Annotated in this window: 55 protein-coding genes and 4 tRNA genes (2 of these 59 running past the window's edge); 35 read left to right on the top strand and 24 right to left on the bottom strand. The window is 69.0% G+C overall.

What is annotated here, in order from left to right:
- From gatB to HF576_RS17405, 4 genes are all read left to right on the top strand, one after another.
- Window positions 1-1,460, top strand: partial view of an Asp-tRNA(Asn)/Glu-tRNA(Gln) amidotransferase subunit GatB gene (gene gatB, locus HF576_RS17420; protein ID WP_168914099.1) — the 3' portion only. 70 nt of this gene lie to the left of the window's left edge; the window shows 1,460 of its 1,530 coding nt (coding positions 71-1,530); the start codon falls outside the window, past its left edge; it ends in the stop codon at window positions 1,458-1,460.
- A gap of 74 nt (window positions 1,461-1,534) precedes the next feature.
- Entirely contained in the window at window positions 1,535-2,815 is a 1,281-nt protein-coding gene (gene dinB / locus HF576_RS17415; RefSeq protein ID WP_168914098.1) for a DNA polymerase IV, read from the top strand.
- 139 nt (window positions 2,816-2,954) lie between these two features.
- Complete coding sequence (locus tag HF576_RS17410) at window positions 2,955-3,275, top strand: hypothetical protein (RefSeq protein ID WP_168914097.1); 321 nt, start codon at window positions 2,955-2,957, stop codon at window positions 3,273-3,275.
- Window positions 3,250-3,843 carry a nucleoside/nucleotide kinase family protein gene (locus HF576_RS17405; protein WP_168914096.1) on the top strand — a complete coding sequence of 198 codons (594 nt, stop codon included), beginning with the start codon at window positions 3,250-3,252 and terminating at the stop codon, window positions 3,841-3,843. Before HF576_RS17410 ends, HF576_RS17405 begins: the two co-directional genes overlap by 26 nt.
- A gap of 18 nt (window positions 3,844-3,861) precedes the next feature.
- Here HF576_RS17405 and HF576_RS17400 read toward each other — a convergent pair whose 3' ends face one another.
- The 6 genes from HF576_RS17400 to HF576_RS17375 form a co-directional block, all read right to left on the bottom strand.
- Complete coding sequence (locus tag HF576_RS17400) at window positions 3,862-4,344, bottom strand: DUF2017 family protein (RefSeq protein WP_168914095.1); 483 nt, start codon at window positions 4,342-4,344, stop codon at window positions 3,862-3,864.
- Window positions 4,341-4,649, bottom strand: a complete 309-nt coding sequence (gene clpS, locus HF576_RS17395) for an ATP-dependent Clp protease adapter ClpS (RefSeq protein WP_343234333.1) — start codon at window positions 4,647-4,649, stop codon at window positions 4,341-4,343. Before clpS ends, HF576_RS17400 begins: the two co-directional genes overlap by 4 nt.
- Window positions 4,640-5,011, bottom strand: coding sequence for a metallopeptidase family protein (locus HF576_RS17390; protein WP_168914094.1), 372 nt, complete (start codon window positions 5,009-5,011; stop codon window positions 4,640-4,642). The genes clpS and HF576_RS17390 overlap by 10 nt, the downstream gene beginning before the upstream one ends.
- 34 nt (window positions 5,012-5,045) lie before the next feature.
- Window positions 5,046-5,121, bottom strand: a tRNA-His gene (locus HF576_RS17385).
- Between the two features lie 37 nt (window positions 5,122-5,158).
- Window positions 5,159-5,785, bottom strand: a complete 627-nt coding sequence (gene orn, locus HF576_RS17380; RefSeq protein ID WP_168914093.1) for an oligoribonuclease — start codon at window positions 5,783-5,785, stop codon at window positions 5,159-5,161.
- A gap of 58 nt (window positions 5,786-5,843) precedes the next feature.
- Window positions 5,844-5,916, bottom strand: a tRNA-Arg gene (locus tag HF576_RS17375).
- Between the two features lie 104 nt (window positions 5,917-6,020).
- Between HF576_RS17375 and HF576_RS17370 the strand changes: the two genes are divergently transcribed.
- On the top strand, window positions 6,021-6,233 hold the full coding sequence (locus HF576_RS17370) for a methyltransferase (protein ID WP_168914092.1): 213 nt from the start codon (window positions 6,021-6,023) through the stop codon (window positions 6,231-6,233).
- 34 nt (window positions 6,234-6,267) lie between these two features.
- Here the strand turns inward: HF576_RS17370 and yczE are convergent, their stop codons facing one another.
- Complete coding sequence (gene yczE / locus HF576_RS17365) at window positions 6,268-6,882, bottom strand: membrane protein YczE (protein ID WP_168914091.1); 615 nt, start codon at window positions 6,880-6,882, stop codon at window positions 6,268-6,270.
- 61 nt (window positions 6,883-6,943) lie between these two features.
- Here yczE and yczR point away from each other — a divergent pair, with 61 nt between their 5' ends.
- Entirely contained in the window at window positions 6,944-8,368 is a 1,425-nt protein-coding gene (yczR, locus tag HF576_RS17360) for a MocR-like transcription factor YczR (RefSeq protein WP_168914090.1), read from the top strand.
- Between the two features lie 56 nt (window positions 8,369-8,424).
- On the opposite strand, the gene HF576_RS17355 is transcribed toward yczR, so the two are convergent.
- Entirely contained in the window at window positions 8,425-8,688 is a 264-nt protein-coding gene (locus HF576_RS17355; RefSeq protein ID WP_168914089.1) for a hypothetical protein, read from the bottom strand.
- A 229-nt stretch (window positions 8,689-8,917) separates the two neighbouring features.
- Here HF576_RS17355 and ssb point away from each other — a divergent pair, with 229 nt between their 5' ends.
- The 4 genes from ssb to HF576_RS17335 all read left to right on the top strand — a co-directional run bounded on the left by ssb (window position 8,918) and on the right by HF576_RS17335 (window position 12,407).
- Window positions 8,918-9,466 (top strand): single-stranded DNA-binding protein, encoded by a 549-nt coding sequence (gene ssb, locus HF576_RS17350; RefSeq protein WP_168914088.1) that lies wholly within the window; start codon window positions 8,918-8,920, stop codon window positions 9,464-9,466.
- A 55-nt stretch (window positions 9,467-9,521) separates the two neighbouring features.
- On the top strand, window positions 9,522-10,055 hold the full coding sequence (locus HF576_RS20145; protein WP_425523017.1) for a DUF6993 domain-containing protein: 534 nt from the start codon (window positions 9,522-9,524) through the stop codon (window positions 10,053-10,055).
- Between the two features lie 61 nt (window positions 10,056-10,116).
- Complete coding sequence (gene ettA / locus HF576_RS17340; protein WP_168914087.1) at window positions 10,117-11,796, top strand: energy-dependent translational throttle protein EttA; 1,680 nt, start codon at window positions 10,117-10,119, stop codon at window positions 11,794-11,796.
- Window positions 11,797-11,936: 140 nt separating this feature from the next.
- Complete coding sequence (locus tag HF576_RS17335; protein WP_205835439.1) at window positions 11,937-12,407, top strand: acyl-CoA thioesterase; 471 nt, start codon at window positions 11,937-11,939, stop codon at window positions 12,405-12,407.
- A gap of 18 nt (window positions 12,408-12,425) precedes the next feature.
- On the opposite strand, the gene HF576_RS17330 is transcribed toward HF576_RS17335, so the two are convergent.
- Window positions 12,426-13,319, bottom strand: a complete 894-nt coding sequence (locus HF576_RS17330; protein ID WP_168914085.1) for an acyl-CoA thioesterase domain-containing protein — start codon at window positions 13,317-13,319, stop codon at window positions 12,426-12,428.
- 56 nt (window positions 13,320-13,375) lie between these two features.
- Between HF576_RS17330 and HF576_RS17325 the strand changes: the two genes are divergently transcribed.
- Window positions 13,376-14,047 carry a DUF8185 domain-containing protein gene (locus HF576_RS17325; protein ID WP_168914084.1) on the top strand — a complete coding sequence of 224 codons (672 nt, stop codon included), beginning with the start codon at window positions 13,376-13,378 and terminating at the stop codon, window positions 14,045-14,047.
- Between the two features lie 5 nt (window positions 14,048-14,052).
- Here HF576_RS17325 and HF576_RS17320 read toward each other — a convergent pair whose 3' ends face one another.
- The 8 genes from HF576_RS17320 to pepN all read right to left on the bottom strand — a co-directional run bounded on the left by HF576_RS17320 (window position 14,053) and on the right by pepN (window position 23,734).
- Complete coding sequence (locus HF576_RS17320; RefSeq protein WP_168914083.1) at window positions 14,053-15,717, bottom strand: FAD-binding dehydrogenase; 1,665 nt, start codon at window positions 15,715-15,717, stop codon at window positions 14,053-14,055.
- 28 nt (window positions 15,718-15,745) lie between these two features.
- Window positions 15,746-16,249, bottom strand: coding sequence for a globin (locus HF576_RS17315; RefSeq protein ID WP_168914082.1), 504 nt, complete (start codon window positions 16,247-16,249; stop codon window positions 15,746-15,748).
- A complete protein-coding gene (locus HF576_RS17310; protein ID WP_168914081.1) occupies window positions 16,246-17,343 on the bottom strand; it encodes a mechanosensitive ion channel family protein in 1,098 nt (365 codons plus the stop codon). Before HF576_RS17310 ends, HF576_RS17315 begins: the two co-directional genes overlap by 4 nt.
- A 58-nt stretch (window positions 17,344-17,401) precedes the next feature.
- Window positions 17,402-18,097, bottom strand: a complete 696-nt coding sequence (locus tag HF576_RS17305; RefSeq protein ID WP_168914080.1) for a response regulator — start codon at window positions 18,095-18,097, stop codon at window positions 17,402-17,404.
- A complete protein-coding gene (locus tag HF576_RS17300; protein ID WP_168914079.1) occupies window positions 18,094-19,380 on the bottom strand; it encodes a sensor histidine kinase in 1,287 nt (428 codons plus the stop codon). Before HF576_RS17300 ends, HF576_RS17305 begins: the two co-directional genes overlap by 4 nt.
- Window positions 19,381-19,390: 10 nt before the next feature.
- The gene (locus tag HF576_RS17295) at window positions 19,391-20,197 is read right to left on the bottom strand and encodes an ABC transporter permease (RefSeq protein WP_168914078.1); all 807 of its coding nucleotides are present in this window, start codon (window positions 20,195-20,197) and stop codon (window positions 19,391-19,393) included.
- On the bottom strand, window positions 20,194-21,105 hold the full coding sequence (locus HF576_RS17290; protein WP_168914077.1) for an ABC transporter ATP-binding protein: 912 nt from the start codon (window positions 21,103-21,105) through the stop codon (window positions 20,194-20,196). Before HF576_RS17290 ends, HF576_RS17295 begins: the two co-directional genes overlap by 4 nt.
- An 82-nt stretch (window positions 21,106-21,187) precedes the next feature.
- Complete coding sequence (gene pepN, locus HF576_RS17285) at window positions 21,188-23,734, bottom strand: aminopeptidase N (protein WP_168914076.1); 2,547 nt, start codon at window positions 23,732-23,734, stop codon at window positions 21,188-21,190.
- Between the two features lie 182 nt (window positions 23,735-23,916).
- Here pepN and HF576_RS17280 point away from each other — a divergent pair, with 182 nt between their 5' ends.
- The 8 genes from HF576_RS17280 (at window position 23,917) to HF576_RS17245 (ending at window position 32,617) form a co-directional block, all read left to right on the top strand.
- Window positions 23,917-25,095, top strand: a complete 1,179-nt coding sequence (locus HF576_RS17280; RefSeq protein ID WP_240949027.1) for a ferrochelatase — start codon at window positions 23,917-23,919, stop codon at window positions 25,093-25,095.
- 44 nt (window positions 25,096-25,139) lie between these two features.
- On the top strand, window positions 25,140-25,685 hold the full coding sequence (locus tag HF576_RS17275) for a ribose-5-phosphate isomerase (RefSeq protein ID WP_168914074.1): 546 nt from the start codon (window positions 25,140-25,142) through the stop codon (window positions 25,683-25,685).
- A 6-nt stretch (window positions 25,686-25,691) separates the two neighbouring features.
- Window positions 25,692-26,690 carry an Fpg/Nei family DNA glycosylase gene (locus tag HF576_RS17270; RefSeq protein WP_168914073.1) on the top strand — a complete coding sequence of 333 codons (999 nt, stop codon included), beginning with the start codon at window positions 25,692-25,694 and terminating at the stop codon, window positions 26,688-26,690.
- Between the two features lie 38 nt (window positions 26,691-26,728).
- The gene (locus tag HF576_RS17265; protein ID WP_168914072.1) at window positions 26,729-27,367 is read left to right on the top strand and encodes an FMN-binding negative transcriptional regulator; all 639 of its coding nucleotides are present in this window, start codon (window positions 26,729-26,731) and stop codon (window positions 27,365-27,367) included.
- Window positions 27,364-28,869, top strand: coding sequence for an amidohydrolase family protein (locus HF576_RS17260; RefSeq protein WP_168914071.1), 1,506 nt, complete (start codon window positions 27,364-27,366; stop codon window positions 28,867-28,869). The genes HF576_RS17265 and HF576_RS17260 overlap by 4 nt, the downstream gene beginning before the upstream one ends.
- A gap of 88 nt (window positions 28,870-28,957) precedes the next feature.
- On the top strand, window positions 28,958-30,541 hold the full coding sequence (locus HF576_RS17255) for a multicopper oxidase family protein (RefSeq protein ID WP_168914070.1): 1,584 nt from the start codon (window positions 28,958-28,960) through the stop codon (window positions 30,539-30,541).
- Window positions 30,525-31,934 (top strand): sensor histidine kinase, encoded by a 1,410-nt coding sequence (locus HF576_RS17250; protein WP_168914069.1) that lies wholly within the window; start codon window positions 30,525-30,527, stop codon window positions 31,932-31,934. Before HF576_RS17255 ends, HF576_RS17250 begins: the two co-directional genes overlap by 17 nt.
- A 20-nt stretch (window positions 31,935-31,954) precedes the next feature.
- Window positions 31,955-32,617 (top strand): response regulator transcription factor, encoded by a 663-nt coding sequence (locus HF576_RS17245; protein ID WP_168914068.1) that lies wholly within the window; start codon window positions 31,955-31,957, stop codon window positions 32,615-32,617.
- Window positions 32,618-32,667: 50 nt separating this feature from the next.
- Here the strand turns inward: HF576_RS17245 and HF576_RS17240 are convergent, their stop codons facing one another.
- Window positions 32,668-33,153, bottom strand: a complete 486-nt coding sequence (locus HF576_RS17240; RefSeq protein ID WP_168914067.1) for a Dps family protein — start codon at window positions 33,151-33,153, stop codon at window positions 32,668-32,670.
- Window positions 33,154-33,319: 166 nt separating this feature from the next.
- On the opposite strand from HF576_RS17240, the gene HF576_RS17235 reads away from it, so the two are divergent.
- Genes HF576_RS17235 through HF576_RS17225 form a run of 3 tightly spaced genes read left to right on the top strand, consistent with a single transcriptional unit; the run spans window position 33,320 to window position 36,369 of the window.
- Complete coding sequence (locus tag HF576_RS17235) at window positions 33,320-35,467, top strand: SGNH hydrolase domain-containing protein (protein WP_168914066.1); 2,148 nt, start codon at window positions 33,320-33,322, stop codon at window positions 35,465-35,467.
- Window positions 35,464-36,003, top strand: coding sequence for a gamma carbonic anhydrase family protein (locus HF576_RS17230; RefSeq protein WP_168914065.1), 540 nt, complete (start codon window positions 35,464-35,466; stop codon window positions 36,001-36,003). Before HF576_RS17235 ends, HF576_RS17230 begins: the two co-directional genes overlap by 4 nt.
- Window positions 36,004-36,006: 3 nt before the next feature.
- Window positions 36,007-36,369, top strand: a complete 363-nt coding sequence (locus HF576_RS17225) for an A1S_2505 family phage non-structural protein (protein ID WP_168914064.1) — start codon at window positions 36,007-36,009, stop codon at window positions 36,367-36,369.
- A 3-nt stretch (window positions 36,370-36,372) separates the two neighbouring features.
- Here HF576_RS17225 and HF576_RS17220 read toward each other — a convergent pair whose 3' ends face one another.
- Entirely contained in the window at window positions 36,373-37,281 is a 909-nt protein-coding gene (locus tag HF576_RS17220; protein WP_168914063.1) for an alpha/beta fold hydrolase, read from the bottom strand.
- A gap of 283 nt (window positions 37,282-37,564) precedes the next feature.
- A tRNA-Gly gene (locus HF576_RS17215) sits at window positions 37,565-37,638 on the bottom strand.
- A gap of 129 nt (window positions 37,639-37,767) precedes the next feature.
- Between HF576_RS17215 and HF576_RS17210 the strand changes: the two genes are divergently transcribed.
- From HF576_RS17210 to HF576_RS17170, 9 genes are all read left to right on the top strand, one after another.
- Window positions 37,768-37,841 (top strand) — tRNA-Pro (locus HF576_RS17210).
- A gap of 81 nt (window positions 37,842-37,922) precedes the next feature.
- Window positions 37,923-39,359 carry a trigger factor gene (gene tig, locus HF576_RS17205; RefSeq protein WP_168914062.1) on the top strand — a complete coding sequence of 479 codons (1,437 nt, stop codon included), beginning with the start codon at window positions 37,923-37,925 and terminating at the stop codon, window positions 39,357-39,359.
- Window positions 39,360-39,427: 68 nt separating this feature from the next.
- On the top strand, window positions 39,428-39,919 hold the full coding sequence (locus HF576_RS17200) for a tetratricopeptide repeat protein (RefSeq protein ID WP_168914061.1): 492 nt from the start codon (window positions 39,428-39,430) through the stop codon (window positions 39,917-39,919).
- Between the two features lie 79 nt (window positions 39,920-39,998).
- On the top strand, window positions 39,999-40,583 hold the full coding sequence (locus HF576_RS17195; RefSeq protein ID WP_168914060.1) for an ATP-dependent Clp protease proteolytic subunit: 585 nt from the start codon (window positions 39,999-40,001) through the stop codon (window positions 40,581-40,583).
- Between the two features lie 33 nt (window positions 40,584-40,616).
- Window positions 40,617-41,288 carry an ATP-dependent Clp protease proteolytic subunit gene (locus HF576_RS17190; protein ID WP_168914059.1) on the top strand — a complete coding sequence of 224 codons (672 nt, stop codon included), beginning with the start codon at window positions 40,617-40,619 and terminating at the stop codon, window positions 41,286-41,288.
- Between the two features lie 189 nt (window positions 41,289-41,477).
- Complete coding sequence (clpX, locus tag HF576_RS17185) at window positions 41,478-42,746, top strand: ATP-dependent Clp protease ATP-binding subunit ClpX (protein WP_168914058.1); 1,269 nt, start codon at window positions 41,478-41,480, stop codon at window positions 42,744-42,746.
- Between the two features lie 43 nt (window positions 42,747-42,789).
- Window positions 42,790-43,908: an epoxide hydrolase family protein gene (locus HF576_RS17180; protein WP_168914057.1), complete on the top strand. Its 1,119-nt coding sequence runs from the start codon at window positions 42,790-42,792 to the stop codon at window positions 43,906-43,908.
- Between the two features lie 130 nt (window positions 43,909-44,038).
- On the top strand, window positions 44,039-44,866 hold the full coding sequence (locus HF576_RS17175; protein WP_168914056.1) for a hotdog family protein: 828 nt from the start codon (window positions 44,039-44,041) through the stop codon (window positions 44,864-44,866).
- A 101-nt stretch (window positions 44,867-44,967) separates the two neighbouring features.
- A complete protein-coding gene (locus HF576_RS17170) occupies window positions 44,968-46,041 on the top strand; it encodes an alpha/beta fold hydrolase (RefSeq protein ID WP_168914055.1) in 1,074 nt (357 codons plus the stop codon).
- A gap of 19 nt (window positions 46,042-46,060) precedes the next feature.
- Here HF576_RS17170 and HF576_RS17165 read toward each other — a convergent pair whose 3' ends face one another.
- On the bottom strand, window positions 46,061-48,112 hold the full coding sequence (locus tag HF576_RS17165; RefSeq protein ID WP_168914054.1) for a M3 family metallopeptidase: 2,052 nt from the start codon (window positions 48,110-48,112) through the stop codon (window positions 46,061-46,063).
- 121 nt (window positions 48,113-48,233) lie between these two features.
- Here HF576_RS17165 and HF576_RS17160 point away from each other — a divergent pair, with 121 nt between their 5' ends.
- From HF576_RS17160 to HF576_RS17150, 3 genes are read left to right on the top strand one after another with little or no spacing between them, the layout of a single operon-like run.
- Window positions 48,234-48,863, top strand: a complete 630-nt coding sequence (locus tag HF576_RS17160; RefSeq protein ID WP_168914053.1) for an ArsR/SmtB family transcription factor — start codon at window positions 48,234-48,236, stop codon at window positions 48,861-48,863.
- Window positions 48,860-49,090, top strand: a complete 231-nt coding sequence (locus tag HF576_RS17155) for a hypothetical protein (RefSeq protein WP_168914052.1) — start codon at window positions 48,860-48,862, stop codon at window positions 49,088-49,090. The genes HF576_RS17160 and HF576_RS17155 overlap by 4 nt, the downstream gene beginning before the upstream one ends.
- Complete coding sequence (locus tag HF576_RS17150) at window positions 49,087-50,433, top strand: MFS transporter (RefSeq protein WP_168914051.1); 1,347 nt, start codon at window positions 49,087-49,089, stop codon at window positions 50,431-50,433. The genes HF576_RS17155 and HF576_RS17150 overlap by 4 nt, the downstream gene beginning before the upstream one ends.
- A gap of 24 nt (window positions 50,434-50,457) precedes the next feature.
- Here the strand turns inward: HF576_RS17150 and HF576_RS17145 are convergent, their stop codons facing one another.
- The 3 genes from HF576_RS17145 to HF576_RS17135 form a co-directional block, all read right to left on the bottom strand.
- Window positions 50,458-50,706, bottom strand: a complete 249-nt coding sequence (locus HF576_RS17145) for a hypothetical protein (protein WP_168914050.1) — start codon at window positions 50,704-50,706, stop codon at window positions 50,458-50,460.
- A 1-nt stretch (window position 50,707) separates the two neighbouring features.
- Window positions 50,708-53,287 (bottom strand): valine--tRNA ligase, encoded by a 2,580-nt coding sequence (gene valS, locus HF576_RS17140; protein ID WP_168914049.1) that lies wholly within the window; start codon window positions 53,285-53,287, stop codon window positions 50,708-50,710.
- 135 nt (window positions 53,288-53,422) lie between these two features.
- Complete coding sequence (locus tag HF576_RS17135; RefSeq protein ID WP_343234332.1) at window positions 53,423-54,763, bottom strand: MFS transporter; 1,341 nt, start codon at window positions 54,761-54,763, stop codon at window positions 53,423-53,425.
- Window positions 54,764-55,072: 309 nt separating this feature from the next.
- Between HF576_RS17135 and ileS the strand changes: the two genes are divergently transcribed.
- A protein-coding gene (ileS, locus tag HF576_RS17130; protein WP_168914048.1) for an isoleucine--tRNA ligase crosses the window boundary here: on the top strand, window positions 55,073-56,254 show its 5' portion. 2,190 nt of this gene lie beyond the right edge of the window; the window shows 1,182 of its 3,372 coding nt (coding positions 1-1,182); the start codon lies at window positions 55,073-55,075; its stop codon lies off the right edge, out of view.

Genomic DNA, 56,254 nt, shown 5'->3' with positions numbered 1-56,254 from the left:
TGCACGTCGAGCTGAACACCGAGACGAAGATGTTCTCGTCCGCGGCGAACCCGGCGAACTCCGCCAACCACGCCGCTGGGCCGAACACACTGGTCGCTCCCGTCGACATGGGACTGCCCGGCTCGCTGCCCGTGGTGAACGAGACGGCCGTGCGCTACTCGATCAGCCTCGGACTGGCGCTCGGCTGCTCCATCGCGCCGTCGAGCCGGTTCGCGCGCAAGAACTACTTCTACCCGGACCTGGGCAAGAACTATCAGATCTCCCAGTACGACGAGCCGATCGCCTTCGAAGGGCACGTGGACGTCGAGCTCGCGGACGGCACGATCGTGCCCGTGCCGATCGAGCGCGCCCACATGGAGGAGGATGCCGGCAAGCTCACCCACGTCGGGGGCGCGACCGGTCGCATCCAGGGCGCGGAGTACTCGCTGGTCGACTACAACCGGGCCGGCGTCCCGCTGGTGGAGATCGTGACCAAGCCGATCTTCGGCACCGAGCACCGCGCGCCCGACGTGGCCAAGGCCTACGTGCAGACGATCCGCGACATCGTCCTCAGCCTGGGGATCTCGGATGCCCGCATGGAACGCGGCAACCTGCGCTGCGACGCGAACGTGTCGCTACGTCCCCGCGGCCAGGAGAAGCTGGGCACGCGTACCGAGACCAAGAACGTCAATTCCATGCGGTCGGTGGAGCGGGCGGTGAGATACGAGATCCAGCGCCAGGCGGCGATCCTCGCCGCGGGCGGCACGATCACGCAGGAGACGCGCCACTGGCACGAAGACACCGGAACCACGTCACCCGGACGCCCCAAGTCCGACGCCGACGACTACCGGTACTTCCCCGAGCCCGATCTGCTTCCCGTGGTCCCGGCGCCGGAGCTCATCGAGCAGCTGCGAGGGGCGCTGCCGGAGCCGCCCGCCGCGCGTCGCCGCCGTCTGAAGGCGGAATGGGGCTTCACCGACCTCGAGTTCCAGGACGTCGTCAACGGCGGACTTCTGGCCGACGTGGAGGCGACCGTGGCAGCGGGCGCCGCACCGGCGTCCGCCCGCAAGTGGTGGACCGGTGAGCTCACGCGGATCGCGAACGCGATGAACGCGGAGGGTACGGCGCGCGAGGTGTCCGATCTGGCCACTCCGGCGCAGGTCGCGGAGCTGCAGCAGCTCATCGACGAAGGCACGCTGACCGACAAGCTGGCGCGCCAGGTGCTGGAGGGCGTGGTCGCGGGCGAGGGCTCGCCGAAGGAGGTCGTCGCCGCACGCGGGCTGGCTGTCGTCTCGGACGACGGTGCGCTCATCGCCGCGATCGACGAGGCGCTCGCGTCGCAACCCGATGTGCTCGAGAAGATCCGCGACGGCAAGGTCCAGGCTGCAGGCGCGGTCATCGGCGCGGTCATGAAGGCCATGAAGGGCCAGGCCGACGCCGCACGCGTGCGCGAACTGGTTCTGGAGCGCGCGGCGCAGTAGTCCGCTTCTCGTGCTCCGGGTCAGGCGATGGCCCGGAACCACGGGATGTCGGCAGTGCGGCGCAGAATGAACCCATGGGGCGCGGCGACGGATCGGGCCGGCTCGTCTCACCCGAGGGTGCCGACGACGCCGGCACCGGCATCCTTCATGTCGACATGGATGCGTTCTACGCATCGGTCGAGCAGCTCGACGACCCATCGCTGCGGGGCAAGGCGATCATCATCGGTGCGCCCGACGGTCGGTCCGTCGTCTCGAGTGCCTCTTACGAGGCACGCCGGTTCGGCGTCCGTTCGGCGATGCCCGTGGGGCAGGCGCTGCGCCTGTGCCCGCACGCGATCGTGGTGCAGCCGCATTTCGATCGCTACCTCGCGCTGTCGGCGGCGGTGATGGGAATCTTCCGCGAGATCACCCCGCTGGTCGAGCCGCTGTCCATCGATGAGGCCTTCCTCGACGTTCGCGGAGCCCGCAGGCTGTGGGGGTCCCCGGGCGAGATCGCACGGATGCTGCGTGCCCGCGTCGTCGAAGAGACCGGGCTGACCTGCAGTGTGGGCGTGGCGGCGACGAAGCACGTGGCCAAGATGGCTTCGACCATCAGCAAGCCCGACGGGCTGCTCATCGTCGCCGAGCGCGACACGGACGCCTTTCTGCGCCCGCGACCCGTCCGCGCGCTGTGGGGGGTCGGGCCGAAGACGGCGGAGGCACTGGAAGGCCGCGGCATCCGCACCGTCGCCGATGTGCTCGACACGCCACGGACCGTGCTCGACCGCGTTCTCGGCGGCGCGATGGGCGAGCGGCTCTGGCAGCTGTCCCGCGGAATCGACCCGCGTCCGATCGACACCCAACGAGTGGAGAAGAGCGTCGGTCACGAAGAGACCTTCCTCGAAGACATCTCCGACGACGCCATCCTTCGCGCGGAGCTGCGTCGACTCGCCGATCGCGTCGGAGCGCGGCTGCGAGCGGGGGAGTGGGAGTCGGCCACCATCGCCATCAAGGTACGCTTCGCGGATTTCACGACCATCACCCGCTCGCAGACCCTCACAGAGCCCACGGCGGTCGGCCAGCGGATCGGGGATGCCGCGCACGAGCTGTTCGGCGCGATCGAGCGGCGGCTTCCGGTGCGGCTCATCGGCGTCCGTGCCGAGCGTCTGCGGCCGGCGGGCGGCGCCGCGCCTGCGCTCTGGGACGACGACGAGGAATGGCGGCGGGTGGAGGACGCACTCGACGGCGCCGCGGCAAAGTTCGGACGGGGCGCGATCACCCGTGCCACGCTGCTCGGGCGAGGACGCGCCGGCGGCGCCCTGCCGTCGAAGCCGCCCGCACCCGGCACGGCGGGGCCGACGCAGGCGCTGAACTGAACTAGCGCCGAGCTGAACAGGGACTGGGCTGAACAGGCACTGGGCTGAACAGGCACTGGGCTGAACAGGCACTGGGCTGAACAGGCACTGGGCTGAACAGGCACTGGGCTGAGGCCTGTGCGCCCGCTACCGTTGAGCCATGCCCAATATCGCACTGGAACTCGGCAAGCAGTCCGCGACCCTCGGCGTCAAGAGCGCCTACGGAGAGCAGCAGGACGTCGACGGTGTCCGCCTCATCCCTGTCGCACTGACCTGGTCGGGATTCGGGGGCGGCTCCGACGAAGCGGGTAACGGCGGGGGCGGTGGGGGCGGCTACGCCATTCCCGTCGGTGCATACATCCGGCGCGGGGACGACCTCCGCTTCGAACCGAACATCGTGGCACTGCTCGCGGTCGCCGTGCCGTTCGTGTTCATCGCCGGCCGCGCCCTCAGCCGTGTCATCCGCGCACTCAAGAAGTAGTCCCGATCCGGTCGCGGTATCGCTGGACGCGGCCGTCACCGATCTCGTCGCCGCGATCACGCGAACCGCGGCGTCCAATCCGGTCGTCCTCGTCGACGGTCGCAGCGGAGCGGGCAAGACTTCTCTGACGCGCGCGCTCGTGACGCGCTGGCCCCTCCGGGGCCGAGTCCAGCTCGTCGCTCTGGACTCGATCTACCCGGGCTGGGACGGCCTCGATGACGGGGTCGAGGTCGCGCGGGAGCAGATCCTCGTGCCGCACGCGCGTGGCATGGTCGGCGTGTGGCAGCGCTGGGACTGGGAGCTGCAGCAGCCCGCCGAAGCGCACGCGGTCGATCCGTCGCTGCCGCTGATCGTGGAAGGCGCCGGGGTTCTGACACCCGCGACCGCACGCCTCGGCGACATCCGCGTGTGGCTGGAATCACCGGACGCGTCCCGACGCCACCGCGCACTCGCACGCGACGGCCAGACGTATGCTCCCCACTGGGAGCGCTGGGCGCGCCAGGAGCAGCGGCATATCGAACGTGACGAGCCGACACGCCACGCGACGCACGTCTTCCGCATTCCCTGACGGGCGGGGCGGGATGCTTCAGACCTCGTCGTCGAGTGCGGACACGAGGCCGTCCAGGCGGTAGCCGAGCCAGTCGTAGATGCCGAAGCGAGGGTTCTCGGGATCGTGATCCTCCGCCCCGGTGATTCCCAGCCGCGTGGCGAGGACGAGCCGGACCGCGGCCAATGTCCGCAGCCATGCCTGCGCCATGTCGGGGTCCAGACGCACTTCCACCGGTTCCATGAGCGCCGGGTCATCCGGGTCGTCGGGGATCTCCGCGGCGTCCGCGAGCGAGGCCAGGACGACGCCGGCATCAGTTCGACGGCGGTCGAGGAGGTGTGTCTCGGTGAGGTCCCGGAACTCCCGGGCGTCGCTTTCGTCGGTGTACCCCGGCGGCACGAGCCTTCCGATCGCGGGATCGCCGTCGGAGGGCGCTGCGTCCGACACCAGCTCGAGGAACTGACCGACGAGATGTGCCGCCTCCAGTCGGGCCAGCTCGATGACGATCACCCGCTGCGTCATTGCGGCTCCTGCCGGACGGTCGCCCACAGTCCGTAGTCGTGCATCGCTTGCGCGTGGAGCTCCATCTGCTCTCGCGCCCCGACGGAGACGACCGCGTGACCCTCGTTGTGCACCGCGAGCATGAGGCGCTCAGCCTCGGCATGGGGCAGCCCGAAGTACTCGCGGAAGACGTGGGTGACGTAGCTCATCAGGTTGACCGGGTCGTCCCAGACGACGGTCTGCCACGGGCGGTCGGGGTGCGGAGTCTCGCGAAGTTCGGCTTCGCGCTCGATCGAGGGTGTCGCCAGCGCGGACATCACGCCCACCCCAGCTCGTGCAGGCGGGTGTCGTCGATGCCGTAGAAGTGCGCGATCTCGTGCACCAGTGTCGTATGCACCTCGTCACGCAGCGCGCCCTCATCGTCGCACGCGGCCAGATGCGCCTCGCGGTAGACGATGATCCGGTCCGGAAGCTCGCCGCCGCCGTAGCGATCGCGCTCGGTGAGCGCCCATCCGTCATAGAGGCCGAAGAGGTCGAGACCGCCGTCCTCGGAGCGGTCCTCGACCACGAAGACGACGTTGTCGAGCCCTTCGACCATGTCATCGGGAAGGGCGTCGAGCTCGTCGATCACGAGCTGCTCGAACGTCGCGGCATCCATCTCCATCATGATGCCTCGGTTCGCCGACACGGAGGGCCGCTGACGAGGCCCCGATCCGACTGCTTGGGGTGAGTAACGGGACTTGAACCCGCGGCCCCCTGGACCACAACCAGGTGCTCTACCAACTGAGCTATACCCACCATGTCTCCCGCATGAGCGGGCAACCAGAAGATTCTCTCACACCTCTGGGGCAAACGACGAAACGACGGCGGCTGCCGCGGCACGTGCGCCGTCGCTGGTCGGACCCGGCTCGGGGACGAAGACCGCCTGCCGGTAATAGGCGAGCTCGCGGATCGATTCGAGGATGTCGGCGAGGGCGCGATGGCCGCCGTCTTTGGCCGGCGCGTGGATGTACGCACGGGGGTACCAGCGACGCGCCAGCTCCTTGATGCTGGACACGTCCACGTTGCGATAGTGCAGCCACCGGTCCACGCGAGGCATGTACTTCGCGATGAACATCCTGTCTGTGCCGATGGTGTTGCCGGCAAGGGGCGCCTTGCCCTCCAGCGGGACGAACCGCTGGATGTACTCGAGCACCTGGAACTCGGCATCGGCGACTGTGACACCATTCGGGATCTCGTCGATGAGCCCGGACGTGCGATGCATGTTCGTCACGAACTCGTTCATGTTCGCCAGCGCCGAGGCATCCGGCTTGATGACGATGTGGAAACCCGGGTCGAGCACGCGCAGCTCGAAGTCGGTCACCACGACCGCGATCTCGACGAGTTCGTCGACTTCGAGATCGAGTCCGGTCATTTCGCAGTCGATCCACACCAGACGATCGTTCTCAGAAGCCCCCACCATGCGGTCCATCCTATTGACGCCCGGGACAGCGGGCTCGGCGGGGTCGCCGAGCCCAGAGCCCCTCCGGGAGGATTCGAACCCCCGACCTTGCGGGTAGAAGCCGCTCGCTCTGTCCCCTGAGCTACGGAGGGAAGGGTGGGTGACCAGATTACCCGGTCGTCGTCGCGCGTCGGATCTGGCGTGTCTGCGCGTCGCGGCGTAGCGTCGGCATCGGAGGCCTCGAAAGGAGTTCATCATGAGCACCACGCAGACTCACCACCCGCTCTGGGTCGCCTACGGCCCTTCGGGCGTCGTCGGCAGCATCCGCAAGGACGACGAGGGCTACATCGTCACGATGGCAGGCGCCGACTCGTCGCTGGGCGCGTTCCCCAGCATGGAGATCGCGAAGAGCGCCTTGCATGCTCACATGACACCGGGCAGCGACTGGCCGCAATTCCGGGAGCACTGACCCGCAGGTCGTCGCCCACGCGTCCGATGGCGGCTCAAGGTATGGTCTGCTCGGCCTGCGCCGGCGTCCGAGCGGATCGCCGCGTGTCGAGCAGTGGCAGCGCGACATGCACGAGCGGGCCGATCAGGAGCGCGAAGAGAACGGTGCCGATCCCCACTGTGCCGCCGAGCAGCCAGCCGATCAGCAGGACGGTCAGTTCGACGAGCGCGCGGCACAGCCAGATCGGCCATCCGAGGCGCGAATTCATGCCCGTCATGAGTCCGTCGCGGGGCCCTGGTCCGAATCGTGCCCCGATGTAGAGCCCGGATGCCAGCGCCACCAGCAGGATGCCGCCGAGAAGCAGGGCGATCTGCGACAGGAGGCCCGCCGCCGGCGGGACCAGCCACAGCGTCGCCTGCATGCTGGTGCCGACGAGGAGGATGTTGGCGATCGTGCCGACCCCTGGCTTCTGCCTCAGCGGGATCCACAGGAGCAGCACGAAGAATCCCAGGATGTTGGTGATCCACCCGATGCCGATGCCGGTGTGCAGCGAGAGCCCCTGAGCGAAGACGGTCCAGGGGTCGACGCCGAGTCCCGCTTCGATGGTGAGCGCGCACCCTGCGCCGTAGAGGAAGAGGCCGACCAGCAGTTGGGTGACGCGACGGGGCATGCGACCATCCAATCGCATGATTGGACTGCGTGTGCCGGTCCAATCCGGCTAATGTGGCTCCATGGACTCTCGAGTGTCGGCGCGAGCGCTGGCAGTCGCCCTGGGCGGCTGGCGAACGAAGGAGCCGGTGTACGAGGCCCTGGCCGACGGCATCCGGCTGCTCTGCCTCGACAACCGACTCGCACCGCGGACGGCGCTGCCTGCCGAGCGGGAACTCGCCGGCGCCCTTCAGGTGAGCCGCAGCACCGTCGCGGCCGCGTACCGCAGCCTGCGGGACTCAGGGCACATCGCAAGTCTGCGAGGCTCGGGCAGCGTGACGCTGCCACTCGGACGGCACGACCCGGGCCGCGCGGCCGGGGCCGACGGCACGATCGACCTGCAGCAGGCGAGTCCTCCGGCCTGGCCGGGACTTGCCGGTGTCATGGCCGAGGTGGCGCAGTCCGCGTCCTCGCTCGTGGCGCGCGTCGGCTACGACGTACTGGGGCGCATCGAGTTGCGTGAGGCGATCGCCCGCCGCTACGAGCGCCGCGGCATCCCCACGCGCCCGAGTGAGGTGCTGGTGACGACCGGCGCGCAGAGCGCGATCCACCTGGTGGCGTCCGTGCTGCTCGGGCGCGGTGACCGTGTCCTCATGGAAACGCCGACGTACCCCCACGCGGTCGATGCGCTGCGGCGAGCAGGGGCGCGGCCGGTCGGTGTGCCGGTGACGACCGACGAGGGCTGGGACCTGGACCGGGCCGAGCAGGCGTTCGCGCGGACTCTGCCGGTCATGGCGTATCTCATGCCGGACTTCCACAATCCCACCGGCCGGTCCATGACGGCGCGCGAGCGCGATGCGTTCCTCCTCGCGGGAGAGCGGGCCGGCTCCGTGCTCGTGCTGGACGAGACGACCTCCGAACTCGACATCGACCGTGGACCCGTTGCCGCTGGCTTCGACGCATCCGAATCCGGGACCATCGTGCGGATCGGCTCACTGGGCAAGACCGTCTGGGGAGGGCTGCGCGTCGGCTGGGTGAGAGCCGGGGGCGATCTGATCCGGCGTCTCGTCGCGGCACGCCCGGCGCAGGACCTGGGCACGCCCGAGTTCGAGCAGGCGGTGGTGACTCGCCTGCTCGACGACTTCGACGAGATCCTCACGCAGCGCTCGGATCTGCTGCGAACCGGGAGAGACGCCCTGGTCGGTGCCCTGGCCGAACACCTGCCGCAATGGCGCGTTCCGTCGGTGCACGGGGGAGTGTCGCTCTGGATAGAGCTCGACGCGCCGCTCAGCTCCGCGGTGGTGATCGACGTGCGCTCGCGTGGCGTTCTGCTGTCCGCCGGACCGCGCTTCTCGATCGAGGGCGGGCACGATCGGCACCTGCGGATCCCCTTCACGGCGCCGCCCGAGCAGCTCGTCCGCGCTGTTCGCGAACTCGCACCGTCGTGGCGCGACGTCCGGGCCGGGGCGCCGACGACGTCTCTCGACCGCGTGGGCGCCGTCGTCTGACGCGATCGCTGCATCTCGCCGACCCGCCGGTCTGACGACCGTGTCGCGGCGCGACCTCACCGGGCGAATCGGAGGCAGTCGATGGCCTCCTCGATTCGCCAGAACTCGCCGAGCTCGAGGAACGCGCGCGACGAGGCGCGAAACCGCCGGACGCGGTAACGGATGCCGCCTCCTTCGGCGATCGCCTGGAGGTGGCCGATCACGTGCCCCTTGCGATCGATCACGCGCCACAGTGCAGGCGCTGCGGCCGCCAGCCGAACCGGAACTCCCGACGGCAGCCGCGGGGGGTCGAGGTCTGCACGTCGCAATGTCTGATCCATTTCGTCTCCCTTCGACTCGAAGATATGTGCGACCTCCGACATCATGGACACGCTCGCGCAGCACCCTTCCTCCACAACGGGACTCCGAACCCGCTTGTCCCCAGAACGCACCGGAAGCCACGACCGGCTCGCGCTGCGGACGCAGGCTGAACATGCCGCCGGCGTTCACCGGGCACGGACGCCGGCGGCACCGGGGACGGTCCCTGGACTGGCAAGAAGGGAAAGCGACATGAACGAGACGATCACCATCACCGGGAACATCGCGACGGAACCGGAGTTCAAGCGCATCGGCAGCGGAGTGCCGGTCATCAACTTCCGCGTCGCGAGCGGACAGCGCAGATTCGATCGGGCCACCAATACGTGGGTGGACGCGGGCACCAATTGGTACTCCGTCTCCGCGTTCCGCGGGCTCGCCGAGCACGCATTCGACTCACTGCACAAGGGCGACAGGGTGCTGGTCACCGGTCGACTGCGACTGCGCGAGTGGGACACCGGGGCCAAGCGCGGAACAGCGGTCGAGATCGACGCGGAGGCCATCGGCCACGATCTGCTGTGGGGGACGAGCACGTTCTCCAAGGCGAGCCGGACGTCCGAGCGAACCGAGCAGGAGAGCACTTGGGGGCCGAACGAATCGGGTTCGTGGGCCGCGCCCGGAGTCGACTCGGCCGGCGGCGCGCCCGTCGCCGGCGAGGCGGGAGCCGATTCATCCCTGGTCGCCGTCGGGGCGGATGTATCGAGTGACACGCGGGTGCTCGCGGGGGCCGAGGCGCCGTTCTGACCTGCTCAGGTGGCACTCAGGTGGCGTTCGGGGTGCCGGGCCATAGACTCTCCCCGTGCCCCGACATCCCGAGCCCTCCCGCCACCGGAGTGTGATCGCGACCGCCCGCGGGGCACGCATGCTGGTTGCCGCAGCGAGTGTCGCGCTGCTGGCCGGTTGCACCGCTCTGAGTCCCACTCCGAATGGGACGGACGGCGGAACGGCCGGGCCCACCTCCGCCCCGGAGCCGTCCTCGACGAGCTCCGCGCCGTCAGAGCCGGTCCTGGTCGCCGGCGGCTCGGCGGCCGAGAACCTCCCCGTCTTCACAGCCGTGACGAATTCCGTGTGGAGCTCGGAGCAACGGCAATCGGGTCGTGCATATGTCGATGCGCTCGTCGCAACGGGATTCGACAAGGCCGCCATGCAGGTGACCGAGGACTACTCGACGGTCGGCAATCCTGCCGAGAGCATCCAGTTCTCGGTGCGCTGGGGAGACGAGTGCCTGATCGGCCAGGTGGGCCCTGCGACGGGGGAACCGGTCACGGTCGTCGCGCCGGTGCTGGCTGAGGGGACGTGCCTGATCGGCGAGACTCGCCCGATCGACTGGTGACCCCGACCCGCGGGTAGGCTGGGACGCTGACGTCCGTACTCCAAGGAGAGCAGAAACCCGCATGGCTGAGTACATCTACTCGATGGTCCGCGCGCGCAAGGCGGTCGGCGACAAGCTGATCCTCGACGACGTGACGATGGCGTTCCTTCCCGGCGCGAAGATCGGCATGGTCGGCCCGAACGGCGCCGGAAAGTCGACGATCCTCAAGATCATGGCGGGCATGGACACGCCGTCCAACGGCGAGGCCAAGCTCTCTCCCGGCTTCTCCGTCGGCATCCTCATGCAGGAGCCCGAGCTCGACGAGTCCAAGACGGTGCTGGAGAACATCCAGGACGGCATCGCAATCAAGGCCAAGGTCGACCGCTTCAACGAGATCTCCGGCTTGATGGCCGACCCGGACGCAGACTTCGATGCGCTGCTGGCCGAGATGGGCACCCTGCAGGAAGAGATCGACGCCGCGGACGCGTGGGACCTCGACTCCCAGCTCGAACAGGCGATGGACGCGCTGCGCACGCCCCCCGGGGACGCCGAGATCGGCCCGCTCTCCGGCGGTGAGCGGCGTCGCGTGGCGCTGACGAAGCTGCTGCTGCAGAAGCCGGATCTGCTGCTCCTCGACGAGCCCACGAACCACCTCGACGCCGAGAGCGTGCTGTGGCTCGAGCAGCACCTGCAGAAGTATCCCGGTGCCGTCATCGCCATCACGCACGACCGGTACTTCCTCGACAACGTGGCCGAGTGGATCGCCGAGGTCGACCGGGGGCGCCTCATCGGCTACGAGGGCAACTACTCGACCTATCTCGAGAAGAAGGGCGAGCGCCTCGCGATCCAGGGCAAGAAGGACGCCAAGCTCGCCAAGCGGCTCGCCGAGGAGCTCGAATGGGTGCGCTCGAACGCGAAGGGGCGCCAGGCGAAGTCCAAGGCTCGTCTGGCCCGCTACGAGGAGATGGCTGCCGAAGCGGACCGCACCCGCAAGCTCGACTTCGAAGAGATCACCATCCCGCCGGGGCCACGCCTGGGCAGCGTCGTGATCGAGGCGAAGAAGCTCCAGAAGGGCTTCGACGGCCGCTCGCTCATCGACGGACTCAGCTTCAGCCTTCCCCCGAACGGCATCGTCGGCGTCGTCGGTCCGAACGGCGTGGGAAAGACGACGCTGTTCAAGACCATCGTCGGCCTCGAGCCGTTGGACGGCGGCGAACTGAAGATCGGCGAGACGGTCAAGATCAGCTACGTCGACCAAAGCCGCTCGAACATCGACCCCAACAAGACCCTGTGGGAGGTCGTGTCGGACGGCCTGGACATCATCACCGTCGGCAAGACCGAGATCCCCTCGCGCGCCTACGTCTCGAAGTTCGGCTTCAAGGGTCCGGACCAGCAGAAGAAGGCGGGCGTCCTCTCGGGCGGCGAGCGCAACCGGCTCAATCTCGCGCTGACCCTCAAGGAGGGCGGCAATCTGCTGCTGCTCGACGAGCCGACGAACGACCTGGACGTCGAGACCCTGCAGTCCCTCGAGAACGCTCTCCTCGAATTCCCGGGCTGCGCCGTGGTGATCACGCACGACCGGTGGTTCCTCGACCGCATCGCCACGCACATCCTGGCCTACGAGGGCACCGACGAAGACCCCGACAACTGGTACTGGTTCGAGGGCAACTTCGAAGCGTACGAGGAGAACAAGATCGAGCGCCTCGGTCCGGATGCCGCCAAGCCGCATCGCTCCGCGTACCGCAAGCTCACACGCGATTGAGCCGAACGCAGCCGAGCTTGCTCGGATGCTGAGGCGATTGCGCGTGTTGACGAACGAAGTGAGGAGCACGCGTGACTGAGACGAGCGAGAACGACGTCGCCGTCCCGTCCGGCCGCGCGCCGGGCGGGACGCCGCACCGTCTGCACCTGCCGATCCATCTGCGGTGGGGCGATCTCGACGCGTTCAACCACGTCAACAACACCGCCATGCTCAAGCTGCTCGAAGAAGCGCGCGTCCGCGCGTTCTGGGCGCCCGAGCCCGGCGAGGAAGCCCCCGAGACGGCTCTGCTCGACTCGAGCATCTTCAGCGGAGTGCTCACCCTCATCGCCCGCCAGGAGATCGAGTACCTCGCGCCCGTGCCCTACCAGCGGCATCCGCTCGATGTCCAGATGTGGTTCGGCAAGCTCGGCGGCTCGAGCATCGAGGTCTGCTACGAGGTGTTCAGCCCGATCGAGACCGCCTCGCCGGATCAGACGCTGTACGCCCGCGCCACGACGGTGGTGGTCAAGGTCGACGCCGCATCCGGCCGCCCGCTGCGGCTGAGCGCCGAGGAGCGCGCTGCCTGGATGCCGTACCTCGGCGAGCCGATCGGCTACGCGCACCGGCGCTGACGCCGTCGCAGATCGATATCAGTCCGCGTCCGGGACGCGGACCATGATCTCCTGAGCGACGCTGGCCAGCAGGACGCCGGCGGCCGAGTAGACGCGGCCCGTCGCCAGCCCGCGGCCACCCCGTGCGCTCGGAGACTCCTGGACGTACAGCATCCACTCGTCGGCGCGCCCGAATCGGTGCCACCACATGGCGTGGTCCAGGCTCGCCACTTTGAGCCCAGGTGTCGCCCACGCGATCCCGTGCGCACGCAGGATCGATTCCTGGATCGTCAGGTCGCTGAGGTAGGCCAGGGCGGCCCGATGGATGCCCGCCGCGTCCGGCAGCGGCCGCCGGACCCGCATCCAGACCGCCTGACGCGGTACCCGTTCGCCCTGCACGCTGGCGTAGATAGGCGACGGGATGTGGCGCAGGTCGACGGGCCGATCGGTGAACAGACGCTTCGACATGGGATGGAGCCCCTGCAGATGCGACTCGACGTCGGGCAGCTCGTCCGGCCCCGGGATGTCTTCCGGCATCGGCTCCTGATGCTCCAGACCCGGGTCCTCGTCCTGGAAGGAGGCGATCATGGAGAAGATCGGCACGCCGTCCTGAAATGCCTGCGTGCGACGCGTCGAGAATGACCGGCCGTCGTGGATGCGGTCGACGGCGAACGTGATGCCCTTCGTCGAGTCGCCGGGCCGCAGGAAGTAGCCGTGCATCGAGTGCACGATGCGGCCGTCGGGGATGGTCCGCTCGGCGGCGACGATCGACTGTGCGAGCACCTGTCCGCCGTAGACGCGCCCGAGCGGCATGGACTGGGACGTGCCGGTGAAGATGTCTTCGCTCGTGCGTGCATCGGATCCGCTGAGGTCGAGCACCGCGAGAAGCGAGGCGACCGGATCGGGTTCGACGGTCGGCTCGGCGTCGTCCACGGGTGCTCCTCTCCGGGGCGGCCTCCGCCCGTCGATCTGCTTGGTAGCTTAGGGCGATGTCTCCGCGCCTGCTCCTCGCCGACCCGGCCTCGGCCGCGGACGCCCTCACGTTCGCCGGCCGCGCCGCGCGGTTCACGACCGAGGGCGTCCGGCTCCAGGCGAGCGGCGGCGTGCTGGCGATGACCGCGGCACCGCTGGCGCCGCGAGGCATCGGAGACGCCACGCCCACCGTCCTCGCAATGCGGACGCTGGCCGCCGACCCGGAGCTGGTGTGCGACCTCGTCGTCGAGGCATCCGTCCTGTCTGCGGTGCTCGACGAGCCGAACGCCCTGAGCCTTCCCGAGACGGCGCTGTCGCCGGCGTGGGCGGGCATCGCACCGCCGCGAAGCGGCTGGGAGCCTCGGGAATCGCTCGACGCCGCTCTGCTCGCAGCCAAGGCGCAGGGCGGGATCGCGCGCGTCGCCGACGAGGTGCCGACGGATGCCGGGGAGGATGCGGTGCGCGCCGTCCGTGCGCACGTGTGGGGTGTGCCCGACGCGGAGCTGGGTGGTCTGCCGCTGGGCGCGGCGTTCGCCGCGCTCAGCATGGGCTTCATCAGCGGCGGCGAATCGGCGCACGTTCTGGCGAGCGGCGCGTGGACCCGCGTCAGTCTGCGGCGCGGGCACGTCCTGGTCCGTGGCCCGGTGGCGAGCGGTCTGGGGCCGGTACGCCGAACGGGCGGGCGCTGACGGCGTCAGAGAGTCGCCGCCACCGCGCGTCCGGCGACGCGCCCCGAGAAGAGGCATCCGCCGACGAACGTGCCCTCGAGAGCGCGATAGCCGTGCACTCCGCCGCCACCGAAGCCGCTCGCTTCGCCGGCGGCGTACAAGCCCGGAATCGGCTCGCCGTTCCCGCCGAGAGCCCGCCCGGACAGGTCGGTCTCGATGCCGCCGAGCGACTTGCGCGTGAGCACGTGCAGCTTGACGGCGATGAGGGGGCCCGCACCGGGGTCGAGGATGCGGTGGGGGCTCGCGGTGCGGATCAGGCGGTCGCCCCGGAAGGCGCGGGCAGAGCGCAGCATCGCGATCTGCGCATCCTTGGTGAAGTCGTTCGCGACCTCGCGATCGCGGGCCTCGACCTCGAACCGCACGCGCTCGGCATCGAGGACATCGCCACCAGGAAGCGCCTGCATGCCGGAGATGAGATCGTCCAGCGTGTCGCGCACGACGAAGTCGGCGCCCTTGTCCATGAAGGCCTGCACCGGTCCCGCAGCGCCCTTTCCGAGCCGGGACTTCGCCAGGAGGCGGACATCTTTGCCGGTGAGATCGGGGTTCTGCTCACTGCCCGACAGCGTGAACTCCTTCTCGATGATCTTCTGCGACAGCACGAACCATGAGTGGTCGTAGCCCGTCGCCCGCAGGTGCGCCAGCGTGCCGAGCGTGTCGAAACCGGGAAAGAGGGGAACGGGCAGGCGCGTGCCGGTGGCGTCGAGCCAGACCGACGACGGACCGGGGAGGATCCGGATGCCGTGATCCGGCCAGATGGGATCCCAGTTCTGGATTCCCTCGACGTAGTGCCACATGCGGTCGCCGTTGATCAGCCGCGCGCCGGCGGCCTCTGTCGCGACCTGCATCGAACCGTCGACGTACGCCGGCACCCCGGTGACCATGGACTCGGGTGGTGTTCCGAGGCGTTCGGGCCACCACCTGCGCACCAGCTCGTGATTTCCGCCGATGCCGCCGGACGCGACGATGGTGGCCTGGGCGGTGATCGCGAACGAACCCACCGCCTCCCGCGAGGTGGCGATGCCGCGTGCGGCGCCCGATGGCTCGAGGATGTCGCCTTCTGCCCCGACGACCACACCCGCACGGGTGGTGAGCGACGTCACCTTGTGCCGGGGGAGGATCGTGATGCGGCCTCGGCTCTCGGCGTCCTCGACGGCGGCCTGGAACGGCGCCACGATGCCGGGGCCGGTTCCCCACGTGATGTGGAACCGCGGCACCGAGTTTCCCGGCCCGGTCGCGGTGTAGCCGCCGCGCTCGGCCCATCCCACGATCGGGAAGAACCCGACGCCCTTCTCGCGCAACCAGGAGCGCTTCTCCTCGTGCGCGAATTGCAGATACGCCTCGGCCCACCGCCGCGGCCACAGATCCTCTTCGCGATCGAAGCCGGCGTTCCCGAACCAGTCCTGGCGTGCCAGTTCGAGCGAGTCGCGCACCCCGAGCCGGCGCTGTTCCGGGGAGTCGATGAAGAACAGTCCGCCGAACGACCACCACGCCTGCCCGCCGAGATTCGTGCGCGGCTCCTGGTCGATGATCGTCACGCGCTTGCCGGCGGCGGCGGCCTCGCTCGCGGCGACGAGTCCGGCGAGCCCCCATCCGATGACGAGGACATCCGTGGAGTGGGTGGCGAGGGGCATGTCGACTCCTTCGTCGGCGGGTGGGACGTCAGGATGACGGGTCGGAAGGCGCCGCGGTGACCGGCAGGGATCCGGCTGCGCGACCGTCGCTGGCAGGGCCGATGCCCGTCGGCTCGAACGTGTTCACCATCGCGAACGCCGCCCGCTGCAGGTAGTCCCACAGGGTGGTCTCGTGCAGCGGCGGCAGGTCGAGCTCATCGACGGCGGTCCGCATGTGGGCGAGCCAGCGGTCACGCGCGTCGGGGTTGACGTGGAACGGCGAGTGCCGCATCCGCAGTCGTGGATGCCCGCGCTGCTCGCTGTACGTCGACGGTCCTCCCCAGTACTGCTCGAGGAACATCGTCAGTCGCACCTTGGCGGGGCCGAGATCCTCCTCCGGGTACATCGGCCGGAGCACCTCGTCGTCGGCGACACCGCGATAGAACTCGTCGACGAGCCGGACGAACGTGTCGTGACCGCCCACCTCGTCGTAGAAGCTCAGCGGCGTGGCGCCGGCTGCCGGGGCCGGGTCTGCGGGGGTCGGGTCTGTCATGGCGTCCCTTCCGGGGTTCCGGGTGCGGCATCGCCGTCCACCGGCGGCTGCGACTTCTTGCTCGTACGCTTCGGCCGCCACACCGGACGCTCGACCGCCGCCGGCGCGACCGGGTTGGCTTTCGTCTTCGGCGGGTTCGCGCCGCGCACCCGCAACGCGCCTTCGATGCCGGTGGGCATGATCGTGTTCAGGGCCGGCAGCGTGATGCCCATCTCGTCGACGGCGTGCTTCAGCCGCATCCGCAGTTCGCGGGCGACGTCGTCCTTCGCGTTCGCGCGGGTCTTCATCACGAGGCGGATGACCAGCGCGTCGCCCGAGATGGACTCCAGCCCCCACACCTCGGGCTGCTCGAGGATCCGCGTGCGCCACTTCGGGTCCTTCGCGAGGCCCTTCGCGGTGTCGAGCATCGCCTTCTCGACCTCGTCGATGTCGGAGTCGACGGCGACCGAGAGGTCGATGATGACGCGCGACCAGCCCTGCGACAGGTTCCCGATCCGTGTGATCTCGCCGTTGCGCACGTACCACAGCGTGCCGTTGACGTCCCGCACGTGCGTCACGCGCACGCTCACGTACTCGACGATGCCGGTGGCGAGCCCGAGGTCGACGACGTCACCGATGCCGACCTGGTCCTCGGCGACGATGAAGATGCCGTTGAGCACGTCCTTGACGATGTTCTGCGCACCGAAGCCGAGACCGGCGCCGATCGCCGCGGTGAGCAGCGTCAGCGACGCCAGCGCGTTGGGCGCGAACACGTTCACGATCAGGAGCAGCGCGATGACCACGATGGTCACGTTGACGATGTTGTGCAGGATCGAGCCGAGTGTGCGGGTGCGCTGCACCAGCCGCACGGAGGCGAGCGGGGAGCGCTCCAGTGCCTGGGTGTCGTCGACGTTGGCCTTGGACTTCGCGCCGCTCACGATCCGGTTGACGACGCGGTTGATGACCAGGCGCAGGACCCACACCAGGAGGATCGCGCCGACGAGGATGCCTGCGGCAGCTACGAGGTTCCACCCGGCACGAACGAAGAACTCACCGATCTCCTGCCAGAGAGCGGGGTCGGTGATTTCGGGGGCCTCGAGGGGAACGCGGATCATCGTCACGATCCTAACGACGGATGCCTCCGCCTCCGCTGAACGCCCGCACGGCGCCGCGTCAACGGCGAGTGTCGGGCGGGAGCGGCGCGGATGCGTCCACGAGGCGGTGCCGGTGCGCGAGGATCACGGCGTGCACGCGGTCCCTCGCTCCGATCTTCGCCAGCACGCGGCCGACATGGGTCTTCACGGTGGACTCGCTCACGAACAGATGCCGGGCGATCTCGGCGTTCGTCAGGCCCTGGGCGATCGCGAGGAACACATCCCGCTCGCGATCGGTGAGCTCCGCGGTGGGATCCGGCTCATCGTCGGGGAGAGTCGGGGCGGGCGCTGCGCGCAGACGCTCGACGAGCCTGCGCGTGACCGGGGGAGCGAGCACCGCGTCGCCGCGGTGCACGGCCCGGATCGCGGCGGTCAGCTCTGACCGCTGCGCGTCCTTCAGGAGGAACCCGCCGGCGCCGGCATCGAGCGCGCCGAACGCGTACTCATCCAGATCGAACGTGGTCAGCACGAGGACGCGCGTTCCGGGGTGCGCGCGCACGATCTCGCGTGTCGCGGTGATGCCGTCGGTGCGCGGCATCCGGATGTCCATCAGCACGACATCCGGCGCGTCGGCGAGCACCGCACGGATCGCCTCGTCACCGTCCGCCGCTTCTCCGATCACCTCGATGTCGGGTTCTGCGTCGAGCACGAGGCGGAACCCGAGGCGGATGAGCTCCTGGTCGTCCACCAAGAGGACGCGGATGGTCTCGGTCATGTGGCGTCGTCCTCGATCGGGGAGTGCGGGCGCGGGAGGGATGCCCGCACGATCCAGCGATCGTCATCGACGAGACCCGCCGAGAGCGAGCCGCCGACGTGGGCGACTCGCTCGTGCAGCCCCGGGATCCCGTACCCGCCTCGTGAGCCGGCATCGGCCGATCGCGCCCCCTTCCTGGCGCCGTCATTGACGATCAACGCGTCGACGGCGTCCTCGCGGACGACGACCCGCACGTCGATGAGCGTTGCCAGCGGGGCATGGCGCATGGCGTTGGTGAGAGACTCCTGGACGATGCGGGTCAGCGCCAGCCGTAGGTCTGCAGGGAGCGCATCCGGGCTTCCCTCGGTGTGCAGCACGACCGGGTAGCCGGCGCGCTGCGCGGCCTCGACGGCGGCGGCGACATTCGCGGACTCGGCCGGTGCGAGCAGCGTCCCGTCCGCGACGTCGGGGTCGCGCAGCACGCCGAGCATGGAGCGCATCTCGGTGAGCGCACCACGGGCGGTCGTCGCGATCTGCTCGGTGGCGGCGCGTGCGCGCTCGGCGTCGGGCGTGGCTGTGGCGCCCTCAGCGAGCGCGACGACGACGGTGAGGTTGTGAGAGACGATGTCGTGCATCTCGCGAGCGATGCGCGTGCGCTCGGCGGCGGCCGCGAGCTGGGCCTGCTGGTCGCGCTCCACCATCAGCTGGCGGGACCGGTCGATGAGTGCCTCGAGATAGCGTCGCCGGTTTCCGACGTTCGTCCCGATGAGTCCGCCGATCAGCAGGCCCACGACCGCCGACACCAGGGTCGACACCAGGAAGGGCAGTTCGGAGGGAAGGGCGATCGTCGCCGCGGCGGCGTAAACAGCCAGAGCGCCGGAGGCCACTCCGAACGCCGTCCAGCACGCGCGCGCCGAGCGGTACACCGCGACGGCGTAGAGCGCGAATGCCGGAATCAGGTGCGTCGCCGGCGCGAGACTCGGCGGAAGCACGATCGCCGGGATCATCGACCCGACGAACACGGTCAGGGGGCGGGTGCGACGAAAGACGAGGGCGACGCACGACAGCACCACGAGGATGATCGCGAACCAGGTCTGAGCGGGGGTGGGAGCGATCGCGAAGTCGGTGCGGAACGTCGCCGCCGGCGCCGACAGGAGCAGGGCCAGGAACGCGACCAGCACGTCGGCGAATCGCGGATGACGGGCCCAGAAGCGGCGAAGAACGCCTGGCGGCCGTGGCAGATGCAGGCCGTCGTCGGTGCCGGGAAGGGCACCGACGACGGCCTGCGGTTCTGGACGCGACATCCGCTCGACTCTACGCGTCGCGCGTCCGCAGCACGCCCCAGCCGATCACCAGCGGGGCGAGCACCCAGCCGGTCAGGGCCAGCAGCGGAGCGGCCAGTTCTTCGTTGCCGGGCGAAGCGAGCGCCGCCGCGGCGTTCATCGGCAGATAGTCGGCGAGGTCGACGAGCCATTGCCAGTCCTCACCGGCCATCGAGAACAGGCTGAACACGATCGGCAGCACGAACAGCACGCCGACGGTGACGGCGATCGCGCCGGCGCCGTTTCGCACCATGAACCCGAAACCCAGGCCGATCAGCGTGAAGGCGACCATCGACAGGACGCCGAACGCGAGCGGCGCGATGGACTGCGACGGCTCGGACCAGTCGATGCCCTCGGTGAGGAACGGGGCGGTGGCCGCGATGGCGACCGCGTAGATCACCACGCTGGTCACCGCCATCAGCACGGACACGACGACGGCCTTGGCCAGTACGACCGCCCCGCGGCGCGGTTCGGCGGTGAGGGTGGAGCGGATCATGCCCGTCGAGTACTCGCCGGTGATCACGATCGCGCCGAGGACGCCGGCCACCAGCATCGTGAACTGCGTGGGCGACAGGATGGCGCTCACGGCCGGATAGCCGGGTCCGAAGTTGGATGAGGCGGCGGCGATCAACATCGAGATGCCGATCGAGAGCACGGCAGCGACTCCGAGCGACCACCATGTGGAGCGCAGCGTCACGACCTTGATCCATTCGCTGCGGAGCAGATGGGCGAAGCTGAGCCGGTGGGCGGAGGGTCGGGTGTCCGAGCGTGTGGTCGGCTCGGCGGTGAGGACGGTCATGCGATCTCCTTGGTCTTGTACTCGACGGAATCCCCGGTGAGCGCGAGGTACGCGTCTTCGAGAGAGCCGCTGCGTGAGGTGAGCTCGTGCACCGGGATGCCGAGCGAGGCCGCGAGGTCGCCGAGCGCCGGCGCGGTGATGCCGGTGATCTCGGCCATGCCCGGCTCGGATGCCGTCACGGTGATGTCGGGGCCCGACACCGCCGCCACCAGCTCGCTGAGTCGCGGCGAGCGCACGACGACGGCATTGCTGGTCCAAGCTCGCACGAGCGCCGACAGATCGGCGTCCGCGAGCACCTGACCGCGTCCGAGGACGATGACGTGGTCGGCTGTCTGCGCCATCTCGCTCATGAGATGGCTCGACAGCAGCACGGTGCGTCCCTCCGCGGCCAGGTGCCGCACGAACTGACGTACCCAGCGCACGCCCTCGGGGTCGAGCCCGTTCACGGGCTCGTCGAGGATCAGGGTGTGGGGATCACCGAGCAGCGCCGCCGCGATACCGAGCCGCTGCCCCATGCCGAGCGAGAACTTGCCGGCGCGCTTGCCTGCCACCGACCCGATCCCGGTGAGTTCGATCACCTCGTCGACGCGCGTGCGGGGGATGCCGTGGGTCGCGGCCATGGCCCGCAGGTGATTGCGGGCGGTGCGCCCGGTGTGGACGGCTTTGGCGTCCAACAGCACCCCGACCTCGGTCAGGGGCGAGCGCAGCTGGGCGTAGGGGCGTCCGTTGACGGTGACGCGGCCGCCCGTCGGACGGTCCAGCCCGACGATCATGCGCATCGTGGTGGACTTGCCCGCGCCGTTGGGGCCGAGGAAGCCGGTGACCTTTCCGGGTTGGACGGTGAAGCTGACATCGGCGACGGCGCGCTTGGCGCCGAAGCTCTTGCTGAGGTTCTCTGCGACGATCATGCATTCGACGCTACGGACAGACCCCCCTGCGCCGCATCGGACGGCAGGGGGGTCTTTCGCTGGTGCGGGTAGTACCGGAGTACTACTCGGCGTCGCGTCCCTGCACCGACAGGGCGCGCTCCACGCCTGCGAGATTCTCTGCGACGAGACGGCGCAGCGCGGGCGCGGCCCCGGCATTGGCCTCGAGCCAGGCGCGGGTCGCATCGCGCAGAGCGACGTTCGCGAGCGGCGCGGGGTAGAGCCCCGCGATCAGGTACTCGGCGATCTTGTACGTCCGCGACTCCCAGATGGGCAGCAGCGCGTCGAAGTAGCGCGGCACGAACGCCTCGAGCAGGTCGCGCCCCGCGGGGTGGACGAAGCCGAGCGCGGCCGAGCGGACGAGGGTGTTGGGCAGCTCGTCGCTGTCGACGAGCGACGCCCACGCGGCCGCCTTCGCCTCGGCGGTGGGCAGAGCGGCCTTGGCCTGGGCCGCGAACTCGCCGCCCTTGGCGGTGTTGTCGGAGGCGAGCGCGTCGTCGATGTCGGCGGCGGTGACGATCCCGCCGGCGGCGAGCGACACGAGGAGCTGCCACGACAGATCGGTGTCGATCTCGAGGCCCTCGAACACGACGTCGCCGTCGCGCACCTGGCGCACCTGCTCCCACTGCGCGGACGTCGCGGCGGCGCTGGCGAACGCGGTCACGAACTGCAGCTGGCTGTCGCTGCCCGCCTCGGCGTCCTGCGCGAGGCGCCAGAGCGCGTCGGCCACCTTCTCGCGCGTGGCCTCGCGCTTCTCGGGCGCGACGTACGAGTTCGCCGCGAGCTGCAGCTGGGCGAGCGTCGTGCGGACAGTCGTCGACTCCGTCTCTGTGCCGATGTTGCGCAGCACAAGGTCGACGTAGTCGGAGGCGGAGCCCTCGGCATCGCGCGTCTGGTCCCACGCCGCACCCCACACCAGAGAACGCGCGAGCGGATCGCTGATCTTGCCCAGGTGGCCGATCGCAGTCTGGAGCGAGCGCTCGTCGAGCCGGATCTTGGCGTAGGCGAGGTCGTCATCGTTCAGGAGCACGAGATCCGGACGCTGGCGTCCCTTCAGCTCGGGCACCTCGGTGAGGTCGCCGTCGACGTCCAGCTCGATGTGGTGCACGCGAACCAGCGCGTCGCCGTCCAGATCGTAGAAGCCGACGCCCAGGCGGTGGGGTCGGATCGTCGGGTAGTCGGCCGGGGCCGTCTGCACGATCGAGAAGCGCGTGATGGTGCCGTCCACGTCGGTCGCGATCTCGGGCGAGAGGGTGTTGACCCCGGCGGTCTCGAGCCACTTCTTCGACCAGGTCGACAGCTCACGTCCGCTCGTGGTCTCGAGCTCCGAGAGCAGGTCGCTGAGCTCGGTGTTGGACCATTCGTGCTTCTTGAAGTACGCGGCCACGCCGGCGAAGAACTGCTCGATGCCGACCCACGCTGCCAGCTGCTTCAGCACCGATCCGCCCTTGGCGTACGTGATGCCGTCGAAGTTGACCTGGACGTCTTCGAGATCGTTGATCTGCGCGACGACGGGATGCGTCGAGGGCAGCTGGTCCTGGCGATAGGCCCAGGTCTTCTCCATCGCGTTGAAGGTGGTCCATGCCTCGGTCCACTCGGTTGCCTCGGCCGTGGCGATCGTCGACGCCCACTCGGCGAACGATTCGTTCAGCCACAGGTCGTTCCACCACTTCATCGTCACGAGGTCGCCGAACCACATGTGGGCCAGCTCGTGCAGGATCGTGACGACGCGACGCTCCTTGATCGCGTCCGTCACCTTGCTGCGGAAGACGTAGCTCTCGGTGAAGGTCACGGCGCCCGCGTTCTCCATCGCGCCCGCGTTGAACTCGGGGACGAAGAGCTGGTCGTACTTCGCGAAGGGGTATGCGTAGTCGAACTTCTCCTCGAAGTAGGCGAACCCCTGGCGCGTCTTGTCGAAGATGTAGTCGGCGTCGAGGAACTGCCACAGGCTCTTGCGTCCGTAGACCCCGAGGGGGATGACGCGGCCGGAGGCGCTCGTCAGCTCCGAGAACGTGGCCTCGTACGGACCCGCGATGAGAGCGGTGATGTACGACGAGATGCGCGGTGTCGGCTCGAATCGCCAGGTCGCGCTGCCGTCGCCGTGCTTCTTCGGCTCGGGCGTCGGCGAGTTGGAGACGACCTTCCAGGGCTCGGGCGCGGTCACGGTGAACTGGAACGTCGCCTTCAGATCGGGCTGCTCGAACACCGCGTACATGCGGCGCGAGTCGGGCACCTCGAACTGCGAGTACAGGTACACCTCGTCGTCGACCGGGTCGACGAAGCGGTGCAGTCCCTCACCGGTGTTCGTGTAGAGGCAGTCCGCGTCGATGACGAGCTCGTTCTCGGGCGCGAGGTCATCGAGCGCGATGCGGGAGTCGGCGAACGCGCCGGCGGGGTCGATGGCCCGGCCGTTCAGTGTGATCTCGCGGATCTCCCGCGCGATGAGGTCGATGAAGGTGGATGCACCGGGGGTTGCGGTGAAGCGGACGACGGTGCGCGAGCCGAAGACCTCGGCGCCCTTCGTCAGGTCGAGCACGACCTCGTACGACTGCGTGTCGACGATCGCGCGGCGCTCCTGCGCCTCGATGCGGGTGAGGTTCTCTCCAGGCACTTGTTCTGCTCCCGTAGGTGGACGGTGACGTCGGGCGCCGTCCGGTGCGGATGGCGCCGGCGACAACCGTCCCAGCCTATGCCAGCGCGCCTGCACCAGCGGAGCCTGTGGATCCGGGGACCATGGACGAAGCGGGGCAGCGGCGGTGTCAGGATGGTGGGGTGACTTCTGGTGAGCAGCACATGGTTCCGTTCGCGTCTGCGGCCGCGGCATCCGGTCGCCCTCACGTCGAGGAGCCCGTCGCCTACGACGCGCTGCTGCTGGCGGGGTTCGGCGGTCCCGAAGGTCAGGACGACGTCATCCCGTTCCTGCGGAATGTGACGCGTGGGCGGGGGATCCCGGACGAACGGCTCGAGGAGGTCGCGCACCACTACCGGCACTTCGGCGGCGTGAGCCCGATCAACGCGCAGAACCGTGCGCTCAGGGCAGCCCTCGAGGCGGAGCTCGCGCGGCGAGAGATCGACCTGCCGGTGTACTGGGGCAATCGCAACTGGTCTCCGTACCTCGAGGAGGCGGTTCAGGATGCTGCGGCGGCCGGCCGCACGAACCTGCTCGCCCTGGCGACCAGCGCGTACTCGTCGTTCTCGAGCTGCCGCCAGTATCGCGAGGACTTCGCCCGGGTGCTGTCGGAGACCGACCTTTCCGGCACCGTGACGATCGACAAAGTCCGGCAGTTCTTCGACCACCCCGGGTTCGTGCAGCCGTTCGTGGACGGTGTCCGCGACGCCGTCGCGACGTTCCTGGCCGAGGGCGTCGCGCCCGGCTCGGTGCGCGTGCTCTTCTCGACCCACAGCATCCCGACGGCGGATGCCGAGCGCTCGGGCCCGCGGGAGGGGGACGATCTCCACCGCCCCTTCGGCGAGGGCGGCGCCTATGCCGCGCAGCACCGCGCAGTGGCTGAGGTCGTCATGGCCGCGGTCGCCGCGGAAGTGCCGGGCGCCGAGCACGTCGCGTGGGACCTCGTCTACCAGTCCCGATCGGGTCCGCCCAGCCAGCCGTGGCTGGAGCCGGACGTGAACGATGTGATCGAACAGCTGCCGGCGGCAGGCGTCGAAGCCGTCGCCATCGTGCCGCTGGGGTTCATGAGCGATCACATGGAAGTGCTGTGGGACCTCGACACCGAGGCGATGGATGCCGCGGCCGACGCCGGCCTGCGCGCCGTGCGCACCCCGACACCGGGCATCGACCCCGTCTTCGTGTCGGGCCTCGTCGACCTCGTCGAGGAGCGCCTGCGAGGCACGCGCGCCGCCGAACGCCCGCACGCCACGGGCCTGGGCCCGTGGTTCGATGTGTGCCGCCCGGCGTGCTGCGAGAACGTGCGCGCAGGATTCAAGCCGGCGGCGGCCGGCATCGCACCCTGACCGCCGTCGGCTGAACGATCCGTTCGGTCCCTAGGATTGTGCCCATGCGCATCCACATCGCGACCGACCATGCCGGCCTCGAGTTCTCGACGCAGCTGCAGCATCACCTGGCCGAAGCCGGCCACGAGGTGATCGACCACGGCCCGGTCGAGTACGACGCCCTCGACGACTATCCGGCGTTCTGCATCCGGGCGGCGCAGGCCGTCGTCCGCGACCAGGCGGCCGGCATCGAGACGCTCGGCGTCGTCTTCGGCGGTTCGGGCAACGGTGAGCAGATCGCCGCGAACAAGGTGCTGGGCGCACGGGCCGCGCTGGTGTGGAGCATCGCGACAGCCGAGCTGGCGCGCGAGCACAACGACGCCAATGTGATCGCCATCGGCGCGCGTCAGCACACCTTCGATGAGGCAGCGGCGTTCATCGACCGCTTCATCTCGACGCCGTTCTCGGGCGAAGAGCGCCACGCGCGCCGTATCGCGCAGCTGGCGGCGTACGAGCAGGACGGCACTCTCGAGCCCGATCCGAGGGCATCGATCCCGCGCCCGGACGTGCTTGCAGCCGACGACAGCTCATTCGACCCCGAAGCGGGCTGAGGCAGGATGCCCGAAGGACACTCCGTCCATCGCATCGCCCGCCAGTTCGATCGCAACTTCGTCGGCCGGACCGTCGAGGCATCCAGTCCGCAGGGCCGATTCGTCGAAGGCGCCGCCGTCATCAGCGGTCGCTCGGCGACCGAGGTGCGCGCGGTGGGCAAGCAGATGTTCCTCGAGTTCGACGACGACCTGTGGCTGCGCGTCCACCTCGGGATGTACGGTGCGTGGGACTTCGCCGGCGAGATCCTGGTCGACCCCACCATCGCGTCTGCCAACGGCCGCATGGGCCAGACCAACCAGCGCGGGACCGATCTCGACGCGCCGATCCTCGACGACGCGGGCGAGAATTCGCTGACGTCGATCGGGGCGCCTCGGCGGGCTCGCGTGCACGTGCGCATGTCGGAGCAGACGACCGGGCTCGCGGACGAGGGCGACGAATGGCCGCCTCCGGTCGTCGGACAGGTGCGGTTGCGGCTGCTCACGTCGACGACCTGCGCTGATCTGCGAGGCCCGACAGCGTGCGAGCTGCAGACGCCCGACGAGGTCGCCGCGACGATCGCGAAGCTCGGACCCGACCCTCTCGTCGACGATGTCGCCGAGGGCGAAGAGCGGTTCGCTGCAGTCGTCCGCCGCAAGCCGACGCCGATCGGCCTTCTCCTGATGGATCAGAACGTGGTGAGCGGGATCGGCAACGTCTACCGCGCCGAACTGCTGTTCCGGGCGCGGCAGAACCCGCACACGCCGGGGCGCGAGGTGCCCGAGGATGTCATACGGGAGCTCTGGCGGGACTGGGTGCGGCTGATCGCCATCGGGGTCGAGACAGGTCAGATGATGACCATGGACGGCCTCGACCCCGCGTCGTATCGCAAGGCGATGGCGAGCCGTGACGACCGGCACTGGGTCTATCACCGCGCCGGACTGCCGTGTCGCGTGTGCGGGACGTCGATCGTCGTGGAGGAGGCGGCGGGACGCAAGCTCTACTGGTGCCCCCGCTGCCAGGCGTGACGCGCGTCGGGTCCTCAGCTCACTCGTAGGCTGGTGCCATGCGCCAGAATCCGAGCTTCGCGATGACCGATGTGGCCGAGATCCGCCGGCTGATCGCCCGGAACCCGTGGGTGACCCTTGTCAGCTCGACCGAAGACGGCCTGGTCGCGTCGCACTATGCAGTGCTCCTGGACGAGGAGCGCGACGACCTCACGATCGTCGGTCATGTCGGCAAGCCGGACGATCTGATCCACGGACTCGGGCAGCGCGAGCTGCTGGTCGTCGTGCAGGGCCCGCACGGATACGTCTCGCCAGGATGGTACGGCGACACCCCGAGCGTGCCGACGTGGAACTTCGTCTCGGCGCACCTGAGTGGCATCCCCGAGATCCTCACGCCCGACGAGAATCTGCGCGTTCTCGACAAGCTCGTCGCACACTTCGAGAACGGGATGCCGCAGCCACGTCTGCTCTGGGAGCGTCCGAACGACCCCGACTTCGTGACCCGGCTGGAAAGGGGAACGGTCGGATTCCGGCTGACGCCCACACGCGTGGTCGGCAAGCGCAAGCTGAGCCAGAACAAGCCGGACGAGGTCGTGGAGACGGTCATCGCGGGGCTCGACGGCGGCGGCGCGTACGCGGATCCGCGACTCGCCGATGAGATGCGCCGCGACTTCGCGGCCCGCAAGGCCGCACGGTGACAGTTGCGAGGGGCGAGGTCCCCGACGTCATCGCCGACGTGCGGCTGACCGGAGCGGAACGCACCGATCCGTTCGGTGACGAGCCGGTCGACGTCCACATCGCGGACGGACTCGTCGTCGACATCGCGCCGGCTCGCGCCCTGCCCCGCCGGGGACTCGTGCTCGAGGCTGATGGCCACTGGCTGATCCCCGGCCTGTGGGATCACCACGTGCACGTGGTGCAGTGGGCGCTCGTGGCACAGCGCGTGCCGCTCGGGACGACGACCTCTGCCGCTCAGGCCGCCGCGGTCATGGGCGCGGCGGAACCGCTGCCGGACGGCCGCCGGATCGGAACCGGATTCCGGGACGCATTGTGGCCCGACACACCCAGTCTGGCGGTCCTCGATGCCGCTACCGGCGAGACACCGACTTATCTCATCAACGCGGATGTTCACAGCGTGTGGCTCAACTCCGCGGCGCTGCGGCGCGAAGGCTTCGAGCCCGACGGCGTCGGCATTCTGCGTGAGGAGCCGGCGTTCGAGATCTCGCGTCGTCTCAACGCGGTGCCCGCCGAAGTCGCCGACCCCCTCGTCGCCCGTATGGCCGACGACGCCGCCTCCCGTGGTGTGGTCGGGATCGTCGACCTCGACATGGCCTGGAATGAGGAGGCATGGGCACGCCGCCTCGCGGCAGGGTTCGACGCCCTCCGGGTGTCGTTCGGCATCTATCCCGAGTTCCTCGACCGCGCGGTGGCCGAGGGACTGCAGACCGGTGACGTCGCGCGTGGCGGGCGATCGGATCTCGTCCGCGTCGGAGCGCTCAAGGTCATCACGGACGGCTCGCTGGGCACACGTACGGCCGCGTGCTCGCACCCCTACGCCGGAGACCCGCACAACCACGGGGTGCTCACGGTCGACACGGCGACCCTCGTCGACCTCATGACCCGCGCGACGGGTGCCGGCATCGCGTCGGCCATCCACGCGATCGGCGATGTGGCCAACTCCCACGCGCTGGACGCGTTCACCGCGACCGGCGCATGGGGGACGATCGAGCATGCGCAGCTGGTCGCGCACGCCGACATCCCGCGTTTCGCGCGCCTCGGCGTCGGCGCCAGCGTGCAGCCCGAGCATGCGCTGGACGACCGCGACCTGACGGACACCATCTGGGCGGACCAGACGGCGCAGCCGTATCCGCTGCGCGCCCTCGCGGACTCCGGTGCCACGCTCCTCTTCGGCTCGGACGCGCCGGTCTCGCCGCTGGATCCGTGGGCCGCGATGGCGTCCGCCGTCTTCCGCACGCGTGACGGCCGCGAGCCCTGGCAGCCACACCAGCGCCTCTCACCGGCCACCGCGCTGTCCGCTTCGACGCGAGGCGGATCGGCCACGCCGGCCCGCCTCGAGCTGGGCGACGTCGCCGACCTCGCCATCATCGAGCACGACCCGCTGCGGGCGGACGAAGCGTCGATGCGGACCATGCTCGTCCGGGCGACGCTTCTGGGTGGCCGGCTCACTCACATCGTGTAATCCGCCACGTCGTGCGGGGGCCTGCCCCCATACGGTTCCGGGAGGGTGTCGGATGCCGTGCGCCCGCCGCGATCGCGAGGCTGGAGGCATGACTTCCGCTCCACCTGCTCCTCCTGCGCCGCCTCGCGTGCCGTCGCCGTCCGGCGACGCGGCGGCTCCCCGCCGTCGTCGAGGCCGCCGTGGCCTCGTGATCGCTCTGGTCTCCGTGCTCGGGGTCGTCGTCCTGCTGGTCGGCGCCGCCGCCGTGTGGTTCGCCACCAATTCCGTCCGTCGCACACCTCCGGCTGCGGGCACGGTCGACTTCGCCGCACCGCTGCCGGTGCCCGAGCTCGCGCCGTCGCGCGTGGAGGACGGCGTCCGGGTGTTCGATCTTTCGGCGCAGGAGGGGACGACGGCGTTCGTGCCGCAGGGCGAGACCGCGACGCTCGGCTATAACGGGTCGTATCTGGGACCGACGCTCGTCGCCGCACGCGGTGAGCGGGTGCGGGTAGATACCGTCAACGGACTCTCCGACCCGACCACCGTGCATTGGCACGGCATGCACCTACCCGCCGCGATGGATGGCGGACCGCATTCGCCCATCGCTCCCGGCGCGTCGTGGCACCCCGAGTGGGTCATCGACCAGCCGGCCGCCACCCTCTGGTACCACCCGCACCTGCATGGGCGTACGCGCGAACAGGTCGACGCGGGTCTCGCGGGCATGTTCCTCGTGCGCGATGACGAGGAGGCGGCTCTCGCGCTGCCGCGCGACTATGGCGTGGACGACATCCCGCTCATCGTGCAGGATCGCGCCTTCAATCCGGACGGCTCGTTCGCCGGGGGGATCGGCATGCAGTTCGACGGCGTCCTGGGCGACACGATCCTGGTCAACGGCGTGATCGCGCCGCATCTCGAGGTGACCACCGAACGGGTGCGCCTGCGCCTGCTCAACGGGTCCAGCGCACGGATGTACGACTTCGCGTTCGCGGACGGCCGCGAGTTCGACCTCATCGCGACCGACGGCGGACTCCTGGAGGCACCTGTCCCGTCCGAGAGCATTCCGCTGTCGCCCGGTGAGCGGGCCGAGATCGTGGTGACGATGACGCCTGGCGAGCAGGTGGCACTGCGGTCCGCAGCGCCCGACCCCGACCTGCACGCCGGGTCGGCGACTTTCGACGTGCTCGAGCTTCGGGCGGCGGAGTCCCTCGGCGATTCACCCGAGGTGCCCGCTCACCTGACCGAGCTTCCCACGCCGGATGCCATCGCTGCCGCCCCTGAGCGCTCGTTCGAGATGTCCGGTCATGAGATCAACGACCGCGAGATGGACCTCGGTCGCGCCGACTTCACCGCCACGGTGGACACCAGCGAGGTCTGGACGGTGCGCAACGACAATCCGCTCCCGCACTCGTTCCACGTGCACGACACCCAGTTCCGCGTGCTGAGCGTCGATGGAGAGGTTCCGCCGGCGCGCCTCGCCGGCTACAAGGACACGATCGCGCTCGAATGGAATCGCGAATACCGGCTGCTGGTCCGCTTCGAGGACTATGCCGACGCGAGCACTCCGTACATGTACCACTGCCACCTGCTGTGGCACGAGGACCAGGGCATGATGGGACAGTTCCTGGTCGTCGAACCGGGCCAGCAGCCCGACCTGACGCGTCCCGAGGGAGACAGTGATGACCACGACCACTGATGCGGTCCGCGGACCGCGGCCGGCGGGCACCGCGACCCCGGGGTTCTGGGCAACCTACACGCAGTGGTGGCTGCGCACACCGGGCAGCGCGCTGTACCTGCTGCTGGTCTTCGTCCTGGCGATGCTCTCGATCGGCGTCCTTGCGCCGCTCTTCTGGACCGGGGTCGGGCTGCTCGTCCTGGTGATCGGACTGCCGCTGGTCGTGCTGACCCTTCTGATCGCCCGGGGCTTCGGGATCGCCGACCGCTTCCTGCTGCAGCTGTCAGGACTTCCGCGCATCGCCGAGCCGGAGTGGAATCGCGACAAGACGGACGCCACCGGTTTCTGGGCCACCCTGACCCGGCCTGTGCGCAACGCCCACTACTGGGTCTACATCCTCCACGGCATGATTCTGAACCCGATCGTCAGCACGATCTCGTTCGTGCTGACGATCACGTGGCTGAGCGTGGGTCTCGGCGGCCTGACGTACTGGTTCTGGGGTCTCTTCCTGCCGCGCAATTGGAACGAGGACGGCTCCGGTGGGGAATGGGGTCACTACGTCGCTGATGCCGTGCCGTGGCTGTTCGGAGGCTGGAGCAGCTGGACCATCGAGGTTGTGCTGTACCTGATCGCGGGTGCGCTGTTCACCTTCACCATGCCGTGGGTAGTGGGCGGCCTGGCCCGTGCACACCATGCCATCGCCCAGGGCATGCTCGGCCGGTGGGCATCGGATGACCTCGTCACCGAGGTCCGTGCCGAGGCGGCAGCCCGTGGTGCCGCCGTGCACGCCGAGGATGTTGCGCTGCGCCGGCTGGAGCGCGACATCCACGACGGCCCGCAGCAGCGGCTCGTGCGCCTCCAGCTGGATCTGGCTGCCCTGGAACGCCGCGCGGGCGCGGGGGAGACGGATGCCGCGGCCGACCTCGCACGAGAGGCCCGCGAGCATGCGAAGGCCGCGCTCGACGAGCTGCGCGCTCTCTCGAGCGGCGTCGCGCCGCCGCTGTTGCAGGACCGCGGGCTCGCGGCCGCGCTCGACGCGGTGGCGGCGGCATCCCCGCTCCACGTGAACGTCGAGGTCGATCCCGACCTGGATCGGGTCGTGGGCCCGGAGGTCGCACGGACGGTGTACTTCGTGGTCGCCGAACTGCTCACCAACGCGATCAAGCACTCCGGCGCGAGCGCCGCGACCGTGAAGGCGTCCCTGCGACGTCCCGCGCTCGTGACGCCGCCGACGCACCTGGATGTCTGGGTGGTCGACAACGGCCGCGGGGGCGCATTCGCCGCGGGCGGGCACGGTCTGGAGGGTCTCCAGCAGCGTGTCGCCGGCCTCCGCGGCGCGCTCGTCATCGACAGTCCGGCCGGCGGCCCGACCGCGGTCGGCGCGCACATCCCGCTCGGAGCGAGGCCGGCATGAGTCATCCGTATCCTGAACAGATGGCGTCGGCATCCGCACCCCTTCGCGTCGTCCTCGTCGAGGACTCCGTCCTGCTCCGTGAGGGTCTGGTCCGTCTGTTCGACGAGGCCGGCTATGTGACGGCGGGGGCCTGGGGGGACGCCGAGGACATCGTCGATCGGGTGCGCGGCGCACGAGCCGACGTGGCGATCCTCGACGTCCGCCTGCCGCCGGCGTTTCGAGACGAGGGCATACGCGCTGCGCTGACACTGCGCGCCGCGCTTCCTGCGGTGGGCATCCTGGTGCTCAGTCAGTACGTGGAAGGCGTGTACGCCCGCGAGCTGCTCGCCGGTGGCGAGGGCGGGGTCGGTTACCTCCTCAAGGATCGCGTCACCTCGCTCGACGAGTTCACGGATGCTGTCGAACGCGTCCGCGAGCGCGGCACCGTGCTGGACCCGCTCGTGGTGCAGGGGCTGCTCTCGTCGCGGCCCGACCCGCTCTCGGCGCTGACACCGCGAGAGCGCGACGTCCTCGCACTCATGGCGGAGGGTCGCAGCAACGCGAGCATCGCCGACCGCCTCTACATCGGCGTCGGCGCCGTCGAGAAGAACATCAGCGCGATCTTCGCCAAGCTCGGACTGGAGGAGTCCGGCACCGAGCACCGCCGCGTTCTGGCGGTGCTGGCGTTCCTGCAACGACCGTGACAACACGAAGGGCCCCGGCATCGCCGGGGCCCTTCGTGACGCGTGTCAGCTCACTCCGCGAGATGCGCGAACAGGAACCAACGGTCCTTCTCGAGGCTCTCCTTGATGCCGATGGCGATGTCCTGGCTCGTGAGGTCGAACTCGTCGAGACCGTCGATCGCCGCCTGCACGTCCGCGATCACGGCGTCCATGTCGCCGATCACGTTGCGGATGAGGGCGTCCCACTGGGTGAATCCAGCAGGGACCGCAGTGGGCGGCGTCTTCTCCGCCACGGTCGACACACGCGCGTCGATCGGCAGGCCGAGGGCGACGATCCGCTCGGCGGCCTGGTCGGCTCCGGCCAGCGCATGGGCGACGACCGAGTCCAGCAGCTCGTGGATCGCGATGAAGTTGGCGCCGCGCACGTTCCAGTGCGCCTGCTTGCCGTTGACGGCCAGGGCCTGAAGGCCCAGCACCACGGGGGTGAGGAACTGTGCGGTCGCCGATGCGACGTCGGGATTCGCGGCGGTCGCGGGGATGGTGTTGATCTTCGTCATGTCTCTCGCCTCCAGCTTCGGGAGGGCCGCTGCGATCGGCGGTCGTCCTCCTGTGACAGCAACGCTACTCAGCCCGCCGCATTCCGCAAGCAAGAGAAGGCTGGGCTAAACAGGGGTTTCGCCTGTCGGTTCTGGCGAGACCCACGACACCGGCTAACGTCGATTCGTGCCCTCCGCTGACCATGACCTCGGACCGCAGGATCTGGACGTCCCCGCCAAGACGGTGACCAAGGAGCCGCTCGACCGTTCGCCCGAACACGCCGAGCCGTCGCGGTTCATCCCGCACGTGCAAGGACTGCGTGCGATCGCGGTGCTGTGCGTCGTGCTCTACCACTTCTGGCCGGCGCGTTTCCCCGGCGGCTACATCGGCGTCGACATCTTCTTCGTGATCTCGGGCTTCCTCATCACGGCGCACCTGATGCGCGAGCTCACCGCCACCGGCACCGTGCGGCTCGGGCAGTTCTGGGCGCGCCGCGCGCGGCGCCTGCTGCCGGCATCCCTCCTCGTCCTGCTCTTCTGCGCCATCGTGGTGATGTCGCCGTACCTCATGCCGACCTCGGCGCTGCCGAACGAGGTGCGCGAGATCCTCGCCTCGACCTTCTACGTCGAGAACTGGTACCTCGCCCTGAACTCGGCGGACTACCTGAACCACTCCGGAGACCCGACGACCGTCCAGCACTACTGGTCCTTGTCGCTCGAGGAGCAGTTCTATGTGATGTGGCCGCTTCTCATGCTGCTGGCGGCATGGATCGGGGTGAAGTGGTTCCGGGGCGCTCGTCGTCGTGCCGTCCTCGTGACGCTCGGAATCGTCTCGGTCGCCTCCTTCGCGTTCTGCGTGGTGTTCACGATGACGGACCCGGCCCCGGCGTACTTCGTCACCTTCGGGCGCATGTGGCAGTTCGGAGTGGGCGCGATGATCGCCCTCGTGCCGCTGCTGCGGGTGCGCAACGCGGCGGCGAGCTTCGTGCTCGGATGGGCCGGGGTGCTGGTACTGGTCTACGTCACCTTCACGTTCGACGGCCAGACTCCGTTCCCCGGCTACATGGCGGCTCTCCCGACCCTCGGCGCCGCGGCCGTGATCGCCGCGTCGAACACCGAGCGATGGTGGTATCCGACCCGGATCCTCGCGTTGCGCCCCGCGCAGTTCGTGGGCGACATCTCGTACTCGCTCTACCTGTGGCACTGGCCGCTCATCGTCATCGCGCCGTCGGTGCCCTTCTGGGGTCTCACGATCTACCACCGCGTCGCCCTGCTGGGCATCTGCTTCGTGCTGGCGTGGCTCACGAAGCGGTTCGTCGAGGATCCCGTCCGGGGATGGAAGGTGCTCACGTCGCGACGGGCGCGTGTCACACTGTGGTCGTCGCTCGCGGCCATGATCGTCGTGGGTCTTGTGGCCGGAACCGCGTGGCTCGTGAACGCGCCGCTCTACAACGCCGGCACGCGCGACATCCAGCAGCTGCAGGAGAACCCTCCGGAGTGCTTCGGCGCGGCATCCGTCCTCGATCCGTCGTGCGACAGCACGGACTTCGGCGCAACGATCCTGCCCGCCCCCGGTTTCGCGGGCATCGACCGGCCGAGCGACGAGCAGTGCTTCGTGCAGCTCACCGACGCCCGGCCCGTCTCGTGCACGTTCGGCTCGGACGAGCCCGACGCGCCCCGTGTCGCACTCATCGGCGACAGCCACGCGTATCAGCTGCTGTCGACGTTCCAGAGGATGGCGGACGAGAACGGCTGGCAGCTCGTCACGTGGTTCAAGGGCGCGTGTCCGTGGAACACGACGCCGCTCGCAACGCCGGGCGCGTTCGGCGATGCGTGCACGCAGTGGCGCGACGGCGTGCAGACGGCTCTTGCCGACGCCGACATCGACGCCGTGTTCACCGCCGCCATCGCCACGACGCCCTACTCGGCCGCCGGGTACGACTCTTCGTTCGACGCGGCGGTGGCAGGATACCGGGATGCCTGGAGCACCGTGATCGACCGTGGGATCCCCGTCGTCACCGTCGTGGACAACCCGGTGTGGGAGACGGACCCGAACAAGTGCCTGCGTACGCGCGACGTCGCCGAGTGCGACGCGCCGCGGTCGGATGTGCTGGTGGCCGACGATCCGCTTCGAGCGGCGGCATCCGGTCTCGAACACGTCACGCTGCTCGACTTCACGGACGTGTTCTGCGAGACCGACTCGTGCTCGCCCGTCGTGGGCGGGGCCAACGTGTATCGCGACCAGGATCACCTGACGGTGACCTTCGCCGACACGCTCGCGCCGTGGTACACGGAGTCGATCGAGTCCGCTCTTTCGACCAGAATCGCACCATGACCATTGCTTCAGGTGCCTCTGTGCTCACTGCCGCGGGACGGACACCCGCGCTCGATCCGTCTGCGTTCGTCGCCGCGGGCGCCCGCGTCATCGGCGGCGTCACCCTCGGTCCCGGCGCCAGCGTCTGGTACAACGCCGTACTGCGGGCCGACGGCGACACCATCACGGTCGGAGCGAGGAGCAATCTTCAGGACAACGTGTCGGTGCATGTCGACGCGGGCCGCCCGGTCGTGATCGGCGAGAACGTCTCGGTCGGGCACAATGCCGTCGTGCACGGCTGCACGATCGGCGACGGATCCCTGATCGGCATGGGAGCGGTCGTGCTCAACGGGGCGAGGATCGGTGCAGGATGCCTCATCGCGGGCGGCGCCGTGGTGCTCGAGGGCGCCGAGATCCCCGACGGGTCGCTCGTGGCGGGCGTGCCCGGCAAGGTGCGCCGGGAACTCACCGACGAGGAGCGCGCCGGCCTGCTGCGCAACGCCGAGCATTACCTCGCGCACATTCAGGAGCACATCGACGCCACGCCGGTGGTGTGACGCATGCGCATCGAATCACTGCGACCGAACGAGGTGTTCGTCTTCGGCTCGAATGCCGACGGCGCCCACGGCGGGGGAGCGGCGAGGTTCGCCCACGACCGGTTCGGAGCGATCTGGGGCCAGTCCGAAGGTCTGCAGGGCCAGTCGTACGGCATCGACACGATGTCGGGGCTCGATGTCTTCCGGGAGCAGGCGCGGCGATTCGTCGAATTCGCGACCGCGCATCCCGAACTTCGCTTCCTCGTGACCGAGGTGGGATGCGGCATCGCGGGGTACACGCCACGGCAGGTCGCAGGGTTCTTCGCCGGCGCGCCCGAGAACGTGGTGCTCCCCGCCTCGTTCGTCGAGGTGATTGCGGGGACCTGACTTTCAGGCGCTCGAGCCGCTCGTGGGTCGAGGGTGATGCTTGCCGCGGTGCACCTCGTACAGGCGCACGTGCCCGGGCCACTGCGAGTCGTTCTGGATGGGTTGATCGTCCATGAACAGCCGGATGACGTGAGCGAGCTGATCGGGGTGGCTGAAGTTGATCGCGTGCGCCGCGCCCTCCAGCAGCACGACGAGCACATGACTGTCGGTCTGGCTCGCGATCTCGTCGACCCGATGGGCGTGGGGGAGCAGCGGATCCCTCTGGCCGAGCACGACGAGAGTCGGGATCCGCATCTCCAGCAGGCGCTGGAGGCTCGGGTATTGCGTCAGCGCGCGGAAGAGCCGCAACGTGCTGGGCACGCCGAAGCGCACGTAGTCCGGCACCGCGACCCGCGCCATCCGCGTGGGCTCGCGCGTCGCGTCCGCCGACAATTGCCCGATGGCGCGCCGCAGGGGCTGGTTGTGGAGCCCGCCGGCCGGTGAGACGAGCACGGCACGATCGATGCGCTCGGGGTACCGGTGGGCGAACTCGATGATGACCGGGCATCCCATCGAATTGCCCACGAGCGTCGCCTTCTCGACACCGCGGTCATCGAGGAAGTCCGCGGTGGCATGCGACAGATCCGGAATGTCGAGCATGTCCTTGCGTCTGCCGCTGCGTCCGAACCCGGGGAGGTCGGGAACGAACGTGTGGAAGTCGTCCGCGAGCCGCTCGGCAGTCGGCAGCAGGTAGCGGCCGGACAGCCCGAACCCATGGATGTGCGCCATCACCCGCCTGTCCGCCGGTGGCCGGGGCGACTCACGGTAGAACACGTCGATGCCGTCGATCCGCGTCCACTTCTCGGCCAGCGTCGAGGCGGGCCGGCGCGGCAGTCTGCGGGGCTTCGGTGGCAGTGCGGGCGAAGTGCTCATGGCGACTCCTGAGGGCGAGGTCTGTGCCCTACCCAGTGTGGCGCGAGGCCCGCGTCGCCCGATAGCGCGAATCGCGTGATCTTCGAGTGGAGGGGGTGACGGGAATCGGTCGCCCAGAGGCATTGGAGGGGATGACGGGACTCGGCCACCGCGCCCCTCCACGCGCCGCTGACGCGTCGCGCGGAGCCTCCGGCGCAGTGGGACCCCCCGAAGCGGATCGTTTCGGACGGCATCCCACGCGAATGCCCCGCTGGTGCGACCTTCGGCCGTACCAGCGGGGCAGTGGAGGGGATGACGGGAATCGAACCCGCACCATCAGTTTGGAAGACTGAGGCTCTACCATTGAGCTACATCCCCGCAGCGGTGAGCCGCGGCATCCGCCATTCTATGTCACGAATGCGCGCGCCCCGTGCGCGAAGGCGAGTGCCGGGCGCGTCGGCTAGACTTCTCGGGGCCGAATGGCGCATGCACGTGCGCGAACCCGCCCGGGGCGTAGCTCAGCTTGGTAGAGCGCCCGCTTTGGGAGCGGGAGGCCGCAGGTTCAAATCCTGTCGCCCCGACATCACGGCCCACAGAATTCCGAACCCCAGACCTTCAGCCGCCGCGCTCGCGCGCGGTCCGATAGAGGAGAACGAACAGGCATGGTGAACAGCACCGTCGAGAAGCTCAGCCCGACCCGGGTCAAGCTGCACATCACGGTCAGCCCCGACGAGCTCAAGCCGTCGATCGCGCACGCGTACGAGCACATCGCGCAGGACGTGCAGATCCCCGGCTTCCGCAAGGGCAAGGTCCCGGCGCCGATCATCGACCAGCGGGTCGGCCGCGTCGCCGTGCTCGAGCACGCCGTGAGCGAGGGGCTCGACAACTTCTACCGCGAGGCCGTCGCGGCCAACGAGCTGCGCGTTCTGGGCCGCCCCAGCGCCGAGGTCACCGAGTGGCCGAACGAGAAGGACTTCTCGGGCGACCTCGAGGTGCAGGTCGAGGTGGACGTCCGCCCCGAGTTCGAGCTTCCGTCCCTCGAGGGCACGACCATCGAGGTCGACGCCGTCGAGGTCGACGAGGCTGCCATCGAGGAGGAGCTCGACCGCCTCCGCAGCCGCTTCGGCACGCTCGTGACCGTGGACCGCCCGGCCGCTACCGGCGACTTCGTCGAGCTCGACCTCGTCGCGACGATCGACGGCACCGAGATCGACCGCGCCGAGGGCGTGTCGTACGAGGTGGGCTCGGGCGAGCTGCTCGAGGGCATCGACGAGGCGATCGAGTCCCTCACCGCCGGTGAGGAGACCACCTTCCGCTCGAAGCTCGTCGGTGGCGACCACGCCGGTGAAGAGGCCGAGGTCGCCGTCACGGTCAAGGCCGTCAAGGAGCGCGAGCTTCCCGAGGCCGACGACGACTTCGCGCAGATCGCGAGCGAGTTCGACACGATCGCCGAGCTGCGCGAGAGCCTGCAGGAACGCGTCGGCCAGCAGTCGGTGTTCACGCAGGGCTCCGCCGCTCGCGACAAGCTGATCGAGACGCTGCTCGAGCGCGTCGAGATCCCCGTCCCGCCGCAGCTCATCGAGGACGAGGTGCACAATCACCTCGAGGGCGAAGGCCGCCTCGAGGACGACGTCCACCGCGCCGAGGTCGCCGAGGCGAGCGAGAAGCAGTTCAAGACGCAGATGCTGCTCGACAAGATCGCCGAGTCGGTCAACGTGCAGGTCTCGCAGGACGAGCTCACGCAGTACCTCGTGCAGTCCTCCGCACAGTACGGCATGGCGCCGCAGGACTTCGTGAACGCGCTGCAGGAGGGCAACCAGCTGCCTGCCATGGTCGGCGAGGTCGCACGCAACAAGGCACTGGCCGTCGCGCTCGGCAAGGTCACCGTCGTCGACACGAACGGCAAGGCCGTCGACCTGACCGGGTTCGTCGCCGTCGAGGACGAGGAAGCCGCTGAGGAAGAGGTCGTCGAAGAGGCGAAGGAGATCGCGGATGCCGCGGCCGACGCCGACACCGTGATCGAGGCCGAAGAGGCCGAGGCGAAGCCCGCCAAGAAGAAGGCACCGGCCAAGAAGAAGGCTGCTGCCGACAAGGAGTAGTCGCTGCGACGGCAGTGACAGGGGACGGATGCCGCGGCATCCGTCCCCTTCTTCATCGAGGAGGAACCGTGCGCGACGAATGGGCGCTGCGCGTCGACGAGATATGGAACGACGACACGCTCAGCGACGACGACCGCATCGAGCGGATCGACGCCCTCGCCGCAGAGCGGCCCGCGGCGGATGCAGTGGCGCTGTTCGAACGCGCCGGAGCCCGGGACGCCGCGGGGCTCGAGCAGGACGCCGCGCCGCTGTATCGAGCGGCCCTCGACGCCGGGCTCGATGACGCGCATCGACCGCAGGCGGTGATCCAGCTCGCCAGCACCCTGCGGAACCTGGGCCGTGCCGACGAGGCGGTCCGGATGCTGCAGGTCGAGGTCGACCGCGAGCCCGTCTCGCCGCTGCGCGACGAGGCGGCGGCGTTCCGCGCGCTCGCGCTGGCGTCGCTCGGACGGGAGCGGGAGGCGGCATCCGTCGCCCTTCTCGCCCTCGCGCCGCATCTGACCCGCTACACGCGCTCGGTCGCCTCGTACGCCGCGGAACTGCGTGAGGACGCGCGCTGATCTGCCCAGGGCGAACACGGGCAGGTCGCGTCGGACGCGCCGGTAGATTCGACGAAGACCCAAGGAAACAGGAGCACACATGGCCGAACCACTTGTCGCGACGAGCGTCTTCGACAGGCTGCTGAAGGACCGCATCATCTGGCTCGGGTCGGAGGTGCGGGATGACAACGCGAACGAGATCTGCGCGAAGATCCTCCTTCTCGCCGCCGAGGACTCCGAGAAGGACATCTACCTCTACATCAACTCGCCCGGCGGGTCGATCACGGCCGGCATGGCGATCTACGACACCATGCAGTTCGTGCCGAACGACATCGTGACCGTCGGCATCGGCATGGCGGCGTCCATGGGGCAGCTGCTGCTCACCGCCGGGACCAAGGGCAAGCGCTATATCACGCCCAACGCGCGTGTGCTGCTGCACCAGCCCCACGGCGGATTCGGCGGCACGGCCAGCGACATCCAGACGCAGGCGCAGCTGATCCTCGACATGAAGAAGCGGCTCGCCGAGATCACCGCGGTGCAGACCGGCAAGACCGTCGAGCAGATCAACGCCGACGGCGACCGCGACCGCTGGTTCAGCGCCGACGAGGCGCTGGAATACGGCTTCGTCGACCACATCCGCGAGTCCGCGACCGACGTCATCGGCGGCGGCGGAACCGCCAGCTGAGCGCACCGAAGGCGAAAGAGAGAGAACCCCGCAATGCAGACACCCACCTTCGGATCGGGCGCCCCGCAGGCGCTCCAGATGCCCGGCAGCCGTTACATCCTGCCGCAGTTCGAGGAGCGCACGGCCTACGGCTACAAGCGCCAGGACCCGTACAACAAGCTGTTCGAGGACCGCGTCATCTTCCTGGGCGTCCAGGTCGACGACGCCTCGGCGGATGACGTCATGGCCCAGCTCCTGGTGCTCGAGAGCCAGGATCCCGACCGCGACATCATCATGTACATCAACTCGCCCGGCGGCTCGTTCACAGCCATGACGGCGATCTACGACACGATGCAGTACGTCTCGCCGCAGATCCAGACCGTCGTGCTTGGGCAGGCAGCCTCCGCGGCCGCCGTGCTCCTCGCGGCAGGAGCGCCCGGCAAGCGCCTGGCGCTGCCGAACGCCCGCGTTCTCATCCACCAGCCCGCGATGGGCGAGGCCGGCCACGGACAGGCCTCGGACATCGAGATCCAGGCAGCCGAGATCATGCGGATGCGCACGTGGCTCGAGCAGACGCTGGCGAAGCACTCCAACAAGACGGCCGAAGAGGTCAACAAGGACATCGACCGCGACAAGATCCTGTCCGGCGAGGAGGCCGTCGCCTACGGCCTGGTCGACCAAGTGCTGACGACTCGCAAGCGCGGTCAGCAGGCGCTGACCAAGTAGGACGGCTCCTTCGACGCCCCGTCACCCGGATCGCCGGGCGGCGGGGCGTCGTCGTGCGCGAGGGCAGGTGTTCTGCTCTGGGCGGACGGCCCTCCACAACGTGCGTCGCAATCCCGCCCGATGTCGCCGTCAGACGTTAGGCTCGGAAGACAGCCGGGGGACTGGCCCCACGTCACGAGGAGGCGCCGCATGGCACGCATCGGTGAGAGCGCCGACCTGTTCAAGTGCTCCTTCTGCGGCAAGAGCCAGAAGCAGGTCCAGCAGCTGATCGCCGGCCCCGGCGTGTACATCTGCGACGAGTGCGTCGAGCTGTGCAACGAGATCATCGAAGAGCGGATGGCCGAGTCGTCCTCGGGCGTCGTGGCCGAGTTCGACCTCCCGAAGCCGCGTGAGATCTACGCGTTCCTCGAGGAGTACGTCGTCGGTCAGAACGACGCCAAGCGCGCACTCTCGGTGGCCGTCTACAACCACTACAAGCGCGTCCGCGCGCACGGCACGATCCAGTCCGCCGAGCAACGCGCCGACGAGATCGAGATCGCCAAGAGCAACATCCTGCTCCTCGGTCCGACCGGCTGCGGCAAGACCTACCTCGCACAGACGCTGGCCAAGCGCCTGAACGTGCCGTTCGCCGTGGCCGACGCCACCGCGCTGACCGAGGCCGGCTACGTCGGCGAGGACGTCGAGAACATCCTCCTCAAGCTGCTGCAGGCAGCCGATTTCGACACGAAGCGCGCCGAGACCGGCATCATCTACATCGACGAGGTCGACAAGATCGCCCGCAAGGCCGAGAACCCGTCGATCACCCGGGATGTGTCGGGCGAGGGCGTTCAGCAGGCGCTGCTGAAGATCCTCGAGGGCACCGTCGCCTCGGTGCCGCCGCAGGGCGGGCGCAAGCACCCGCATCAGGAGTTCATCCAGATCGACACGACGAACGTGCTGTTCATCGTCGCCGGCGCCTTCGCCGGACTCGAGGACATCATCTCGTCGCGTGTGGGCAAGCACGGCGTCGGATTCGGCGCACCGCTGCACAACAAGGGCGACGACCTCACCTTGTTCAGCGAGGTGCAGCCGGAGGACCTGCACAAGTTCGGTCTGATCCCTGAGTTCATCGGCCGCCTGCCGGTCGTGGCATCGGTCGCTCCGCTCGACCAGGAAGCCTTGATGGAGATCCTCACGGAGCCGAAGAACGCGCTGGTCAAGCAGTATCAGCGCATGTTCGAACTCGATGGCGTGACGCTCGAGTTCGACCGCGAGGCACTCGAGGCGATCGCTGACCTGGCGGTCGCCCGCAAGACCGGTGCGCGAGGTCTGCGCGCGATCCTCGAGGACGTCCTCGGCCCGATCATGTTCGAGATCCCGTCGAGCGACGACGTCGACAAGGCGATTGTCACCCGCGCGGCTGTCGAAGAGGGCGCGCCGCCCACGCTGGTGCTACGGGAGAAGCGCAAGAGCGCCTGAGCGGGTGCCGGCGGGTGTCGGACCCCGCCACTAGCGTCGCAGGATGACCTTGACGCGACCGTTCACGATTCACGTCCCCGACGCCGAGATCGCCGATCTGCACGCGCGGTTGGATCGGTTCCGGCCCCTGCCGGACTCACCCCGCCGCCCGGATGCCGGCATGAACGCGGCCTACCTCGCCGACCTCGTCGCCAGCTGGCGACGTTTCGATTGGCGGAAGCGGGAGGCGTGGCTCAACGCGCATCCGCAGTTCCTCGCCGACATCGACGACGCGACCGTGCACTTCGCGCATCTGCGCTCCCAACGAGAAGACGCGCCCGCTCTGCTCGTGATGCACGGCTGGCCGCACACCTTCGCCCTGCAGCTCGACTTCGCCGATCTGCTCCCGGACTTCCATGTCGTCGTGCCGAGCTTTCCGGGATTCGGGTACTCGACTCCCTATGCCGCCGGTCCCATGACCGAGGTGCGTCTCGCGGCGACGATGCACGCTCTCATGACCGACGTGCTCGGCTACGAACGCTACTTCACGTACGGCGAGGACGTCTCTGCGAACGTGAACGATCTGATCGCCGGCACGTACCCCGAGTCCGTGAGCGGCATCCTCGTCACGCACTCGCATTTTCCCGCACAGGCCGAAAGGCCGTCGCTCACGGCTCCGGACGAGATCGCCTTCTTCGAACGACTCGACCGGTGGGGCGGCGCGAACGGCGGGTACGGACACATCCAGGCCACGAGGCCCGACACGCTCGCCGCGGCGCTCAACGACTCGCCAGCCGGGCTGCTGGCGTGGCTCGGCGAGAAGCTGGCGGAGTGGAGCGACACCCCCGGCGATGATCCGGCGGGCGTCGAGCGTCGTCTCTCGCGCGAGCGCATCCTCACCGAGGCGATGATCTACTGGACGACGCAGTCGATCGGGTCGTCCTTCCGGCCGTACTACGAGGGCGCCGACCAGCCCGACGTGATGCCGGTCGTCGAGGTCCCGGCATCCGTCCACATCCAGCGCCACGAGTGGGACTACCCCGAGTCGCTCGCCCGCCGCTTCTACCGGGACCTCCGTGCGTTCGAGCGCCTCGAAGAAGGCGGTCACTTCACGGTCGCGGAGGTGCCGCAGGTGATGGCGGAACGCATGCGCGTGTTCGCACAGGGGCTCGGCGTGTCGTGAATCGGCGGCGAGGGTAGCGGCAGGCCGATCTCGAAAAGCCAGGATCGCCGGCGGCTGGCCGATTCGGGCCACCGAGGAATGGCGAGTCTGTGCGAGGCGGGCCGCAAGGCCGGGCCCGTTGAATCGGGACATGTCAGATTTCGCTCTTTCACCTCATGAAGCCGCGGTCGTCTACGGCCGCTCCGTGCCCACCGAGGCCCACGCGCGCCAACGGCAGTGGATCGGCAGTGTGCGCATCGCGCGACACTGGAACGGCCCCCGCCGGTCGGCCAATGGCGGTATCGCCGCCGGTCGCATCTCGCAGCAGGTCGATGCAGACGTCGTCACCGTCGTCTTGAAGCGCCCGGTTCCGCTCGATCGACCGCTCGATGTCTTCGACGATGGGAGGGGGGCGGTCCAGGTTCACCGCGGCCGCCGGCTGATCGCGACGGCACGGCCGGGACGACTTGATGAGTCGAGGTCACCCGGCGCGCCGAGCTTCGAGGATGCGGTCGCCGCCCGTGCCGCCCACCCGCTGACCGGCACCCGCCACCTCCTCTCGGACTGCGTCGTTTGTGGACCGGATCGAGCTGATGGGATGCACGTCACCCCCGGACCCGTTCCTGGATCTCCGGACGTCCTCGCGTCGCCGTGGATCGTGGGCACCCGCCACAGTCGTGCGGGCATCGCCGATTACGCGGCGGTGTGGGGTGCGATGGACTGCACGAGCTATCCGGCGATGGCCCTGCGCGACGGCATTCTGTGCCTGCTCGGCACGATGAGCGCTCAGGTGGAACGTCAGCCGCGTGTCGGGGAGCGTCTCGTCGTGCACGGCTGGACGCGTGAGGTGCACGGGCGCAGATATGAAACCTCCGTCGCCATCACGGATGCCGCTGGAGCGCAGGTCGCGCGCGCGGAGTCGACTTGGGTCGCTGTGAAGCGCCAGCGGCTCGCCTGGGCGCTTGGACGAGTCCTGTGACCCTGTCGCGCGGCATCGGCTCGGCCGGCGACCACGGGACTCCCGGCCTGCGTCGTCGCCCCGTACTCCCGGCGCACGCCGGGGTGTCGCATACTGATGGCGTGTCCAGCCCTGTCGTCGTCCACCACGTCTGGTCGGGCTCCGACGACGTCGCCTGGTCGGAGATCGGCTCCGGTCGCCCGGTGCTGGTCGGCGGATGGTGGATGAGCCACCTCCAGCGCGACTGGGACTACGCACCGCTGCGCGGGTTCGTGCAGGCGCTCGCCCGGCACCGGCGGGTCATCCGCATGGATGCTCCGGGGAACGGACTCTCGCGCTCACGGGCCGCGCCGCCGGACAGCGTCGACCCGCACGTAGACGCGATGCGAGCGGTCCTCGACGACGCAGGCGTCGAGCGGGCGTCGGTCTTCGCCGGATCATCAGGGTGCGCTGTCGCCGTGGAGTTCGCCGCGCGGTATCCCGAGCGCGTGCGGCGCCTGATCCTCACCGGCGCCTACCTCGACGGCAGCTCCATCGCGCCGGCCGCGGACCGGGCCGCGCTGATCGAACTCGTGCGCCGGAGCTGGGGCGTGAGCTCGCGCGTGATGTCGGACATCTTCTACCCCGACGCCAACGCAGAGGAGCGCGCCGCGTATGCCCGGCACCAGCGATCGACGGCGACCGCGCAGGCGGCGGCAACAGGCCTCGAGGCGGTGTATGCGTATGACGCCACCCGATCCGCAGCGGCGGTGACCGCGCCGACGCTCGTCATCCACCGCCGCGGTGACCGCGCCATCCCGCTCGCGCTCGGCGTGCAGACGGCCGCCGCGATCCCGGGGGCTCAGCTGGAGGTGGTCGATGGGGTGGCACATCACCCATGGCACGGCGACGTCGCTGCAGTTCTGCGTCCGGCGCTGGCGTTCGACGGGGTCGACGAGGAGACGCTGAGACGGGACTCGTTCGCGCCCCATGACGCCGCGCCCGCCGGCGCCGATGCGCCGGCGGCGGACGTGATCTCGCCTCGCGAGCGCGAGGTCCTTCTTCTCGTGTCGCAGGGGAGGACGGACGCCCAGATCGCCGCCGAGCTGTTCCTCAGCATCCACACCGTGCATCGTCACGTCGCCAATGCGCGGACGAAGCTGAGCGTGTCGTCCCGGTCCGCTGCGGCGGCATGGGTGGCCGCGCACCCTGAGTAGTGCCGGCTTCGCGGAATGGTCAGTCCGCGAGACCTCGCCGCTTCAGGAGCGGCTGGATCTCGGCATCCCGCCCACGGAAGTCCCGGTAGGCCTCGAGCGGGTCCTTGGAACCGCCGACGCCGAGCAGTCGCTCGCGGAAGCGATCGCCGTTCTCGCGCCGCAGGCCGCCGTTCTCGCGGAACCATTCCACCGTGTCGGCGTCGAGCACCTCGCTCCAGATGTACGAGTAGTACCCGGCGCTGTAGCCGCCCGAGAAGACGTGCGCGAAGTAGGTCGACGAGTACCGCGTGGGCACCGCGGGGTTGTCGAGACCGATGTCGGCGAGGGCGGATGCCTCGAACGCGGCCACGTCCAGGTCGGCTGCCGCCTCGTTCGTGGACAGGGAGTGCCAGGCCTGGTCGAGCCATGCCGCGGCGAGGTACTCGCTGGTCGCGAAGCCCTGATTGAACGCCTCGGACGCGTGGAGCTTCTCGACGACACCTGCGGGCAGCGGCTCGTCGGTCTCGATGTGCCGTGCGTACGACGTCAGGATCTCGGGCCAGTAGATCCACATCTCGTTCACCTGGCTCGGGAACTCGACGAAGTCGCGGAAGACGTTCGTGCCGGCGAAGTGGGGATACGTGACGGTCGCGAACAGCCCGTGAAGCGCGTGACCGAACTCGTGGAAGAGCGTGGTGACCTCGTCGAGAGTCAGCAGAGTCGGGCTTCCGGGCGCCGGCTTCGGGACGTTGAGGTTGTTGACGACGATCGGCGCGGTGCCGCGCAGGTGCGACTGCAGCACGATCGAGTTCATCCACGCCCCGCCGCGCTTGGTGTCGCGGGTGTAGAGATCGAGGACGAAGAGCCCCACAGCACTGCCGTCGGCATTGTGCACTTCGAAGACGCGTGTGTCGGGGTGGTAGCCGTGAAGGTCGTCCCGTTCGGTGAACGCGACGCCGTACAGCTCTGTGGCGGCGCGGAGCACTCCGTCCTGCAGCACGCGCTCCGCCTCGAACCACGGACGCAGCGCCGAGCGGTCGAGGTCGTACTCGGCAGCCCGCACCTTCTCCGTGTAGTACGCCCAGTCGTGCGCCGCGAGCGGGAACGACGCGGCCTCGGCGTCGATGATCTCCTGGAGCTTCTGCTGCTCGCGGCGCGCGTTGCGAGCGGCCGGTACCGCCAGGCGCCGCAGCAGGTCGTGCACGGCTTCAGGCGAGCGCGCGGTCTCGTCGGACGTGATGTAGGCGGCGTGCGAGTCGTAGCCGAGCAGGGCCGCGCGCTCGGCCCTGAGCCGCACGATCTCGAGGAGGGTCGTGCGATTGTCGTGGTCGTTGCCGCGAGACCCTCGGGACCGGGATGCCTCGAGCAGGCGTGCCCGCGAGGTCCTGTCGGTGAGACTCGAGAGGTACGGGTGCCCCGTGAACAGCGTCAACGTGACGACCCACTTGCCCTCGAGTCCGCGATCGGCGGCGGCCTGCGCGGCAGCCGAGAGCTCCCCGTCGGTCAAACCGTCGAGCTCTGCGACATCGTCGAACACGACCGCGAGGTCGTTCGTGTCGCCCAGCAGGTTCTTCTCGAACTGCGTCGTCAGGGTGGACAGACGCTGGTTGAGCGCGGTGAGGCGCTGCTTCGCGTCGTCGTCCAGCCCGGCGCCCGCGTGCGACATCTCGGTGTAGTGGCGCTCGATGAGGTAACGCTGCTCCGCTGTCAGCGAGAGCTGATCCCGCTGCTCGTGGAGGGTCTTGATCCGCCGATAGAGGGCGGCATCGAGCTGGATCGAGTCCTGGTGCGCCGACATGAGCGGGGCGAGCTGCTCTTCGATCGCCTGGATCTCATCGGTGGCATCGGCCGACGACACGGTGTAGAACGTGCGGGCCACGTCGCCCAGCAGGCGGCCGCTCGCCTCGAGCGGCGCCATGGTGTTCTCGAACGTCGGCATGGAGCGCACCCGCGTGATCGCCGCGACCTCGGCCGTGTGCTCGGCGAAAGCCTGCTCGAATGCGGGCAGGTAGTGCTCGGGGCGGATCACGGAATAGTCCGGGAGGCCGTAGGGGAGCACGCTGGGGGAGAGGAGCGGGTTGTCCGTAGGCATGCGGTCCAGCCTAGTGTCGCGGCACCCGGTTACAGCGGAGCCTTTGCAAACAAGTGGATGCAAATACTCCGTTGCAAAGAAGTACTTGCAAAGAAGGCTTTGCATGTTCTATCGTGAAGGCATGACAGACAGCGCACACGCCGATCCCACGGTCGCGGACACCGCACCGCTTCGCGCAGATCGTGTGCTCGATGCCGGGGCGCTGCGTGCACTCGCGCACCCCCTCCGGGTGAAGATCTACGACATCCTGAGCCAGTACGGCCCGCAGACAGCGAGCTCGCTCGCGGAGCGGCTGGGCGAGTCCTCCGGTTCGACCAGCTACCACCTGCGTGCACTGGCGAAGCACGACCTCATCCAGGAGTGCGTCGACAAGGGGTCGGGCCGCGAGCGCTGGTGGGAGCGCCCGGCGGGAGGGGTGTCGTTCGCGAACGCCGAGGCGCTGAAGACGCCGTCAGGTCGTGCAGCGACGCAGATCGTGATGAGCGAGTTCTTCAAGCTTCGTCAGGAGCAGCTCGTGGCGTTCGTGGGTCGCGGACTCGAAAGCGAGCCGGAGACATGGCGGGACGGGAGCATGATCTCCACCGCCACGGCACGACTCACTCCCGCGCAGAGCAAAGAGCTGGCGACGAAGATCATGGCCCTCATCGACGAGGCCGTGGACGCCTACCGCAACCAGACCGGCGAGGACGTCCGGCCCGTGACGATCCGGGCCGACCTGTTCCCGCTTCCCGAGCAAGGAGGACAGTCATGACCGCCATCACAACGCCGTACTTCCGGACACGGCTCGCGACCACTCGCACCAACGTCATCGATCGCGCGCTCCTGCGCACGGCGGGTGTGCTCGACGCCTTCGTGCAGAAGCGACTCGAACGCCGTGCCGGTGATGTTCGGCACCACGCTCTGTCCGCGCAGGATGCCGCGGCCACTGCCCGCCGCAACGCGGAGGCGCTGGCTGCTCTCGGCATGCTCCCGCGATGAGCGGCGCCGTCGACACCGTGAAGGCCTCTGGCAGCCCGGCAGGTCCGGCGAAGCGCACACCCCTCGGTCGCGACTTCGGAAAGCTGTGGACCGCCGCGGCATTCAGCAATCTGGCCGACGGACTGGGGCGCACCGCGGTTCCGCTGATCGCGACGACACTGACGCGCGACCCGCTGGCGATCTCGGTGATCGGCGCCCTTGCGTTCCTTCCATGGCTCGTGTTCGGGCTCCCCGCGGGCATGATCGTCGATCGCTTCGACCGGCGCCTCATCATGGCGGCGGCGAACACCCTCCGCGGCGGCGCTGCCCTCTGGCTTGCGGTCCTCACCGCGACCGGTTCACTGGAGCTCTGGGCGCTGTTCGTGGGAACCCTCGTCTTCGGACTGGGTGAGACGCTGTTCGACAACGCGACCAACGCGGTCATCCCGGGTGTGGTCACCAAGCCGCAGCTGGATCGCGCGAACGGACGCATGCAGGCCGCGCACATCACGATCGACATGTTCGTCGCTCAGCCCATCGCCGGCCTGCTCTTCGCCGTCTCGCTCGCACTGCCGTTGTGGCTGGGGGCGACCGGATACCTCGTGCCCATCGTCCTCGCCCTGCTCCTGCCGATCTCCGCGGCGCGCCCACTGCGCGAGGCGACTCGAGTCACCGACCCCGCTGCCCCTGACGTGGCCACCGGGGGCTCGGCGGCTCCCGTTCCCGTCCCGCCGTCTCCGAGCAAGGTGACCGCGCGGGAGGCGATCGTGTACCTGTGGCACAACCGCTATCTGCGCGCGATGGTCCTCTACACGTCGCTGGTGGGCAGCGCCCTCTCCTTCGCGCAGGCGAGCACGATCCTGTACTTCCTCGAGGACCTCGACGTCGCGCCCGCGGCGATCGGTTTCGTCACAGCGGGCGTGGGCGTCGGGGCGCTCCTCGGATCCCTCGTCGCTTCGCGCCTTGTCGAGCGGTTCGGTCGCGGACGCGTCATGCTCGCCGCCAATGTCGGGGCCGCCATCGGACTGGGCCTGACGGGCCTGGCCCCGGAGGTCTTCTCCGCCAGCGCCGCCTACGCGCTCGGAGCCTTCTCGATCTCGGTGTGGAATGTGCCCTGGGGCGCATTGCGGCAGCAGATCGTTCCCGCCGAGCTGTTCGGCCGGGTGCTCGGCATCATCCGCATGCTGACGTGGGGCATGTTCCCGATCGCCACGCTGCTGGGCGGCTGGGTGGCGCGGATCGATCTGCGCCTGCCGTTCGTCGCGGCCGGCATCTTCATCCTCGTGGCGACGGTTCTCGGTTCACGCCTGCTCGTCGTGGGCACGCGCAAGGCCGGGGCCGAGGCGGGCGCGCTGCACAACTGATGCGGGCGCCGCTCTCGCGGTCCGTTATGCGAAGCCGTCGTCGGGATCGTGCCGGACGACGGCTTCGCCGTCCGCACCGAGTGTGACGATGACGCCGGTGTCGAGCTCCGCGATCGGGCGGCCTTCGAGCCACGTGAGCGTCCATCGAGGCCGCGGCTGACCGAGATCGTCGTTGGGGATGGACTCGTCGACGCTCCGGATGCCGCGGCGCAGCGCGTCCGGCACCGCGCGCGGCGCTTCATCGCCCGAGGTCCAGCGGGTTCCGAGCTGCATGTCAGGCCTCCTGGGGTGCGAACTGGATGTCGGAGACGGTCAGCTCGTCGGCGTCCGCGTAACGGATCTCCGCGATCCGGCCGACCGCCTTCAGATCGCCTTCCGCGAGGCGGAGCGCGTCGAGCGACGCGGCCGGAGCCGAGATCGTCACCCGGTCGACAGGCGTCTTCTGTGAGACCTTCGCCTCTGTCTTCGCCCGCCGGATGCCGATCAGGGCGCTGCCCACGACGCTCAGCACAGACGGGTCGCCTTCGATCTCGAGCGTCTCCGGCCACGGCGCCGTGTGGACCGAGCCGTCGTTGAACCACGACCAGGACTCTTCCGCTGCGAAGACGAGCACCGGCGCGAAGAGCCGCAGCAGCGTCGAGAGCGCGATGCGCAGCGCGAGGGCAGCGGACGCCTGGCCCACGTCCGCCTGGTTGTAGGCACGTTCCTTGACGAGCTCGAGATAGTCGTCGCAGAAGGTCCAGAAGAACGATTCGGTGATCTCCAGCGCGCGAGCATGGTCGTACGAGTCCAGTGCCTTCGTCGCATCACGCACGACGTCGTCCAGCCGAGTGAGCATCGACGCGTCGAGCGCGTGTGTCACCTGAGCGCCCTCGGGCACCGGGAACGACAGCACGAACTTTGCCGCGTTGAGGATCTTGATGGCCAGGCGGCGACCGATCTTGATCTGCGTGGGGTTCTGCGGGTCGAACGCCGCGTCGGTGCCCAGGCGGCTGGAGGCCGCCCAGTAGCGGACGGCGTCCGAGCCGTGCTGCACGAGGATGTCGGCCGGCGTGACGACGTTGCCCTTCGACTTCGACATCTTCTTGCGGTCGGGGTCGACGATGAAGCCCGAGATCGCAGCATCCGTCCATGGGGCGCGATCGTCCTCGAGGGCGCTGCGCAGCAGCGTGGAGAACAGCCACGTCCGGATGATGTCCTGGCCCTGGGGGCGCACGTCGAACGGCGCGACGAGGTTCCACAGCTCGGGATCCCGCTCCCACCCGCCGGCGAGCTGCGGGGTCAGGGACGACGTCGCCCACGTGTCGAAGATGTCGTTCTCGCCCTCGAAACCACCGGCGACGCCGCGCTGATCCTCGGTGTACCCCGGCGGCACATCCGTCGACGGATCGACCGGAAGCGTCGCCGCATCCGGCGTCAGCACGCGGCCGTAGTCGCGCTCACCGTTCTCGTCCAGTGCGTACCAGACCGGGATCGGCACACCGAAGAAGCGCTGGCGAGAGACGAGCCAGTCGCCGGTGAGTCCGTTGGTCCAGTTCTCGTAGCGGACGCGCATGAAATCGGGATGCCACGACATCTGCTGGCCGAGAGCGATGAGCTTGTCACGGAGGGCCTCGTCGCGGGCGCCGTTGCGCAGGTACCACTGGCGCGTCGAGACGATCTCGAGCGGGCGGTCGCCCTTCTCGTAGAACTTGACCGCGTGGGTGAACGGCTTGGGGTCGCCCCCCACGTCGCCGGACTCCTGCAGCAGTTCGACGATGCGCTTCTTGGCGCTGAACACCGTCTTGCCTGCCAGCTCCGCGTACGCCGTCTTCGCGGCATCCGTCACGATCACGTCGGGCGCTTCGGCGAGAACGCGACCGTCCTGCCCGAGGATCGTGCGGTTGGGCAGGTTCAGCTCCCGCCACCACACGATGTCGGTGACGTCGCCGAAGGTGCAGATCATGGCGATGCCCGAGCCCTTGTCCTGCTGCGCGAGCGGGTGCGCCAGGACGGGGACCTCGACGTCGAACAGGGGCGTGCGCACCGTGCTGCCGAACAACGGCTGATACCGCTCGTCGTCGGGGTGGGCGACCAGCGCGACGCACGCGGGCAGCAGCTCCGGACGCGTGGTCTCGATGAAGACATCGCCTGAGCCGTCCGCCTTGTGGAACGCGACGCGGTGGTACGCGGCCGGCTGGTCGCGGTCTTCGAGCTCCGCCTGCGCCACCGCGGTGCGGAAGTCGATGTCCCACAGCGTCGGCGCGAGGTCCTGGAAGGCTTCGCCGCGCTCCAGGTTGCGCAGGAATGCGAGCTGGCTGATCCGCATCGTGTCGTCTGAGATCGTGCGGTACGTCTGCGTCCAGTCCACGCTCAGCCCGAGCGAGCGCCACAGCGCCTCGAAGTGCTTCTCGTCTTCGACGGTGAGCTTCTCGCACAGCTCGATGAAGTTGCGGCGGCTGACCGGGATCTGGTCGGCCGCGCGGCTCGACTTGTTGTCGCCGCCTTCATACGGGGGAGTGAACTGCGGGTCGTAGGGCAGCGAGGGGTCGCAGCGCACGCCGTAGTAGTTCTGCACGCGGCGCTCGGTCGGCAGGCCGTTGTCGTCCCAGCCCATGGGGTAGAACACCGTCTTGCCGCGCATGCGCTCGAAGCGCACCTTGACATCGGTGTGCGTGTAGCTGAAGACGTGCCCGATGTGCAGGCTTCCCGAGGCGGTCGGCGGGGGAGTGTCGACCGAGAAGATCCCGGCACGACCGACCTCTGCGGCGCGGATCCGGTCGAACAGGTACGTGCCCCGCTCGGTCCAGCTCGCATCCCACTTGGTCTCGAGGCCTTCGAGGGCGGGCTTGTCGGGAATCTGCGCGTCGGCCATCGGGTCTCCTCGATATGTGCGGCACCGTGTGAGCGTGCCTGAGTGTGGGATGCGCGTCGATTCTACCCGGGCGCGCTGCACGCCGGCGGAACGGATGCCGGGGCCACCGGCATCCGCTCCGCCTCCGGAGCCGGATCAGACCGCGGCGGAGGCCGTCTCGGGTGCCGAGGCGAGCTCAGGCTCAGGCCGGCGGCGCGTGGCCAGCCAGGCCGAGACCAGTGTCACGGCCGACATGATCGCGAGGATGACGCCCGGGTGCCACCATGCGAAGCCGGTCGCGGTGCCCAGCTCGAACGTGACGTATGGGACGAAGCCGCTGATGGTCGCCGCCAGCGCATACGCGAACGACAGGGCCGAGTACCGGAAGTTGTCGGGGAAGAGATCGTTCATGAGCCCGCCCAGCGCCGCCCATGCCATCGTCGGCAGGATGCCGCCGATGATCATCGTCGCGACAAGGATCGGGAACGTCGCGAACTGGAGCAGGAAGTACATCGGGAACGTGATGAGCAGCGTGCCCAGGGCGCCCCACAGCACCACCTTCGCGGAGCCGATCCGGCTGGCCCACGCTCCGAACAACGGGATCGTGACGAGCTGCAGCAGCCCTCCGACCGTGGTGGCGATGAGGAGGTCCTGGAAGCTGAACCCGAGCTGCTCGACGCCGTAGTTCACGGTGTAGGTGTTCATGAGCGAGTACGAGCCGATGCCCAGCAGCGCTGCTCCGATGGCGATCGCCATCGCCGCGGGACGGCGGGCGAACATCGTGACGAAGGGGATTCGGTCGCGCCGGCCCTCTGCCACGACGCCCTGGAAGACGGGCGTCTCGGTGATCGTCAAGCGCAGGTACAGCGACACCGCCAGGAGAGGCAGCGCGAGCAGGAACGGGATGCGCCAGCCCCACTCTGCGAGCTGCTCGGCCGGGAGCACGATGGTCATCACGATGAACACCGCGGCCGACAGGATCGAGCCGACCGGCGAGCCCAGCTGGGGGATGGCCGCATAGAACGCACGCTTGACCGGTCCGGAATGCTCGGTCGCGATGAGGATCGACCCACCCCATTCGCCGCCCAGCGAGAGGCCCTGCACGATGCGCAGCAGGATGAGCAGCACCGCCCCGAGCCAGCCCGCCTGCGCATAGGTGGGCAGCAGGCCGATGAGGCCGGTGGCCACGCCCATGATGCCGACGGTCCACAGCAGAGTCGTCCGGCGCCCGAGCCGGTCGCCCATGTAGCCGAAGATGATGGCGCCGATCGGGCGCACCACGAACGCGATCGCGATCGTGAGGAAGGCCACGCTGGTGGCGCCGATCCTGCCGAGCGGATCGAAGAAGAGCGGTCCGACGAAGAACGCCGAGAAGTACGCGAAGAGGTAGAAGTCGAAGGACTCCAGCGACGTGCCGACCATCGAGGCCCATGCGACGCGGCGCGCAGGGACTGTGGTGTCGGCGGGAGAAGTGTCGGGAGTAGCGGTGGAGCTCACGGTGGTCAATCTTGGCACGAGTCCAGAAACCGTGGGATGCCCCGGATCATTCCCGGCTTGCACCGCCACGGTAGACTCGACCCACCAGCGCTGATCCGGCCATCACCGGGGAGCTCTCGGAAGAACCGGGCCCGTCACGGCGAGCCCTCACTAGAACCGAGCGGGGCAGGCCCGTCACAGCCGCAGTGAAAGAGGGCGGATGCCGGTCGGCATCCCGTCAACGCAGGGTGGTACCGCGGTCCGCCGGGAGACGTCTTCCGGCAGGTCGTCCCGGCAGGACGCGAATCGAGCGAGCACCTGCGAGAGATGATGACCTACCCGAAGCCCTCACCGTTCGGACCGGCAGCGGATCCTGCCCCCGTTGTGCCGAGCCCGCGCTTTCCCGACGTCGAGCGCGAGGCGCTGGCCTTCTGGGAGGCAGATCAGACCTTCCGCGCCTCGATCGAGCAGCGCGAAGGTGCCGAGGAATGGGTGTTCTACGACGGCCCCCCGTTCGCCAACGGTCTGCCGCACTACGGCCACCTCCTCACCGGCTACGCGAAGGACCTCTTCCCGCGCTTCCAGACGATGCGCGGCAAGAAGGTCGACCGCGTCTTCGGCTGGGACACCCACGGCCTTCCCGCCGAGCTCGAGGCGATGAAGCAGCTCGGCATCACGGAGAAGAGCGAGATCGAGGCGATGGGCGTCGCCGAGTTCAACGCCAAGGCGCGCGAGTCCGTTCTGGCCTACACGCGTGAGTGGGAGGACTACGTCACCCGCCAGGCTCGCTGGGTCGACTTCGAGCGCGGCTACAAGACGCTCAATGTCTCGTACATGGAGTCCGTCCTGTGGGCGTTCAAGACGCTGTATGACAAGGGCCTGGCCTATGAGGGCCACCGGGTGCTGCCGTACTGCTGGCGGGACGAGACGCCGCTGTCGGCTCACGAGCTGCGGATGGACGACGACGTCTACAAGATGCGTCAGGATCCGTCGGTCACGGTGACCTTCCCGCTCGTGGGGCTGAAGGCCGAGGCGCTGGGCCTCACCGGCGTGCGCGCGCTCGCGTGGACGACGACGCCGTGGACGCTGCCGACGAACTTCGCCCTCGCGGTCGGGCCCGACATCCGCTATGCGGTCGTGCCGGGCGGGCCGAACGGTGCCGCAGACGTGCACCACACGGCCGACGGTCACGCCGACGAGCCCGAAGAGGCGTATGCCCACCGATACCTCCTCGCCGAGGAGCTGCTGGGGAACTACGCCAAGGACCTCGGCTACGACTCGGCCGAAGCGGCGCGCGAGGCGGTCGTGCAGACCGTTCAGGGTTCCGAGCTGCAGGACGTCGCGTACGACCGGCTGTTCGACTATTACGCGGATGCCGTCACGTGGAGCACCGAGAACGCGTGGCGCATCCTCGTCGATGACTACGTCACCACCGCGGACGGCACCGGGATCGTGCACCAGGCCCCGGCCTTCGGCGAGGACGACCAGCGCGTCACCGAGGCTGCCGGCATC

It is taken from the genome of Microbacterium salsuginis (genome assembly GCF_012524205.1).
Taxonomy (GTDB): domain Bacteria; phylum Actinomycetota; class Actinomycetes; order Actinomycetales; family Microbacteriaceae; genus Microbacterium; species Microbacterium salsuginis.
This window is presented reverse-complemented; position numbering and strand designations above follow the sequence as displayed.

Coding starts and splice junctions, on each gene's coding strand:
- dinB (WP_168914098.1), top strand. CDS start 1,535: ATGGGGCGCGGCGACGGATCGGGCCGGCTCGTCTCACCCGAGGGTGCC.
- HF576_RS17410 (WP_168914097.1), top strand. CDS start 2,955: ATGCCCAATATCGCACTGGAACTCGGCAAGCAGTCCGCGACCCTCGGC.
- HF576_RS17400 (WP_168914095.1), bottom strand. CDS start 4,344: ATGACGCAGCGGGTGATCGTCATCGAGCTGGCCCGACTGGAGGCGGCA.
- orn (WP_168914093.1), bottom strand. CDS start 5,785: ATGGTGGGGGCTTCTGAGAACGATCGTCTGGTGTGGATCGACTGCGAA.
- HF576_RS17370 (WP_168914092.1), top strand. CDS start 6,021: ATGAGCACCACGCAGACTCACCACCCGCTCTGGGTCGCCTACGGCCCT.
- yczE (WP_168914091.1), bottom strand. CDS start 6,882: ATGCCCCGTCGCGTCACCCAACTGCTGGTCGGCCTCTTCCTCTACGGC.
- yczR (WP_168914090.1), top strand. CDS start 6,944: ATGGACTCTCGAGTGTCGGCGCGAGCGCTGGCAGTCGCCCTGGGCGGC.
- HF576_RS17355 (WP_168914089.1), bottom strand. CDS start 8,688: ATGGATCAGACATTGCGACGTGCAGACCTCGACCCCCCGCGGCTGCCG.
- ssb (WP_168914088.1), top strand. CDS start 8,918: ATGAACGAGACGATCACCATCACCGGGAACATCGCGACGGAACCGGAG.
- ettA (WP_168914087.1), top strand. CDS start 10,117: ATGGCTGAGTACATCTACTCGATGGTCCGCGCGCGCAAGGCGGTCGGC.
- HF576_RS17325 (WP_168914084.1), top strand. CDS start 13,376: ATGTCTCCGCGCCTGCTCCTCGCCGACCCGGCCTCGGCCGCGGACGCC.
- HF576_RS17320 (WP_168914083.1), bottom strand. CDS start 15,717: ATGCCCCTCGCCACCCACTCCACGGATGTCCTCGTCATCGGATGGGGG.
- HF576_RS17315 (WP_168914082.1), bottom strand. CDS start 16,249: ATGACAGACCCGACCCCCGCAGACCCGGCCCCGGCAGCCGGCGCCACG.
- HF576_RS17310 (WP_168914081.1), bottom strand. CDS start 17,343: ATGATCCGCGTTCCCCTCGAGGCCCCCGAAATCACCGACCCCGCTCTC.
- HF576_RS17305 (WP_168914080.1), bottom strand. CDS start 18,097: ATGACCGAGACCATCCGCGTCCTCTTGGTGGACGACCAGGAGCTCATC.
- HF576_RS17300 (WP_168914079.1), bottom strand. CDS start 19,380: ATGTCGCGTCCAGAACCGCAGGCCGTCGTCGGTGCCCTTCCCGGCACC.
- HF576_RS17295 (WP_168914078.1), bottom strand. CDS start 20,197: ATGACCGTCCTCACCGCCGAGCCGACCACACGCTCGGACACCCGACCC.
- HF576_RS17290 (WP_168914077.1), bottom strand. CDS start 21,105: ATGATCGTCGCAGAGAACCTCAGCAAGAGCTTCGGCGCCAAGCGCGCC.
- HF576_RS17280 (WP_240949027.1), top strand. CDS start 23,917: ATGGTTCCGTTCGCGTCTGCGGCCGCGGCATCCGGTCGCCCTCACGTC.
- HF576_RS17275 (WP_168914074.1), top strand. CDS start 25,140: ATGCGCATCCACATCGCGACCGACCATGCCGGCCTCGAGTTCTCGACG.
- HF576_RS17270 (WP_168914073.1), top strand. CDS start 25,692: ATGCCCGAAGGACACTCCGTCCATCGCATCGCCCGCCAGTTCGATCGC.
- HF576_RS17265 (WP_168914072.1), top strand. CDS start 26,729: ATGCGCCAGAATCCGAGCTTCGCGATGACCGATGTGGCCGAGATCCGC.
- HF576_RS17255 (WP_168914070.1), top strand. CDS start 28,958: ATGACTTCCGCTCCACCTGCTCCTCCTGCGCCGCCTCGCGTGCCGTCG.
- HF576_RS17250 (WP_168914069.1), top strand. CDS start 30,525: ATGACCACGACCACTGATGCGGTCCGCGGACCGCGGCCGGCGGGCACC.
- HF576_RS17245 (WP_168914068.1), top strand. CDS start 31,955: ATGGCGTCGGCATCCGCACCCCTTCGCGTCGTCCTCGTCGAGGACTCC.
- HF576_RS17240 (WP_168914067.1), bottom strand. CDS start 33,153: ATGACGAAGATCAACACCATCCCCGCGACCGCCGCGAATCCCGACGTC.
- HF576_RS17230 (WP_168914065.1), top strand. CDS start 35,464: ATGACCATTGCTTCAGGTGCCTCTGTGCTCACTGCCGCGGGACGGACA.
- HF576_RS17225 (WP_168914064.1), top strand. CDS start 36,007: ATGCGCATCGAATCACTGCGACCGAACGAGGTGTTCGTCTTCGGCTCG.
- HF576_RS17220 (WP_168914063.1), bottom strand. CDS start 37,281: ATGAGCACTTCGCCCGCACTGCCACCGAAGCCCCGCAGACTGCCGCGC.
- tig (WP_168914062.1), top strand. CDS start 37,923: ATGGTGAACAGCACCGTCGAGAAGCTCAGCCCGACCCGGGTCAAGCTG.
- HF576_RS17195 (WP_168914060.1), top strand. CDS start 39,999: ATGGCCGAACCACTTGTCGCGACGAGCGTCTTCGACAGGCTGCTGAAG.
- HF576_RS17190 (WP_168914059.1), top strand. CDS start 40,617: ATGCAGACACCCACCTTCGGATCGGGCGCCCCGCAGGCGCTCCAGATG.
- clpX (WP_168914058.1), top strand. CDS start 41,478: ATGGCACGCATCGGTGAGAGCGCCGACCTGTTCAAGTGCTCCTTCTGC.
- HF576_RS17180 (WP_168914057.1), top strand. CDS start 42,790: ATGACCTTGACGCGACCGTTCACGATTCACGTCCCCGACGCCGAGATC.
- HF576_RS17175 (WP_168914056.1), top strand. CDS start 44,039: ATGTCAGATTTCGCTCTTTCACCTCATGAAGCCGCGGTCGTCTACGGC.
- HF576_RS17165 (WP_168914054.1), bottom strand. CDS start 48,112: ATGCCTACGGACAACCCGCTCCTCTCCCCCAGCGTGCTCCCCTACGGC.
- HF576_RS17160 (WP_168914053.1), top strand. CDS start 48,234: ATGACAGACAGCGCACACGCCGATCCCACGGTCGCGGACACCGCACCG.
- HF576_RS17155 (WP_168914052.1), top strand. CDS start 48,860: ATGACCGCCATCACAACGCCGTACTTCCGGACACGGCTCGCGACCACT.
- HF576_RS17150 (WP_168914051.1), top strand. CDS start 49,087: ATGAGCGGCGCCGTCGACACCGTGAAGGCCTCTGGCAGCCCGGCAGGT.
- HF576_RS17145 (WP_168914050.1), bottom strand. CDS start 50,706: ATGCAGCTCGGAACCCGCTGGACCTCGGGCGATGAAGCGCCGCGCGCG.
- valS (WP_168914049.1), bottom strand. CDS start 53,287: ATGGCCGACGCGCAGATTCCCGACAAGCCCGCCCTCGAAGGCCTCGAG.